The organism is Marinithermofilum abyssi (assembly GCF_014641195.1).
Taxonomy (GTDB): domain Bacteria; phylum Bacillota; class Bacilli; order Thermoactinomycetales; family DSM-45169; genus Marinithermofilum; species Marinithermofilum abyssi.
This window is the reverse complement of the sequence record NZ_BMHQ01000005.1, coordinates 1-57,671: the sequence shown is the minus strand read 5'-3', so window position 1 is coordinate 57,671 and position 57,671 is coordinate 1. Positions and strand designations below refer to the sequence as shown.

Annotated in this window: 49 protein-coding genes and 4 pseudogenes (1 of these 53 running past the window's edge); 40 read left to right on the top strand and 13 right to left on the bottom strand. The window is 52.4% G+C overall.

What is annotated here, in order from left to right; translation table 11 throughout:
- The 3 genes in view from IEW70_RS07930 to IEW70_RS07920 are tightly spaced (at most 39 nt apart) and all read right to left on the bottom strand, a layout consistent with a single transcriptional unit that may run on beyond the window.
- Positions 1–215, bottom strand: the beginning of a protein-coding gene (locus IEW70_RS07930; RefSeq protein ID WP_188647398.1) for an anthranilate phosphoribosyltransferase. 823 nt of this gene lie to the left of the window's left edge; the window shows 215 of its 1,038 coding nt (coding positions 1–215); it begins with the start codon at positions 213–215; the stop codon falls past the left edge of the window.
- A gap of 13 nt (positions 216–228) precedes the next feature.
- Positions 229–369, bottom strand: coding sequence for an ANTAR domain-containing protein (locus tag IEW70_RS07925; protein WP_268234846.1), 141 nt, complete (start codon positions 367–369; stop codon positions 229–231).
- Positions 370–408: 39 nt separating this feature from the next.
- Positions 409–804 carry a hypothetical protein gene (locus IEW70_RS07920; protein ID WP_188647396.1) on the bottom strand — a complete coding sequence of 132 codons (396 nt, stop codon included), beginning with the start codon at positions 802–804 and terminating at the stop codon, positions 409–411.
- A 452-nt stretch (positions 805–1,256) separates the two neighbouring features.
- Between IEW70_RS07920 and IEW70_RS07915 the strand changes: the two are divergent.
- The 6 genes and pseudogenes from IEW70_RS07915 (at position 1,257) to IEW70_RS18490 (ending at position 8,910) form a co-directional block, all read left to right on the top strand.
- Positions 1,257–2,402 (top strand): annotated as a pseudogene (locus tag IEW70_RS07915) (nitrate/nitrite transporter).
- Positions 2,399–4,587 (top strand): annotated as a pseudogene (locus tag IEW70_RS07910) (molybdopterin oxidoreductase family protein). The pseudogenes IEW70_RS07915 and IEW70_RS07910 overlap by 4 nt, the downstream one beginning before the upstream one ends.
- Positions 4,580–7,000 (top strand): nitrite reductase large subunit NirB, encoded by a 2,421-nt coding sequence (nirB, locus tag IEW70_RS07905; RefSeq protein WP_188647395.1) that lies wholly within the window; start codon positions 4,580–4,582, stop codon positions 6,998–7,000. The pseudogene IEW70_RS07910 and the gene nirB overlap by 8 nt, the downstream one beginning before the upstream one ends.
- Positions 7,001–7,027: 27 nt before the next feature.
- Positions 7,028–7,354, top strand: coding sequence for a nitrite reductase small subunit NirD (gene nirD, locus IEW70_RS07900; RefSeq protein WP_188647394.1), 327 nt, complete (start codon positions 7,028–7,030; stop codon positions 7,352–7,354).
- A 93-nt stretch (positions 7,355–7,447) separates the two neighbouring features.
- Entirely contained in the window at positions 7,448–8,119 is a 672-nt protein-coding gene (gene cobA / locus IEW70_RS07895; protein ID WP_308423146.1) for a uroporphyrinogen-III C-methyltransferase, read from the top strand.
- Positions 8,120–8,718: 599 nt separating this feature from the next.
- A complete protein-coding gene (locus IEW70_RS18490) occupies positions 8,719–8,910 on the top strand; it encodes a heme-dependent oxidative N-demethylase subunit alpha family protein (protein WP_188647393.1) in 192 nt (63 codons plus the stop codon).
- Positions 8,911–9,357: 447 nt separating this feature from the next.
- On the opposite strand, the gene IEW70_RS07885 is transcribed toward IEW70_RS18490, so the two are convergent.
- From IEW70_RS07885 to IEW70_RS07865, 5 genes are read right to left on the bottom strand one after another with little or no spacing between them, the layout of a single operon-like run.
- Positions 9,358–9,732, bottom strand: coding sequence for a hypothetical protein (locus tag IEW70_RS07885; RefSeq protein ID WP_188647392.1), 375 nt, complete (start codon positions 9,730–9,732; stop codon positions 9,358–9,360).
- 52 nt (positions 9,733–9,784) lie between these two features.
- Positions 9,785–10,012: a hypothetical protein gene (locus IEW70_RS07880; protein WP_188647391.1), complete on the bottom strand. Its 228-nt coding sequence runs from the start codon at positions 10,010–10,012 to the stop codon at positions 9,785–9,787.
- 15 nt (positions 10,013–10,027) lie between these two features.
- Positions 10,028–11,206 (bottom strand): Ger(x)C family spore germination protein, encoded by a 1,179-nt coding sequence (locus IEW70_RS07875; protein ID WP_188647390.1) that lies wholly within the window; start codon positions 11,204–11,206, stop codon positions 10,028–10,030.
- The gene (locus IEW70_RS07870) at positions 11,203–12,330 is read right to left on the bottom strand and encodes a GerAB/ArcD/ProY family transporter (RefSeq protein ID WP_188647389.1); all 1,128 of its coding nucleotides are present in this window, start codon (positions 12,328–12,330) and stop codon (positions 11,203–11,205) included. Before IEW70_RS07870 ends, IEW70_RS07875 begins: the two co-directional genes overlap by 4 nt.
- Positions 12,327–13,898, bottom strand: coding sequence for a spore germination protein (locus IEW70_RS07865; protein ID WP_188647388.1), 1,572 nt, complete (start codon positions 13,896–13,898; stop codon positions 12,327–12,329). Before IEW70_RS07865 ends, IEW70_RS07870 begins: the two co-directional genes overlap by 4 nt.
- Positions 13,899–14,292: 394 nt before the next feature.
- Here IEW70_RS07865 and helD point away from each other — a divergent pair, with 394 nt between their 5' ends.
- Positions 14,293–16,635, top strand: a complete 2,343-nt coding sequence (gene helD, locus IEW70_RS07860; protein ID WP_188647387.1) for an RNA polymerase recycling motor HelD — start codon at positions 14,293–14,295, stop codon at positions 16,633–16,635.
- A 281-nt stretch (positions 16,636–16,916) separates the two neighbouring features.
- Here helD and IEW70_RS07855 read toward each other — a convergent pair whose 3' ends face one another.
- Together IEW70_RS07855 and IEW70_RS07850 are read right to left on the bottom strand one after the other, a co-directional pair.
- A complete protein-coding gene (locus tag IEW70_RS07855; protein ID WP_188647386.1) occupies positions 16,917–17,621 on the bottom strand; it encodes a uracil-DNA glycosylase in 705 nt (234 codons plus the stop codon).
- 128 nt (positions 17,622–17,749) lie between these two features.
- Entirely contained in the window at positions 17,750–18,328 is a 579-nt protein-coding gene (locus IEW70_RS07850) for a YdcF family protein (RefSeq protein WP_188647385.1), read from the bottom strand.
- A gap of 206 nt (positions 18,329–18,534) precedes the next feature.
- On the opposite strand from IEW70_RS07850, the gene tnpB reads away from it, so the two are divergent.
- The 10 genes from tnpB to IEW70_RS07800 all read left to right on the top strand — a co-directional run bounded on the left by tnpB (position 18,535) and on the right by IEW70_RS07800 (position 29,791).
- On the top strand, positions 18,535–19,650 hold the full coding sequence (tnpB, locus tag IEW70_RS07845) for an IS200/IS605 family element RNA-guided endonuclease TnpB (protein WP_188647595.1): 1,116 nt from the start codon (positions 18,535–18,537) through the stop codon (positions 19,648–19,650).
- A 490-nt stretch (positions 19,651–20,140) separates the two neighbouring features.
- On the top strand, positions 20,141–21,739 hold the full coding sequence (locus IEW70_RS07840; protein ID WP_229751887.1) for an acyl-CoA synthetase: 1,599 nt from the start codon (positions 20,141–20,143) through the stop codon (positions 21,737–21,739).
- 20 nt (positions 21,740–21,759) lie between these two features.
- Positions 21,760–22,455, top strand: coding sequence for a TetR/AcrR family transcriptional regulator (locus tag IEW70_RS07835; RefSeq protein WP_188647384.1), 696 nt, complete (start codon positions 21,760–21,762; stop codon positions 22,453–22,455).
- Positions 22,456–22,510: 55 nt separating this feature from the next.
- On the top strand, positions 22,511–23,683 hold the full coding sequence (locus IEW70_RS07830; protein WP_188647383.1) for an acyl-CoA dehydrogenase family protein: 1,173 nt from the start codon (positions 22,511–22,513) through the stop codon (positions 23,681–23,683).
- Positions 23,684–23,751: 68 nt separating this feature from the next.
- Entirely contained in the window at positions 23,752–24,108 is a 357-nt protein-coding gene (locus IEW70_RS07825) for an SCP2 sterol-binding domain-containing protein (RefSeq protein WP_188647382.1), read from the top strand.
- A gap of 108 nt (positions 24,109–24,216) precedes the next feature.
- A complete protein-coding gene (locus IEW70_RS07820) occupies positions 24,217–26,103 on the top strand; it encodes an AMP-dependent synthetase/ligase (RefSeq protein WP_188647381.1) in 1,887 nt (628 codons plus the stop codon).
- The gene (locus IEW70_RS07815; protein ID WP_188647380.1) at positions 26,087–26,920 is read left to right on the top strand and encodes an SDR family NAD(P)-dependent oxidoreductase; all 834 of its coding nucleotides are present in this window, start codon (positions 26,087–26,089) and stop codon (positions 26,918–26,920) included. The genes IEW70_RS07820 and IEW70_RS07815 overlap by 17 nt, the downstream gene beginning before the upstream one ends.
- A gap of 21 nt (positions 26,921–26,941) precedes the next feature.
- The gene (locus IEW70_RS07810) at positions 26,942–28,096 is read left to right on the top strand and encodes a thiolase family protein (protein WP_188647379.1); all 1,155 of its coding nucleotides are present in this window, start codon (positions 26,942–26,944) and stop codon (positions 28,094–28,096) included.
- Positions 28,096–28,881, top strand: a complete 786-nt coding sequence (locus IEW70_RS07805) for an enoyl-CoA hydratase/isomerase family protein (protein ID WP_188647378.1) — start codon at positions 28,096–28,098, stop codon at positions 28,879–28,881. The genes IEW70_RS07810 and IEW70_RS07805 overlap by 1 nt, the downstream gene beginning before the upstream one ends.
- Positions 28,882–29,014: 133 nt before the next feature.
- A complete protein-coding gene (locus IEW70_RS07800; RefSeq protein WP_188647377.1) occupies positions 29,015–29,791 on the top strand; it encodes a class I SAM-dependent methyltransferase in 777 nt (258 codons plus the stop codon).
- Positions 29,792–29,796: 5 nt separating this feature from the next.
- Here the strand turns inward: IEW70_RS07800 and gltC are convergent, their stop codons facing one another.
- Positions 29,797–30,702 carry a glutamate biosynthesis transcriptional regulator GltC gene (gltC, locus tag IEW70_RS07795; protein WP_188647376.1) on the bottom strand — a complete coding sequence of 302 codons (906 nt, stop codon included), beginning with the start codon at positions 30,700–30,702 and terminating at the stop codon, positions 29,797–29,799.
- A gap of 231 nt (positions 30,703–30,933) precedes the next feature.
- Between gltC and gltB the strand changes: the two genes are divergently transcribed.
- From gltB to IEW70_RS18280, 8 genes and pseudogenes are all read left to right on the top strand, one after another.
- Entirely contained in the window at positions 30,934–35,523 is a 4,590-nt protein-coding gene (gene gltB, locus IEW70_RS07790; RefSeq protein WP_188647375.1) for a glutamate synthase large subunit, read from the top strand.
- Between the two features lie 19 nt (positions 35,524–35,542).
- Positions 35,543–37,018, top strand: a complete 1,476-nt coding sequence (locus IEW70_RS07785; RefSeq protein WP_188647374.1) for a glutamate synthase subunit beta — start codon at positions 35,543–35,545, stop codon at positions 37,016–37,018.
- Positions 37,019–37,181: 163 nt separating this feature from the next.
- The gene (locus IEW70_RS07780; protein ID WP_308423145.1) at positions 37,182–37,778 is read left to right on the top strand and encodes a class I SAM-dependent methyltransferase; all 597 of its coding nucleotides are present in this window, start codon (positions 37,182–37,184) and stop codon (positions 37,776–37,778) included.
- Positions 37,779–38,290: 512 nt separating this feature from the next.
- A complete protein-coding gene (locus IEW70_RS18485; RefSeq protein WP_373285946.1) occupies positions 38,291–38,494 on the top strand; it encodes an SBBP repeat-containing protein in 204 nt (67 codons plus the stop codon).
- Positions 38,495–38,952: 458 nt separating this feature from the next.
- Positions 38,953–39,195 (top strand): hypothetical protein, encoded by a 243-nt coding sequence (locus IEW70_RS07765; RefSeq protein WP_229751886.1) that lies wholly within the window; start codon positions 38,953–38,955, stop codon positions 39,193–39,195.
- A 74-nt stretch (positions 39,196–39,269) separates the two neighbouring features.
- Positions 39,270–39,662: a hypothetical protein gene (locus tag IEW70_RS07760; protein ID WP_188647372.1), complete on the top strand. Its 393-nt coding sequence runs from the start codon at positions 39,270–39,272 to the stop codon at positions 39,660–39,662.
- A 74-nt stretch (positions 39,663–39,736) separates the two neighbouring features.
- Positions 39,737–40,057 (top strand): annotated as a pseudogene (locus IEW70_RS17845) (alkaline phosphatase PhoX); the annotation flags it as partial.
- Positions 39,990–40,241, top strand: a pseudogene (locus IEW70_RS18280) (alkaline phosphatase PhoX); the annotation flags it as partial. The pseudogenes IEW70_RS17845 and IEW70_RS18280, both read left to right, overlap by 68 nt.
- Positions 40,242–40,297: 56 nt before the next feature.
- On the opposite strand, the gene IEW70_RS17840 reads toward IEW70_RS18280, so the two are convergent.
- The gene (locus IEW70_RS17840; protein ID WP_229751908.1) at positions 40,298–40,567 is read right to left on the bottom strand and encodes a hypothetical protein; all 270 of its coding nucleotides are present in this window, start codon (positions 40,565–40,567) and stop codon (positions 40,298–40,300) included.
- Between the two features lie 107 nt (positions 40,568–40,674).
- On the opposite strand from IEW70_RS17840, the gene IEW70_RS17835 reads away from it, so the two are divergent.
- The 11 genes from IEW70_RS17835 (at position 40,675) to IEW70_RS07705 (ending at position 51,440) form a co-directional block, all read left to right on the top strand.
- Positions 40,675–40,968 carry an alkaline phosphatase PhoX gene (locus tag IEW70_RS17835; protein ID WP_229751885.1) on the top strand — a complete coding sequence of 98 codons (294 nt, stop codon included), beginning with the start codon at positions 40,675–40,677 and terminating at the stop codon, positions 40,966–40,968.
- Positions 40,969–41,487: 519 nt separating this feature from the next.
- Complete coding sequence (locus IEW70_RS07750) at positions 41,488–42,231, top strand: thermonuclease family protein (protein WP_188647371.1); 744 nt, start codon at positions 41,488–41,490, stop codon at positions 42,229–42,231.
- Positions 42,232–42,444: 213 nt separating this feature from the next.
- Complete coding sequence (locus tag IEW70_RS07745) at positions 42,445–44,058, top strand: long-chain fatty acid--CoA ligase (RefSeq protein ID WP_229751903.1); 1,614 nt, start codon at positions 42,445–42,447, stop codon at positions 44,056–44,058.
- A 102-nt stretch (positions 44,059–44,160) separates the two neighbouring features.
- A complete protein-coding gene (locus IEW70_RS07740) occupies positions 44,161–44,556 on the top strand; it encodes a Rossmann-fold NAD(P)-binding domain-containing protein (protein ID WP_188647369.1) in 396 nt (131 codons plus the stop codon).
- A gap of 78 nt (positions 44,557–44,634) precedes the next feature.
- Positions 44,635–45,699 (top strand): SDR family oxidoreductase, encoded by a 1,065-nt coding sequence (locus tag IEW70_RS07735; RefSeq protein WP_188647368.1) that lies wholly within the window; start codon positions 44,635–44,637, stop codon positions 45,697–45,699.
- A gap of 664 nt (positions 45,700–46,363) precedes the next feature.
- Entirely contained in the window at positions 46,364–46,876 is a 513-nt protein-coding gene (locus tag IEW70_RS07730; protein ID WP_188647367.1) for a hypothetical protein, read from the top strand.
- Positions 46,877–47,761: 885 nt separating this feature from the next.
- The gene (locus IEW70_RS07725) at positions 47,762–48,388 is read left to right on the top strand and encodes a YhbD family protein (protein WP_188647366.1); all 627 of its coding nucleotides are present in this window, start codon (positions 47,762–47,764) and stop codon (positions 48,386–48,388) included.
- A 14-nt stretch (positions 48,389–48,402) separates the two neighbouring features.
- Positions 48,403–49,128 (top strand): polymer-forming cytoskeletal protein, encoded by a 726-nt coding sequence (locus tag IEW70_RS07720; protein ID WP_188647365.1) that lies wholly within the window; start codon positions 48,403–48,405, stop codon positions 49,126–49,128.
- 18 nt (positions 49,129–49,146) lie between these two features.
- Complete coding sequence (locus IEW70_RS07715) at positions 49,147–49,455, top strand: DUF4870 domain-containing protein (RefSeq protein ID WP_188647364.1); 309 nt, start codon at positions 49,147–49,149, stop codon at positions 49,453–49,455.
- A gap of 96 nt (positions 49,456–49,551) precedes the next feature.
- Positions 49,552–50,910, top strand: coding sequence for an FAD-binding oxidoreductase (locus IEW70_RS07710; RefSeq protein ID WP_188647363.1), 1,359 nt, complete (start codon positions 49,552–49,554; stop codon positions 50,908–50,910).
- Positions 50,911–51,254: 344 nt separating this feature from the next.
- A complete protein-coding gene (locus tag IEW70_RS07705) occupies positions 51,255–51,440 on the top strand; it encodes a hypothetical protein (RefSeq protein ID WP_188647362.1) in 186 nt (61 codons plus the stop codon).
- 55 nt (positions 51,441–51,495) lie between these two features.
- On the opposite strand, the gene fni is transcribed toward IEW70_RS07705, so the two are convergent.
- Positions 51,496–52,533, bottom strand: a complete 1,038-nt coding sequence (gene fni / locus IEW70_RS07700; RefSeq protein WP_229751884.1) for a type 2 isopentenyl-diphosphate Delta-isomerase — start codon at positions 52,531–52,533, stop codon at positions 51,496–51,498.
- 61 nt (positions 52,534–52,594) lie between these two features.
- Here fni and IEW70_RS18105 point away from each other — a divergent pair, with 61 nt between their 5' ends.
- The 4 genes from IEW70_RS18105 to IEW70_RS07685 all read left to right on the top strand — a co-directional run.
- Positions 52,595–52,720, top strand: a complete 126-nt coding sequence (locus IEW70_RS18105) for a hypothetical protein (RefSeq protein ID WP_268234838.1) — start codon at positions 52,595–52,597, stop codon at positions 52,718–52,720.
- Entirely contained in the window at positions 52,717–56,388 is a 3,672-nt protein-coding gene (locus IEW70_RS07695) for a dynamin family protein (RefSeq protein ID WP_188647360.1), read from the top strand. The genes IEW70_RS18105 and IEW70_RS07695 overlap by 4 nt, the downstream gene beginning before the upstream one ends.
- A gap of 537 nt (positions 56,389–56,925) precedes the next feature.
- On the top strand, positions 56,926–57,345 hold the full coding sequence (locus IEW70_RS07690) for an RNA-guided endonuclease InsQ/TnpB family protein (protein ID WP_188647359.1): 420 nt from the start codon (positions 56,926–56,928) through the stop codon (positions 57,343–57,345).
- A 130-nt stretch (positions 57,346–57,475) separates the two neighbouring features.
- Positions 57,476–57,671 (top strand): transposase (locus IEW70_RS07685; RefSeq protein ID WP_229751883.1); only part of this gene is annotated, 196 nt, incomplete at its 3' end.

Genomic DNA, 57,671 nt, shown 5'->3' with positions numbered 1-57,671 from the left:
GAAAAGCGGTCCGACCTTACACGCAAGGCATCGGTAAAGGCGAGAATTTCGTCAGCGGATTCCATTTTCATCCGTTCGGCCATGAAGAAGGCGCCGATTTGAGCGGGTGTGGCGCGGCCGTCCAGAATCCATTCCGCTGCGCGACGGGCTTCTGAATAGGAGAGGTCCTTGGCCCCTTTTTTGCCGCGTCCCACTTCTTTAAAGATGTCGAGCATCTGGTTCCCCTCCTTATTTGGTTACATCCAATAATCGGTACACTTTGACGTTGGAAGCGGCGACATCGGCTACTTTACGCCGTTCATCCATCGCCTGTTTACGCAGGATATGGTAGGCTTCTTTTTCAGTAAGTTGCTTCACTTGGCAAAGGATGCTTTTTGCCTAATCGATCCACTTTCTCTCTTCCAATTCCTAATACAGCCGATTGATTTTTTCCCGGCAACGGATTTGACGACGGTGATGGATCATGCTGGTGGAAAGAACCCATTGGATTTGTGCGGGGTTCATGTCTCGGTATAGTATACCGTCCGGTTTCGGCATCTCCTCTGTTGTCAGGGATTTTGGGTCGCTGTCGTCACAGCACCAGATGATGGGAAGCTTCACGCGTTGTCGCAATCTGCGCAAGACAGAGGCGGTACGGGATGCAGTGACGGCAAGAGCAATGGCGTCCACCTGTCCCTTTTCCCGCACATTTCCTATGGAGAGGGGAAAAGGGAGGACCGTCAACCCCGCAGAGGTCAGCAGACGACCAAAAGGGTAATCTTGATCTTCGCTGGACTCTTCCGATAATAACAAAATTGTCTGCATCATGGAAACCTCCCGAGTCGGGTGAATGACAGATTTTTATCCATGATATAACAGAAGCAGTATATGTGTAAAGAAAATTAACACAAAATAAAGCCGGGCAATCTGTTGTGATTTTAATGTAAGATAACTTGACAAATAAAGGACTTGTTATTTACAATATCCATATCACAAAGATTGTGATGATTCCGGTTTATCGGATACAACGGGGTATCCGGTTTGAGGGAGGAGAGAACTTCGGCCGCTAAAGGCATGAAGCTTCGATCCCGCCGACGGACATAGGTGGCAACGGAGCCATTTCGCGATGCACAACTGCACCGAAATGGCTTTTAGTCGTTTGAAAAAATGCGAATGATCTGGGAGGTTTATGAGCAGATGGCATCGATGAGAGGTTTCTTGAAAAGCGGACATTGGCCGAGCCTATTGCCTCCTTTCTCTACTTCGATATCAGTTTCATGGTGTGGGTGCTGTTGGGAGCACTTTCCGTTTTCGTATCGGAAGATGTGAACCTGACGGTGTCACAAAAAGGCTTGTTGGTCGCCATTCCCATTTTGGGCGGCTCTTTCTTCCGCATTCTTTTGGGGCTGTTAACAGATCGAATCGGCGCGAAAAGAGCGGCGGTGACAGGGATGTCCCTGGCGATGATTCCCTTGTTGCTTTTGTGGCTGTTGGCACGTTCTCTCCCTGAACTTTACGCTTACGGTTTTTTATTGGGGATTGCCGGGGCCAGCTTCGCCGCTGCACTTCCTCTGGCCAGCCGGTGGTATCCTCCCCGTTATCAAGGGTCTGGCGATGGGGATTGCCGGGGCGGGAAATAGCGGTACGCTGATCGCCACGCTTTTCGCTCCGAGGCTGAGGCTTTCGGTGATTGGCATCAGGTGTTTGGATTGACGATGATTCCTCTGGGACTGGTGTTGATCACCTTTCTTTTGATCGCCCGGGAAGCACCGGATCAGCCTTCGGCCAAACAGTGGCAGGATTACTTCCACGTATTAAAACAGAGGGATGCTTGGCTGTTTTGTTTCTTTTACAGCATTACCTTTGGTGGATTTGTGGGGATGGCCAGTTTTCTGCCGATCTTCTTCCATGACCAGTATGGGTTGGGCAAAGTGGCTACAGGGGATTTTGTCACCCTTTGCGTTTTGGCGGGCAGTTTCTTCCGGCCGGTCGGAGGGTGGATCTCCGACAGAGTCGGGGGTATCCGAGTGCTTCAAGTTTTGTATTTCCTTATTGCCTCCCTGTTTGTCGTGATTTCCTTATTGTTGCCTTTCCAGTATGAAATCGCAGTACTGTTTCTTGTGATGTCCAGCTTGGGGCTGGGGAATGGTGCGGTGTTTCAACTTGTGCCCCAGCGATTCAGGGAAGAGATCGGGATGATGACAGGAATAGTAGGGGCCGCCGGTGGCCTCGGGGGATTTTTCCTTCCCTCCCTATTGGGCGTGATGAAGGATACGACAGGCACATACGCTTCGGGCTTTATCGTTCTCGGTGTGATCGTAGGAGCGGCTTTGGTCACGATGGGGGTGATCGGAAGAGAGTGGCAAACGAAGCTGGTTGTTAATCGGGTACGTTCTACCGCGGAGAAGGAGGTTCTCGCATGACCAGCTTTTTGAGGCATTTCCGGGAGAAAGATTTAAAAGAGACGACTTCCACTACCCGGAAAACTCAATGTCCTTATTGCAGCATGCAATGCACCATGTGGTTTCATGAAGAGCGTACTCCCCATGCTGTACGGCATAAGGCGACACCGAACAAAGAGGATCCCGTCGTTAAAGAGGATCCCGTCGTTCAGGGGCGGTTGTGTGTTAAGGGGATGGAAGCCCATACCCATGCACTGGACTCAGAACGGCTGACAACTCCTCTTCTGCGCAAGGACGGAAAACTGACACCCGTCTCCTGGGAGGAGGCGATGGACTGGTTTGGGAGCCGGGTGAAAAAGGCTCAAGCCCGCTTTGGCAGGGATGCTGTAGGAGTTTTCGGGGGAGGTTCCCTCTCCAATGAGGAGGCTTATTTGCTAGGAAAATTTGCCTGTGTGGCCCTCGGCACCCGCTATATCGATTACAATGGCCCCTATTGCATGTCTTCGGCGGCTACGGCAGCCAACCAGGCTTTCGGGCTGGACAGAGGATTCACCAATCCTCTGGAGGACCTGTCCTTGACCGATTGCATCATCATATCAGGGGCCAACATTGCGGAATGTCAGCCGACGATGATGCCTTATATCCGAAAAGCCAAGGCTTGGGGTGCTTCCTTGATTGTGATCGATCCCCGGGAAACGGTTACCGCCAAACTGGCGGATATCCATCTGCCGGTTCGGCCGGGTTCGGATGCGGCGCTGGTTAATGGGATGTTGAAAGTGATCGTGGATGAGGGATATATGGATGAAGATTTTGTTCAGGAACATACAGCGGATTCCGACCTACTCCTGGAATGGATCCGGATGGTTTCGCTCGCAGAAGCCGCCCGAAAAACCGGTGTACCTGCCGAATCTATCCGCCAGGCGGCCCGGCTCTACGGTCAGGCGAAAAACGGTTTTGTCCTGACGGCGAGGGGCGTGGAGCAGCATGTCGGCGGTGTGATGAACGTGCGTAACTTTCTGAACCTGGTCCTTCTGACCGGGAAGATCGGCCGCCCCGGCTCGGGCTATGGTGCTGTCACCGGACAAGGAAACGGGCAAGGGGGAAGAGAGCACGGCCAGAAGGCGGATCAACTACCGGGATATCGTCGGATCGACAATCCGGAGCATCGGCGGGTGGTCGCGAAGGTGTGGGGAGTAGAGGAGCAGGACCTGCCAGGACCAGGAGTGTCCGCCTATGAGATGCTTCGATTGGCAGAAACGGGTGAGATACAAGGGATGATCGTCCTCTCCTCCAATCCGGTCGTTTCCAGCCCCCAAGCTACCCTGGTAGAGCAGGCTTTGAAGAAGTTGGGTTTTCTTGTCGTCATCGACCTCTTCTTATCCGAATCGGCGGAAATGGCAGACCTGGTCTTGCCCGCAGCCTCTTATCTCGAAGATGAGGGAACGATGACCAACTGGAAGGTCGAGTTATCCTGCGTCGAGCGGTTCGAGAACCGCCTGGTCAAGCCCGCCCGGACTGGAGCATCCTGGCGGAGATGGCCCGAGTGCTGAAGGGAGAATACTTTTCCTATTCCTCGGCGGAAGAGATCTTCGAGGAGCTCCGCCGGGTAAGTCGTGGCGGAGTCGCCGATTATTCGGGGATTACCTACGATCGAATCGAAAAGGAAGGTGGGGTATTTTGGCCTTGTCCGGAGGAAGGGGAGCCGGGGGAAGATCGCTTGTTTACGGACGGCCGTTTTTTCCACCCGGACGGCCGGGCCCGGTTGATTCCGGTGCCGGATGCTTCCCTGCCCGAGGAGGTGGGGGACGAATATCCGCTGGTGCTTACCACGGGTCGCTTGATGGCGCATTATCTGACGGGCGTTCAGACGCGTCGGACCCCCTCTTTGCGCCGGAAAGATCCGGAGCCGCTCTTGTACATTCATCCGGTTACCGCCCGAACACTGGGGGTGAAGGATGGCGAGCTGGCACGGGTGAGTTCCCGCCGGGGGGAGATCCGGCTGAAAGTGAAAGTTACGGAGAAGATCCGGGAGGATACCGTGTTTTGCCCCATGCACTGGGGAGGGGAACAATGCATCAACCGACTGACGCTGGATGAACTGGACCCATACAGCCGCATGCCGGGGTTTAAGGCTTGCGCAGTCCGTGTGGAACCGGCGGCAAGTGTAGAGGAAGAACTCACCGAAAGGAGAGAGGTCATTGTCTAAAAAGAAATTGGTGCTGGTTGGAAATGGGATGGCCGGGGTGAACGTCATCGAGCATATGTTGAAGCTGGCCCGGGATCAATACGAAATCACGATTTTCGGTAAGGAGCCGCACCCCAACTATAACCGTACTCTGTTGTCCTCGGTTTTGGCAGGCGATACCGAGTTGGAGGCTATTGTCCTGAACGGTTGGGACTGGTACCGGGAAAATGGGATCCAGCTCCACGCCGGACATGCCGTCACCAAGATTGAGATAGAGAACCGGACGGTATTTGCCGAAGGCGGTTTGTCCGCACGTTATGATGAGCTGATTCTGGCGACCGGCTCCCATCCTTTCATGCTTCCTCTTCCCGGGGCGGATAAAGAAGGAGTGATCGCGTTCCGGGACATCCAGGACTGCGAAACGATGATCGAAACTTCAAAAAAATACCGTAAAGCGGTGGTAATCGGCGGCGGTCTTTTGGGTCTGGAAGCGGCAAGGGGACTACTCAATCTGGGGATGGAGGTGGAGGTCGTCCACATCTTTGACACCTTGATGGAACGACAGTTGGACAGTGAGGCGGCCCGTATGCTGCGGATGGAATTGGAAAAGCAGGGCATGCGTTTCCTCCTGGAGAAGCAGACCGAGCGCATCCTGGGCAAGAAGCGAGTGACCGGTCTTCAATTTAAAGACGGCTTTGCTACCGATGCCGATATGGTAGTGATGGCTGTCGGGATCCGTCCCAATGTCGACCTTGCCCGCGAAAGCGGAATCGAGGTCAACCAGGGAGTGGTGGTCGATGACTGGATGAGCACCAGTATTCCCGGTATTCATGCCGTCGGCGAATGTGCGGAGCATCGGGGAATCGTTTACGGCCTTGTTGCACCGCACCGGGAGCAGGCAGCGGTTCTGGCAAAACGCCTCTGCGGCGTTGAGACAGAACCATATGAAGGATCGGTGACGGCTACCAAATTGAAGGTTTCCGGTGTTGATGTTTTTTCTGCAGGTGAGTTTAGGGACCAGCCGGGCACCCGTTCCCTGCGTATTCAGGATGAATGGAAAGGGACCTACAAAAAAGTGGTTCTCAGCGGCAACCGGATCGTGGGAGGGGTGCTGTTCGGGGATACGTCAGACTCCGCCGCCTTGTTCAACTGGATCCGAAATGGGCAGGAGATGACAGAGGAGATCCACGCATCCCTGACGGGTCAGGGGGATGGTGGATCCGACACCGGGAACGCCGCCCGTTCCCTTGCCCTGGATGATCAGGTATGCGATTGCAACAGGGTGTCCAAGGGAACGATCCTTCAGGCGATTCGAAAGCAAGACCTGAAAACAGTGGATGGGGTGAAGCGGTGTACCAAGGCGGGTGCTTCCTGCGGCGGATGCCAGCCTTTAGTGGCCTCCATCTTACAGGAGGAGCTGGGGGAATCCTTCGATCCTGCCCCCGCCTCCCGAACTCCGATTTGTTCCTGCACGGATCTCACCCGGGATGAGGTTGTCGAAGCGATCCGGGAAAAACGGTTGACCATGGTGAAGGAGACGATGAACGTTCTCGGATGGAAAAATCCCGAAGGGTGCCCGAAATGTCGCCCGGCACTCAACTATTACCTGGGGATGATTTGGCCGGAAGAGTATGAAGATGATCGGACCTCCCGCATTGTAAACGAGCAGCGGCACGCCAATATCCAGAACGACGGCACCTATTCGGTGGTTCCCCGGATGTACGGAGGAGTCACCTCGCCGGAGGAATTGCGCCGGATCGCGGATGTGGCGGAAAAATATCAGGTGCGAATGGTGAAAGTGACCGGAGGTCAGCGCTTGGATTTGCTGGGAGTGAAAAAAGAGGACCTGCCCCGAATCTGGGAGGATCTCGGGATGCCCTCAGGCCACGCTTACGCCAAGTCGGTGCGGACTGTCAAAACCTGCGTCGGAGCCGATTTCTGCCGCTTCGGCACCCAAAATTCGATTCAGATGGGTATAGATATCGAGAAGAAATTCGAAGGGCTGGATACGCCCCACAAAGTGAAAATGGCTGTTTCCGCCTGTCCGCGAAACTGTGCGGAGTCCGGCATTAAAGATCTGGGTGTGGTCGGAGTGGAAGGCGGCTGGGAGATCTATGTCGGGGGCAACGGAGGTGTCCACTTGCGGGCGGCGGACTTCCTGTGCAAGGTAAAAACCCGAGAAGAGGTTTTGGAAATCACGGGCGCTTTCCTGCAGTTCTACAGAGAAACCGCCGAGTACTGGGAACGGACCTCCACCTGGCTGGAGAAAATCGGCCTCGCTGCAGTCAAAAAAGTTGTCGTAGAGGATAAAGCCAATCGGAAACAGCTGTTGAAGCGCCTGGAAAAGACGCTGCAAAACCGAAAGGATCCGTGGGAAGCCGACGTCAATGATCCTGAGGCCCGGCGCACGCTTTATAAAGTGACTCGGGTCTGATTACCAAAAACCCAGGGGGAGTATAAGATGAAAAAAGTGGTTATCGGCAGCAAAGAGGATCTCCCGAGACTGACGGGAAAAGCGGTGGTGATCGACGGGGTGGAGGTGGCGGTGTTCCGCCTTTCCAACGGAGAAGTAAAGGCGGTGGAAAACCGCTGTCCCCATCGAGGAGGCCCTCTCGCTGAAGGGGTGGTGAGCGGGGAGTTTGTCTTTTGCCCCCTGCATGAATGGAAGATCTGTCTGACTGACGGAAAGGTGCAGGAGCCTGATCCGGGATGTGTAAAAACGTATCCTGTGGAAGCGGAAGGGAATGAGGTACGAGTTTTTCTGGCGGAAGAGAGTGTGAAAGCCTGAGGTTCCATTGTTTCTCTTCTGTACATTTATGAGATGTTTCTTCGGATGTGGACGGCATGGGCCGTCCCTTTTTCCATCGAAGGAGGGATTCATTTGGGTGGAAAAGGAACCGTATTTTTAGCCGGGACGGGACCCGGCGACCCGAAATTGATCACGATCCGTACCCTGGAAATCATTCAGCAAGCGGATGTGATCCTCTATGACCGCTTGGTAAACCGGGAGTTGCTTCGACATGCCAGAGCGGATGCCCGGCTGATCGATTGCGGAAAACGGTCCGGCAGACATACCCGATCCCAAGATGAGATCAACCGGATCCTGGTGGAAGAGGCGGAAGCGGGGAGGATGGTTTTACGGTTGAAAGGCGGGGATCCCGGCATTTTTGGGCGGGTGGGGGAAGAAGCCGCCTGCTGCGCGGAAAGAGGGATTCCTTTTGAAATCGTCCCGGGAATCACATCAGGGACGGCCGCTCCCATCTATGCCGGAATCCCGCCGACTTACCGGGGAGTCAGCTCTTCCGTCGCTTTTGTCACCGGTCATCAGCATACGGGGGCTGACCGTGCGCCGGATTGGGCCGGATTGGCCGGCAGCGTGGATACGCTCGTCATCTACATGGGGGTGGGGAACCTGCCGCACATTCAGAGGACGCTTCTGGCAAATGGACGTCCGGCGGATACGCCGGTAGCCCTGATTCGTTGGGGCACCTTGGATGGGAAACAAGAGACCTTAACCGGCACCCTGGGAGGATATCGCAGACAGGGTCCGTGATACGGGATTTTGTTCCCCTGCTATCATTGTGATTGGAGAAGTGGTCCGCTTCCGAGAGCGGTTGGCCTGGTTTGATGGTGAACGAGAGAGGATGGAAAAGGAAGCGATTCAGGTTTGAATGGGGAAAGTCATAAAAAAACTCAGGCGGATGTGCCTATTGTCCACGCACATCCCCCTTTCATTTGATTGTTGTTACTTATAGCTATCCCGTACTCGGGAGGAAGAGAAAACAAGGCAGCAAATGAGGGAGCCAAAATCTGCATTCACACAGAAACGGATGAAATTCATTTTATCGAAGACCATTTGTCGGAGGGGTGTCGGTTTGTCAACTCGGATATCGCCAAATTTTTCGCCTTCTTTAAAATTTATTTATGCTATCGCCCTGAAATAGTCAAAGTCGTTGAAGAGGAGGGAGGGGAACCCACCGAAGTCATTAAAAAGATTAAGAAAAAAGACCGTTGGACCTTTGTCAACGGAATCACCGGTGAACGACAGACGTTTGTGTTCGGAGACCCTTCGTTCCTGCCTTGGGAGCCGTTGTACTTTGTGGGCCGTCATGTTCAGGAGGACCTGATCCTTATGATGCAAAAGACGAATAAGTGTATTTGGAAGCCGGGCAGCTTTGCTTTCCGGGAAATTGGTCGCTGGTCTTCAAATTGGGGATGACCTTTCACGAAATTCATGAGCCCGTTCCCCGGTTCAAAGAAAAGGGGGTGGCCAACCGCTTCTGTGCCCAGGCCCGGGGATTTCGATTACGGTGTATGGGAAAGGGGAACAGAAGAAGCCGATGATTACCCTGGAAGACGACATCCGTTCCCTGGTCCGGACCGTCGAACTGCCGGCGGACGGTGGTTTCCACGTATACAATCAGGCAACGATGCTGATCAGCCCTAAAGATCTCTCAAAGAGATGCTTCTTCCGGGGCGACCTGCCACCCTACAGGACCTTTCTTTCCTCTTATTCCAATATACGGGGTATAAAGGGTCAGTATATTCCCTTTTCCTTATAGGGAGTCGTCGTAGTGGCGAAAAATAAAGCCGTCACGCTTTGTTCGCGTTTACCCTCATCGAAAGGCTGTCCTCATCAAAATTGGCCACCGCCTTTTCACCGGGAATCACCCGATCTCCAAAGGCCGGGATCTGCTTTCTCTACAGATGGTTGTAAGGTATTACAGGATGGACGATGGTCACCACGGATCATACATTTTCATCCTTGCGGCTTAAAGAGCCATGAACGTTTTATTTCCCTAAACTTTGGCTAATCAACACGCGTGGTTTGATGATCCTCATGATCCGTTCACCCATTGGGCCATACGACTCAGACCCCGGGCACCGCCGCGGGGTCTGGTCATACTCCGATGACGACGCATGTTTTCGAACCTGTTCTTCGTTCCATGGATGATGGTCCGCTGTCTTTTGGTCGGTCAAGGTTCCGGGGCGAAGGCGTCCGGCGGGTTGAAACAAAACCGACAGAATACCAGCGTCAGATGAATGGGAGAACGCGTTGCCGATGATGTGGTGTCGACCAAGGTTTATTTCGTTAATCAATTCAAGTTCCACGGGATAGAACTTGTCCACTGTTTCCCCCTTGGCGGCCTTGACGGCGGTTTTCACTTGGTATCTACCGCGGACACAAAACCTGTGGCGTCTCCACCCGGACAACCCCTCACTCGCCCAACATCCTGCCGAGGGGGCGCAACAAATTCTGCACGAAATGGGTGGGGCCGGGCAAGTCCGGAAATAAGATGAGCAACAACCACAATCCCCACCCGAGGGCGGTGAATACCAACAGGGCCGCCTTCTCCTTTTTACGCCCCCGGTTGATTTGCGGCCATTCGAACAGCACGATCAGCACGCTGACCACCGTGACTACCAACACTTTTGCCCAATTCACCGCCGCTTCACCTCTCTATTCCGGCAGACCCGCCGGTCGGTCAGTCACCCCGGGCCGGCGGATGTGCACACGGACTTGGATGTCCACATCCAACCGGGGAAACACCTGTTCATTCCAGTGATCCTTCATCTTGGCCCATTCTTCGGGGTATTCCCGGTGGAACGCCCTGGCGAACCCGAGGACGTCCGCCCGGGATTTTTTTTGCACTTTTTTCACCGTCCGGCGGATGCGGTCGCGAAGGATCCGCTCCATCGGCCGGGCGATCCGGTCGACAACAGACGGATTGTACAGAGACAGGCGGGTGCCGTTGAAATGCACATCGTCTTCGGCGGTCACCTTCAGGAGGATCCGCCGCTTCTTCCCTTCGATCTTCGGGATCAGCTCGGTCTCCGACCGGGTCACTTCCAGGGAGACATATCCCCTTTCCCCTGGGAGACGGGTGTTGATAATCCTGGAGATAAATTCATTCCGAATCCACAACAGCCCTTCTGCCGCTTTCCGATCCAAGTGATCCACCATTTTATCCCCCCGGAAGACGGCGGCACCATCCAGGGCCAGAGTGGTGTCGTTCACCTTCATCACCACGGGGATAACCGCGGCTTCCGCGTCACCGGACACCTCCTGCAACACCCGCATGATGGTGATGTCGACCGCCCGCTCCAATTTCACCATCTTATAAAGGGTTTCCGTGGCAGTGGGTTCCCCCGGCGCAACGGTCTCGAAGATCTCCTTCGGCGAACTTTCGGTCACGAACAGAAAGGCATCCTTCCTGAACCCGGGAAAGCGCGCGAAAAAGTCCAGCGCTTCCCGAATCCCCGTTTTGGCCAGCCGCTTCCCCAACACAACCAATTCTTGGTGGCCCGTAAAAATGCGACGCCCCATTTTTTCCTGCAATTTGGCTTTCGCTTCGGGGATGGTGATGCCCCGTGCGGAAAGGACCATTTGCTGCGATCCGCCCCCTCCTCCACCCCCTCCTCCACCTCCTTCGCCGCCGGTGCCCGCGCGCACGGGAATCGCTTGCAGGATCGTCACTTCGATCTGTCCGTCCTCCGTCCGGTCGATTCCGACGGCTCGGATCAGGGCGATCTCGTTTAATTCCTTCCGGTCCCAACAACCGGGAAGGATCGGGAGGGAGGCCATCAACAGCAGGCACAAGGCCCTTTTCCCGGCTCCCTTCAGGCGTTCCGGTCTCATGATGCGTTTCCCTCCTCCCGGGTCCCTTTCACCTTCCGGATCCCCGCTACCGCCAGCAACCCCAGGGGAATCACCACCTGCACCAGGTGGCTGTAGAACACGCCTTCCCCATCGAGGAACCTGTTCAAAAAGGAGAGATTCGGCGCGGTCCAGATGCTGACGGCGACCAGGATGAAGGCGATGGGCAGCGACAGGGGTTTGTAGTCGGACAGACCCAGCCACTGGGCGGATCCCAGAACGGCGACGTATTGGAAAAGACAGATCTTGGCGAAGATGATAGTCAACCACATCGCCAGTATAAAGGCATCGATGTGTTCAAAAAACCCCGCCAGACTGATGAGCCGGACCGTTTCAAAGAGCGGATAGAGGAAGGTCGCCGATTGGTTTCCCAACACAAACACGCTGATCAGATCGAACACCGTCAGAGTCAAAATCGAGCCGACGATGGCGACGGCACCCCATCGTCCCGCTTTGTCCTGTTCCTTCACGTAGGGCAGCAGAAAAGCGGCCAAAAAATATTCGCTGAACCAGATCGACGGGTTCACCGCCCCCCTCACCACGGGACCGATTCCGCGTTCCAGGATCGGAAAGAGGTTCTCGACGTCCCACTCCGTCGACGACAAAACCGTAAAGATCACCAAGATGGCGAAGGCCGGCACGGTGAGGAATTGGGCGGAACGGACAATGGTCTCCAACCCGCCCCGGACGGCGGCCGCACAGACCAAGGCCATCCCACCCATCACCACCGCCGGGGGTGTCTCCGGCAAAAAAACGCCGTTCACAAGGTCCGCATAATACCGGATCACGAAGGAGCAGGCATGGATGTAGACGATCCAATAGAGCAGGGCAATCCCCTTGCCGAACCAGCCGAGAATCCGGGGACTGTACTGGATGATCGTCTCCCCGGGAAACCGCCGGTGGAGCTTGAGCGCAACATAAAAAGAGACGCCGCTGACGGCCGCCACCAGGGGGGTCAGCCACATGTCCCGTCCCGCCCACTTGGCCGCCAGATGAGGCGCGGTCAAAATCTTGACGCCGACGCATCCAACGTACAAGATCAGGGCCATCTGGCCGGCACTGATGCGTCCCCGCTCGATCATCCCGGTTCCTCCTTTCATCTTCATCTCTCCCCTCCTTGTTCCGGCCCCGGTTTTTGGTCCGGCGACTGCCGGTATTCGTTGGGGGATAGGCGCGGACGCTGATCCATCTTCCACCGCGGGGATCTCCAGAGGGCATCCTTCAGTTCCTGGGACCGGAACGGTGCGAGGGGGGCGAGATACGGTGCACCGAAGGAACGGAGCGTAGCCAAATGGACCACAAGGGCGATCAGCCCCAGGGAAAAGCCGACCATGCCGAAGGACCCCGACAGGATCAACAGGGGAAAGCGGAGAACGCGCATGGTAAACCCCAACGCATAGCGGGGAATGGAGAACGAAGCGATCCCGGTGATCGCCACGACGATTACCACCGGAGCGGAAACCAGTCCCGCTGTTACCGCCGCTTCCCCGATAATCAACGCGCCCACGATGGAGACGGCGGGACCGACAATTTTCGGCAGGCGGAGGCCAGCCTCCCGCAACGCCTCAAAGGCGATCTCCATCAACAACGCTTCAATGAAAGTCGGGAGGGGAATCTTTTCCCGGGCCGCCGCGAAGTTGAAGAGCTGCTCCGTTGGCACCGCTTCCGGGTGAAAGGTGATCGTGGCCACGTAAAAGGACGGAGCGGTCAGGGAGAAGAAAAACAGCAGGTATCGCAGCCAGCGGACGGCTGTGGCATAAGTGAAACGGACATAGTAATCCTCCGCGGCCTGCAAAAGCGTCGGGAAGTTGAGGGGCATGGTCATCACCCCGGGCGATCCGTCCGTAATGATGGCAACCCGTCCCGACAACAAGTCGGCGGCCACCGTATCGACCCGTTCGGTGACGTTTATCTGGGGAAACGGCGAGTAGGGGTTGTCCTCGATCAGTTCCTCGATATACCCGGATTCCAAGACCCCGTCGATATCGATCCGCTCCAGCCGCCGTTTCACCTCGTCCAACACGCCCTCGTTGACAACTCCCTCGATGTACGCGACGATGACCCGGGTTTGGGTGTAACGGCCCAGCCGCATTTCCTCCATTTTAAATTGGGGACTCTGGATTCTGCGGCGCAGCAGGGAGGTGTTCGACAGGGCCGACTCGATGAATCCCTCCTTGGAGCCGCGGATCACCGGTTCGCTTTCCGGTTCGGTGACCCCCCGCTTTTCCCATTTTCGCAGCCCCAGGTTCAGTGCCCGGTCCCATCCGTCGATGAACAGAACGGGATCGCCGGCCACCACCTGCTTGACACATTCGTCAAAGGTTTGAACCGGTTTGGCGGAGACAACGGGCAGCTCTTCGCGAAGGAACCGTTCAATCTCCTCCGGATGGGTGAGGGAGGCTTTCATCAAGGGAGCCAGGGCGTGATCGTTCAGTTCTTCGATGTCGGCCATGTTATCGATGTAGACGATTTCCGCCTCGATTTTCTTTCCGATCCGGAAGGGACGGAATGTGACATCGCAACACCGCTCGAACATATCCTTCATCACCCGGCGATTTTTCTCCAGTTCAGGATGGAGGGTGACCTGCAAATCTTCCCCCGTGCTGGGAATGTCCGGATCATTTCCGCTGTTCTTCCGTTTTCTGCGCTTGCGAAATCCTCTGAACCTGGACATGGATGACAGCTCCCCCCCTTTGATTTATATCCATTATTTTGTACTAAAGTAAAAAATAAAACACACCGGGAAACAAGAGGATAAAAAAAGCCGTTTCCCAAAGGAACGGCCTTGATCCCATCATCATGAGAATCACGATGCGTATGGAATTCCCCAGTTAGGGCCGACATCATAAGAAATAGCGATGCAGATTACCTTATACAGAATAAACGGAGGCATTAGTGCCTCCGTTTTTATCGTACGTTCTATTTGAATTCCAGCCTATCCCATGCTAAAATAAAGATCGGCACGCTAATTAACAATAAGAATAAAAAAATAACCCAATATAATATTATCATGAAGCTATCGTGCTGTCAACCCATGATTGAAAAATGTATATAAAGGAGCGGGAGCGATGGGCAAGGCGGATCAGGATTGGCAAAACGAGCAGAAACGGGTGGATCGGGTTGTTGATGAAATTGAACGGCGAATAGATATGCTTCAAGATCGGGCCGGCAAGGTGAAAGCAGATATCGTGGGCATCAGGAAGCATTTTTGGGAGGATGTCACCGTCAACTTGGATGAGCCGGATGATGCTGTGGAGACTGCTGCAAGCATGAAGCAGCAGGCGGAAGTGCTGTCGGAGAGGGAGCGGAGCCACCGCCATACTCAAAACCAATTGGATACGCTGAAACGGCTCAAAGACTCTCCTTACTTTGGGCGCATCGATTTCACTGAGGAAGGGGAGCAGGAAACCGAACGCATTTATCTCGGCATTGCTTCTCTTCTGGATGAAAAAGATGAACAATTTCTTATCTATGATTGGCGTGCCCCGATATCCAGCCTGTATTACGACTATGGGCCCGGACCGGTCCAATATGAAACACCTGGCGGAACGGTTACGGGGATCATGGAATTGAAGCGGCAGTTCATCATTCGGAATGGCCGCATTCGCAGCATGTTTGACACAGGGGTTACCATCGGCGACGAGATGTTGCAGGAAGTTCTGGGAAAACAGGCAGATACCCAGATGAAAAGCATCGTGGCCACCATTCAAAAAGAGCAAAACCGGATCATCCGCAATGAACGGAGCCGCTTGCTGGTGGTTCAGGGGGCAGCGGGCAGCGGCAAAACTTCAGCCGCCTTGCAGCGGGTGGCTTATTTACTGTACCGGTACCGGGAAACATTGCGGGCGGAGCAGATCGTCCTGTTTTCTCCCAACCCGATCTTTAACAGCTATGTCTCCACGGTCCTTCCCGAGCTGGGAGAGGAAAACATGGCGCAAACCACGTTTCAGGAGCATGTGGAGCGGCGGATTTCCAAGGAGTTTCGCTTGGAAGATCCCTTCGATCAGATGGAGTACGTGCTGACCGCGATGGAGAACCTGGGGTATGACGTCCGGATCAAAGGGATTCGGTATAAAGCCGGGCTGGACTTTATGAAACTGATGGACCGATACGTTGCTTATTTGGGACGGGAAGGCATGAAGTTTCGTGATATTTCGTTCCGGGGTAAAGTCGTGATCCGTGCTGAACGGATTCAAGAACGCTTTTATTCCCTTGATGCTTCCTTGTCGATTCCCCGTCGTATGGAACTGCTTGCGGAATGGCTGTTGGAAGAACTGGAAGTATTGGCGGAGCAGGAGCGGAAAAAAACGTGGGTGGAGGAGGAAATCCAGCTGCTGGATCAGGCAGCCTACCAGCGGGTGTATCGGAAGCTGCAACGGGAAAAACGATTTACCGAGAATACCTTTGACGACTTTGACCGGGAGCAGGAACTGCTTGCGCAGATGGTGGTTCAAAAACATTTCAAGCCGTTGCGCACTTATGTAAAAAACCTGCGTTTTATTGATGCGCCGGCTGTTTACCGGCAGTTGTTTGAAGAAAGAACGATCTTCCAGCTTGCATCCGCCGACTCGCTGCCGAAGGACTGGCCGGAGATCTGTGAACAGACAGTGAAGAAGCTGGACCGTTCTGAGCTGGCCTATGAAGATGCAACCCCCTACTTATATTTAAAAGAACGGCTGGAAGGAAGCCAGACCAACACATCTGTCCGGTACGTGTTCATCGACGAAGCACAGGATTATTCTCCTTTTCAATTCGCTTTCATCCAACGGCTGTTCCCCCACAGCAATATGACGGTGCTGGGGGACTTGAATCAAACGATTGTTGCTCATGCCGGTGAAGGATTTTCGAAGCTGGCCTCCCTTTTTGGATTCGACCAGACAGAAACCATTGTCCTTAAGCGCAGCTACCGTTCGACACGTCCCATCGTGGAATTTACGCGACAGATGATCAAGGGTGGAGAAGCGATTGAGCCGTTCAACCGCGACGGGAAGAAACCCAGCGTGACAAAAGCGGTTGATCAAGGGGAGCTGGTTTCGAAGATCACGAAGTGCATTCGGAAGCTTCAGGCTGCCGGACATCGAACAATTGCGGTGATCGGAAAAACCGCCCGGGAGAGCCGGAAAGCGTATGAAGCACTGCAAAAGCACTTCTCCATCCGCCTGATCGACAAAGAGACGGCTTCGTTTGAATCCGGAATCATGGTGATTCCTTCCTATCTCGCCAAAGGCGTGGAGTTCGATGCGGTCATCATTTACAATGCTTCACAAGTGCAATATGGCCGGGAAAGCGAACGAAAGTTGTTTTACACGGCTTGTACACGTGCGATGCACGAGTTGCATATCTTTTTTGTGGATAGAGTGAGCCCTTTTATCTCCGGGGTTTCTCCCGACACCTACGCTATGGGAATTTAATACCGAGATACCGAGAACAAGGAACACCCGCCTTCGATCTAGAGGCGGGTGAGGCTGCTAACAAAGTTCCTTAGGTTGGACGAGTACCCGGCTTTGACAAGGGGGACCGAGGCAAAAAGCGAGACAAAGCACGATTTAGGAGCAAAGTGACTAAGGCGCAACGTGTGCCCTGCGGTACTTGTGCCAGCGGGTGCACGCCATCTTTTCATGGTCTCGGGCCTCGGTCATCGATACAGAGCGAACAGAATCGCATCTGTAACGTCGGAGAGAAGAGCTCTATGTCATTGACCTGTCAGCTCAACAAGAGCCGATTTATCCGGAAGTTGCCACTCGATTTCTGGATGTCCTGCTTGGCGCAACGCTTCATTGATAGCGGAAAAGGGGCGGCTTCCGAAGAATCCTCGCTTCGCCGAAAGCGGCGAAGGGTGAGCGGATTCAATGACGGTGTGGCGTTTTGTATCGATCCACTTCTTTTTCTTCTTGGCATAGTTTCCCCACAGCACAAACACGACAGGCTCCGATTTTTCATTCACTTTTCGGATGATTGCATCGGTAAAGGTTTCCCAGCCTTTGTTTTTGTGAGAGTTGGGCTGGTGTGCCCGTACGGTGAGAACGGCGTTCAGCATCAATACGCCCTGCTCGGCCCAAGGGACCAGGTAACCGTGGTTGGGAGGCGCACAACCGATATCCTCTTGCAGTTCTTTGAACATGTTTTTCAACGAAGGTGGCAGCTGCACCCCCGGACGGACAGAGAAAGAAAGGCCGTGGGCTTGTCCTTCGTTGTGGTAAGGATCTTGGCCCAGCAACAATACTTTCACATCCTGATAAGGGGTCCAATGCAGCGCTGAAAACAGGTCTTCTTCTGCAGGGTATACGGTGTATTGCTTTCGTTCTTCTTGCAAGAAATCCTTCAATTGCTGAAGGTACGGTTCAGCCAGTTCTTCTTTCAATACCTCATTCCAATCATGGGGCAAATCAAAAGCCATTTTTCAACCTCCGCTCATCTTAAAAAAGGGGCTTTCATGACCGAATCAATCGATTTCTTTTGAAATGTACCATGTTTCTTTGCTTCTTGAAAAGATTTAACCACCAAAGTTTCCTGTTCCCAATGAGTTCAGCGGTTTAACAACCAGCCTTTGAAGATGGAGAGGCATTCACGGGCCTTATAGAAGGGGGTGAATAAAACCTGAGAGTGAACGGGTGCCGGAAAAGCGCGAATTCCTGCAGCCCGAGCATAAGTGAGCGCCCGATCCATGTGATAGTCATGGGTGACGAGGTAGACGGAATGGATAGGATGCTTTTTCAGCAACTCCTTTGAGTAAAACAGGTTTTGCCGTGTATTGGTCGATCGGTTCTCCAATAGGAGGTGGGCTTTATTCACGCCGTGCTGCATGAGGTAGCGCTTCATTCCTTCTGCCTCAGTGATTCCGTCATTACCCATGCCGCCGCTTAGGACGAGGAGGCGTACCCTGCCAGTTCGATATAGATGGAGTGCCATGTCCAACCGTTCTTGGAGGGCCGGGCTGGGCTGGCCATCCCACAAGGCGGCACCCAGGACTAGGGCCGCTTCCCGGGGTTGCTGCGGTACAGAAGCTGTGTCGTAGCGGGAAGTCAGGGACCAGAGAGGGGTAAAGGCTGCTGCTATTGCCGCAGAAAGGATCACTCCGATGCGGATGTACTTGATTTGCAACAAAAAACAACAACTCCCGTGAGTGTATAGGTGCTGCTCTATTATAAATAGCGAACGGGAAAAAAACAGCCCTTTAGGGTTTGGATGAAAGCGAGCGTCGGACAAGGGAGGGGCTTGCCCCCTCTCAACAGTCCGACAATTTTTCGCCCAAAGACTAGAACATACGTTCCTAATGAGGTAAAATCAAGAGGACAAGGAGGTGAGTGCTGATCTACAAGGCGTATCGGTTTCGCATCTACCCGAACCGGAAACAAATTAGTCTTATCCATCGGTCCATCGGTTGCACACGGTTTGTGTTCAACCATTTTTTAAGCCAATGGAACGAAGCTTATGAACAAACGGGAAAAGGGCTGAGCTACGCCGCTTGCTCCCGAAAATTGACGAAATTAAAAAAAGAGTTGGAATGGTTGAAGGAACCGGATGCGACCTCGTTGCAGAATTCATTGAAGCATTTGGCGGATGCTTTTCAACGGTTTTTCAAGAAACAGAATCACCGACCCCGGTTTAAGAGCAAAAAGCATCCGGTTCAGTCGTACACGTCCCAGTGCAACTATCCCAAAAAGGGGCCGCCGACGATGGTCATCCAAGGCCATCGGATCAAACTGCCGAAACTGGGGTGGGTCCGTTTTGCGAAGTCCAAACAGGTCGAGGGACGAATTCTATCCGCCACTGTGCGGAAAAACCCTTCCGGCAAGTATTTTATCTCCGTCTTGTGTCAGCGGATCTTTAGCCCTTTTGTGCCGGTAGACAAATCCAAAGCCGTGGGCATCGACCTGGGATTAAAACATTTCGCGATTCTCTCCAGTGGAGAAGTGATTCCCAACCCAAAACATCACTGGAAGTACGAGAAGCAGTTGGTCCGTTGGCAGCGGATTCTGTCCCGGAGACGAAAGGGCAGCCAAAACCGTAACAAAGCCCGATTAAAAGTGGCCCGGCTCTATGAGAAGATCCGCAACGGTCGGCAGGATTTCCTGCACAAGCTTTCGACTCGGCTTATCCGTGAAAACCAAACGGTATGCCTGGAAGATTTGCAAGTGCGGAATATGGTGAAGAACCGCCGGCTGGCCCGCGGCATTTCGGAGTCGGCGTGGGCCGAGTTCCGGTCCATGCTGGAATACAAAGCCCGCTGGTACGGGCGAAGGATTCGCCTCGTCGGGAAGACGTTCCCGTCCAGCCAGCTGTGTTCTCAATGCGGATTCCGAAACGAAAAGATGAAAAAACTGAACGTGCGGGAGTGGACCTGTCCCGCATGCGGTGTTCACCACGACCGGGATCTCAATGCGGCGAAAAACATCCTCAAGGAAGGATTAAAGCCCGCAGGATAACGTATTTGGCCGTGGGACACACGGTGTCAGCTTGGGGACTGTACGGCAAGAGCCGACAGGAAGAACCAAGAATCCCATGTCTTCAGGCGTGGGAGTGTCAAATCAAGATAGAGTCCGGTAGACAGGAAAATACGTATCCATCTAAAACGAATAGGGGATATCTTCCTTCTGAGGAAACTCCCCTAATTCCGCCTCTCATGAGGAGAAAAAGGAGAAAGTGTTTCATCTGTACGCAGATGATGTCAACACCTTTATCGTGTATCAGGGGTTTGAAAAGCAGGTTGGGAGAACATCACGTTTAACATAAACATGATTGGGGAACATATCGAGCTGGCTGATAGAGACAGGTCTTTGTGAATTTTCACAGGAACCTTTCCTGTTGTGTGTGAAGTCTAAACGCTCTAATATAGTATTAGAATCTATTTTCAAAATCATTTGTATATTGGGGGCGCAGGAAATTTTTTCAGGAAGCTTCAGGTAGTGAACGAGATTGCTCTGGAAAGGGCGGGATAAAGTGGAAACCGTATGGCGAAGCACGATTGGTGATCTGTTGCGCCGGAGTGCGCGACGCTTTCCCGATAAACATGCTTTGCTCTTTGAAGAGCGAAGCTGGACCTATCGAGAGCTGGACGAAGCGACGGATCGCCTGGCGGGTAGGTTGTCCGCTTTGGGATTGCAAAAGGGAGATCGGGTGGCGGCTTATGGCCGGAACTCAGATGCTTACGTTTTACTCTGGTTGGCTGCCGGCAAGGCAGGGTTGATACATGTTCCCGTCAACTATGCCTTGCAGGGAGAGGAATTGATGTATATCCTCCAACAGTCCGGCAGCCGCGCGGTCTTTTGTGATCCGGGGTTGAAAGATGGTGTGGAGAGTCTGGGAGATCGAATCGGGATCGATTGGATCGGTACTTTGCACGGCAGTGAATCGCTGGATATCCTACAATGGGCTCAAGAGGAAACCAAGGCGGAGTGGACCGGCGTGGAGCTGGAAGATACCGATCTGGTCCAGCTGCTGTACACATCCGGAACCACTTCCGCTCCCAAAGGGGCTATGATGACCTACCGGGCGTTGCTTCATGAGTACATCAGTTGCATCAACGCCCTGGACTTTCAGCCGACAGATACCCCGTTGCATGCTTTTCCCTTATACCATTCGGCGCAGATGCATGTCTTTTTGATGCCTTATCTGATGCTGGGTGCATCCAACCGGATCCTAGAGACACCGCAGCCAGAGCAAGTGTTGCGTATATTGAATGACGAAGGGATCGACAGCTTTTTTGCTCCGCCGACGTTTTGGATCAGTCTGCTGAATCAACCGGGGTTTCATTTGCCCCATTTGAAAAAAGGGTACTACGGTGCTTCCATCATGCCGGTGCAGGTGTTGAAAAAGCTGCAGGAACGTTGCCCCAACCTCGGACTGTACAACTGTTTCGGACAGTCGGAAATTGCTCCCCTTGCCACAGTCCTTCCTCCGGAGGAGCATAAGACACGTCCGGATTCAGCCGGCAGACCCGTCTTATTTGTAGAGATGCGGGTGGTAGACGAGATGATGGAGGATGTATCCCCCGGAGAGGTGGGTGAAATCGTGTATCGCTCTCCGCAACTGTGCCAAGGTTATTGGGAGAAACCCGAGGAGACGGCAGCCGCCTTTACCGGGGGGTGGTTTCATTCCGGTGACTTGGCCCGTGTGGACGAGGAGGGGTATATCACCATTGTGGATCGGAAGAAAGATGTCATCAACACCGGCGGGGTGCTGGTCGCTTCCCGGGAAGTGGAAGAAGTGTTGTATACGCATCCCGGGGTAAAAGAGGTGGCGGTGATTGCCGTGCCGGACCCCCGTTGGGTGGAGGCGGTGACCGCAGTGGTGGTTCGAAAAGAAGGGGCTGTGGTGAATGCCGAAGAGTTGATCACGCATTGTCGACAGCACTTGGCACCGTTCAAAGTGCCCAAAGCCGTGCGGTTTGTGGATGACTTGCCTCGGAATGCGTCGGGGAAAATATTAAAGCGGGTACTGAGAGATACTTTTACAAAAAAGGAAAAAGAAAAGAATAAGTATTTCTCAGCTAATAACGAAGGTTATTTGTGGTAAAAAGAAAAAGTGTTTGAAAGATGGTTGAAAATATTCGAATTATTGTTTATGATATAAATACCGATACGTATTGGTACTATGAGAATGGAATGATGCCGTTGCTGTTGTTGACCGAAATGCCTTCGGATGCACGTGAAAAACTGTTGTATGCCGGTCTTCATCTGTTTACCTCTAAAGGTTTTAAAGAGACATCGGTCCTAGAGATTGTGGAACAGGCACATGTGTCCAAAACCACTTTCTATCAGCACTTTCGCACCAAGGAAGAGCTGTTGGTCAGCCTGTTCCAGCAGTTGGCCGATGAAATCATCGAAGAAGTAAAAAAGGCAATTGATAAAGAGAAAAAGGTAACGTATAAGGCCTATGCCGGTATCCACCGCTATATGGAACTTTGCGTGACACGGCGGGTGGCGGCCAAATTACTGCTGTTGGCTTCCGTGGGGGTCAGTCAAGCGGTGGAAAAAGTGCGCCGAGAAGCTCACCAGCGTTTTGCGGAGTTGATGTTCCATACGGTGCAGAGTGAAATTCCCGAGACGGTTCCGCCGGAACAGATCCGTATCGTGTCCCAGGCAATGGTAGGTGCCGTCAACGAAGTCGTCATACAAAACTTAATCGAATCCGGCAAGGAAGAAGCACTGGATCAGTTGGCACGTTTGTTGAATCGGATCGTCGTCGGATCCTTTGCACATCTGTTATGGAAAAAAAAGGATACCGACTGATCTTTTTTTCAGCCGTTAGTACCAGTACGTATCAGTACAAAACAGGAGGAAAGCCATGCTGAGTCAAAAAGAAGGGTCCCAAGCCGGCCTCAGCTTCCGACTTTCTGAAGAACAGGAGGAATTGCGCCGGTGGGCGCACGGCTTCGCAGAAAAGGAGATACGGCCTGTAGCGGCGGAGTACGATGAGAAGGAAACGTTTCCGATGGATGTTCTGGAGAAAGCAGCCAAGGTGGGGCTGACTAGCTATGCTGCTCCCGTGGAGTATGGAGGCGGCGGGTTGACCAGTGTTATGGCGGCTTGTCTAATCGGGGAGGAGCTGTTTTGGGGATGTGCCGGTATTGCTACTTCCCTGTCGGCAGCAGGTTTGGCCGGGCTTCCTCTCTACTATATGGGTTCGGAAGAGCAAAAGAAGAAATGGATCCCCTATTTGTGTGATCCCGAGCATCCGCGGCTGGGAGCCATGGCGTTGACGGAGCCGGGTGCCGGGTCAGATGTGAAAGCGATCCAGACCCGAGCGGTGCGTGACGGAGATGAATGGGTGATCAACGGTCGCAAGTGTTTTATCACCAACGGCGGAATTGCTGATTTATATGTGATCTTTGCCAAAACCGACCCGGACGGAGGATACCACGGGGTGTCGGCCTTTATCGTACCGGGGGATACACCGGGGTTGTCCGGGGGAAAGAAAGAGCGAAAGATGGGCATCCGCGCTTCGCATACCGGCGATGTGATTTTGGAGGATGTGCGGGTACCTCAGGAAAATTTGCTGGGCGAGGAGAATATGGCATTCTTCGGAGCGATGAAAATGCTGGAGTACTCCCGGCCGGCAGTGGCGGCGGCAGCTGTAGGGGTGGCTCGGGCAGCGTATGAGTATGCGTTGGATTATGCCAAAAAGCGGGTGCAGTTCGGGCGTCCCATTTTTAAAAACCAGTCGATTCAGTTTATGTTGGCTGAGATGAAAACAAAGATTGACGCTGCTCGGCTATTAACCTGGCGAGCGGCCGAGTTGGCGGATCGAGGGGAATCCTGTGCAGTGGAAGGCAGCATGGCCAAGGCTTTTGCAGCGGAAACCGCAATGGAAGTGACGACCAATGCCGTTCAGATCCTCGGCGGCTACGGCTATATGCGGGACTTCCCGGTGGAGAAATGGATGCGGGATGCTAAGATTTTGTCTATTTACGAGGGAACGACGCAGATTCAAAAAAAGGTGATCGCAGCGGGTTTGTAGAACTTAAGCGGGAATGATTCCGGCTGATTTGTAAGCGATATCATTATAATTGGAAAGGAGAATGTAGGATGACGAACGAATGGCGTACGGAAGAAGTTTTTCAGGAGATTGAAAAGAAGCTGAATGAGGACCCGAAACCGATTGAGGGAATGAAGGCTGTCTACCAATATGATCTGTCCGGAGAGGATGGGGCTACTTACCAACTTCATCTTGCTGATGGTACGGCCAAGGTGGAAAAGGGATCCCCCGCGGAGGCGGATTGTACCTTGCAAATGGATGCAGAGGATTTTAAGGAGATGTTATTGGGGAACTTGAACGGAACAGCCGCCTTTATGTCCGGAAAGTTGAAGATCAAAGGGAATATCGGCATGGCGATGAAACTGGAAAATGTCTTGCGCAGCTATGATGTAAGCCAGTATCGCTAAGCGGGTTCGGCCCGGTGTAAAGCCGGGCTTGGAAAATTTTCCGAATAAAAAGATTTATTGCCTTTGCCGTCAGTGCGACCGGAGGAGTCATTAAAGAAGGGGGCTCTAATGAAAGCCAAGAATCTGGTGGAAATGGTGTGGAGTTCAGTTGAGCGACTTCCAGACAAAACGGCGCTGATGTGGAAGTGCGAGGGGAGCTATCAGCGTCTTTCCTACAGAGACTTGTGGGAAGAGATCCGGCATCTTGCAGCCGGCTTGGCCAAGCTGGGAGTGGGCCGGGGTGAAAAAGTAGCCATTTTGTCGGAGAACAATCCGAAATGGCCGATCACGGATCTTGCCGTATGCAGTTTAGGGGCGGTCAGTGTTCCTATCTATCCCACTTTGCCGCCAGAACAGGCAGCCCAAATTCTCCGGAATGCTGACTGTCGGGCAGTGGTGGTTCAAAGTGAAGAACAGCTGGCAAAAGTGACAAAGGAAGAGACGGATGTTCAGTTTATTGCGGTAATGGAACCGGGCGCTACTTTTGCACGAACGGAAAAGGTAATGGCTTATGCCGAATTGGTCCAAATCGGTGCCGATCATCCGTCAAGTGACTGGGAGCAGGGATGGCGCAGCATAGATCGTGACCAATTGGCCACAATCATCCATACTTCGGGAACGACGGGGGAACCCAAAGGGGCGATGCTGACCCATGGCAACTTTTTGGCCAATATCGAAGGGGTTCAGTTTTGGTGTTTGGAAGCAAGATCCGAAGATGTGATGCTTTCCTATCTCCCATTGTCCCATGTATTTGAACGCATGGCGGGGCAGTTTATGCCTTTGTCCGTGGGCGCGACGATTGCTTACGCGGAAAGTCTGGATACGATTCAGGAAAACCTGCAGGAAGTGAAGCCTACGGTAATGACTAGCGTCCCCCGGCTTTTTGAAAAAGTATATGCAAAGGTGCAGGAGCAGATCGACAGCGGGACACCGCTCCGGCGGAAAATATTCGACTGGGCGGTTCAAGTGGGTTTGCAGCGTTATGAGTATTATTACCGAACGCCGGTGGATCGGCTGATCATGGAGGAATGGCCTTCCCGCCTGCGGCGGCAGTGGAAATGGGCCGACCGCTTGGTTTATCGTAAAGTGAAGGCGCGGTTGGGCGGACGTCTCCGGGGGATGATCTCTGGCGGGGCCGCACTCAACCCGGAGATTGCACGCTTTTTCTGGGCGATCGATGTCCCGGTATTGGAAGGGTACGGCCTGACGGAAACGTCTCCGGTCATCGCCACCAATCCAGTTGCCCGGGCTAAAATCGGAACAGTGGGAAAACCGCTGCCCAACCTGGAAGTGAAGATTGCCTCCGATGGGGAAGTGCTGGTTCGAGGTCCCAGCGTGATGAAGGGCTACTATAAAAATGAGCAAGCTACCGCGGACCAAATCAAAGGCGGGTGGCTGCATACGGGTGACTTGGGTGAGTTGGATGACGAAGGATATCTCAAAATCCTGGACCGGAAAAAGCGGTTGCTGGTGTTGTCCACTGGCAAGAATGTCGCCCCTCAGCCCGTGGAAAATGCAATCCAGCAAAGTCGGTTCATCGAACTGTGTGCCTTAATCGGTCATCGCCGGAAGTATGTACTCGCCCTAGTAGTGCCGGATTTTGAGGCCCTCTTCGCCTGGGCGGACAAACAGGGAGTGTCGGCCGAATCGCGAGAAGAGCTGGTCCGAGACGGCCAGGTGCAGCGGTTGATCCAGGGGGAAATAGAACGGTCGGTATCCCAGTTTGCGCCTCATGAACAGCCGAAAAAGGCCCTTCTCCTGCCAGAGGTGTGGACAGTGGAGAGCCGGGAGTTGACACCGACATTGAAAGTCCGGATGAAGGAAGTGGAGGCGAAATACCAATCGCTCATCGAGCGGGTCTATGCGGAGGACGTATCCGATACGGCGTCAGAGGAAATTGCCGCCACAGTGGAAGTACGACGAACGAAGGAGGAAGACCATGAGCCGATCTCTTGAAGGAAAAGTGGCCTTAGTGACGGGAGCCTCCCGGGGGCTGGGCAGGACGGATGCTTTGACGCTCGCAAAAGCGGGTGCCGATGTAGTGGTGACGGATATTTTGTTGGAAGAGGAGGCGGATCTGGAGCAGACCACGGAGAGATTGGGCCCCATGGCGCAAGTGATGGTGCAGTCCCAAACGGTATACACCCGATCCACTGCGGAACAAATTCGGGAGATGGGAAGACGGTCTGCTGCCTATCGGATGGATGTGACGAACCGGGACGAAGTGGAGTCGGTGATGGCCAAGGTGAAAGAAGAATTTGGCCGGATCGATATCCTGGTCAATAATGCAGCCACCTTGGATCATACGGCGCGGTTGGAGCACCAAAACGACAAGTTTTGGGAGCGCGACCTGCGGGTCAATCTGACGGGCGCCTATCACTGTAGTAAAGCGGTTTGGCCATACATGAAAGAGCAAGGTTGGGGACGGATTATCAACATGGCTTCGGTAGCCGGCACCTTGGGTGGATATGGACAGGCCAGCTATAGCACGACAAAGGCTGGGATTTTGGGCTTGACACGCACGTTGGCTCTGGAAGGTGCCCGGTACAACATTACCGCCAATGCCATTATTCCGGGAATTATCAACACCGAAGCTTTCCAGATGAGCAATCCCCAGATGCGGGAACGGATGATTGCCAGAACAGCATTCAAGCGCCCGGGTGAGCCGGAGGATATTGCCCATGCCATCGCTTTTCTGGCATCGGAGGAGGCCAAATACATTACCGGCGTCGGCCTTCCGGTAGCAGGCGGAATTGACTTATTTACTTTTTGAACCGGTGAAGGAGGCGGGAGGATGCGGGAACAGGATGCCGTCATCGTGGATGCGATCCGGACACCTATTGGACGAAAAAAAGGGTCGTTGGCGAGGGTACGCCCGGATGAAATGGCAGCAGATGTGCTGAAGGAATTGGTGCGAAGGAATGCGTTGGATCCTTCCGAAGTGGAAGACATCAAAATGGGCTGCGTTACCCAAGTAGGGGAGCAGGGGTATAATATTGGCCGTTTGGCCGGATTGATTGCCGGTTTTCCGGTGGAAGTATGCGGGGTGAGTGTCAACCGGATGTGTGCTTCCAGTCTGGAAACCCTGGCACAGGGAGCTCATGCGATTATGGCGGGGATGTCGGATTGCGTGATTGCTGCCGGTGTGGAAAGCATGAATCGGGTCCCGATGGGGAGCGATGGAGGGAGTTTCAGCAACCGACTTCTGGAACAGCATACCATTATTCCACAAGGCTTGTCCGCCGAGCTAATCGCCGATCAATGGAAGTTGTCGCGGGAAGAGCTGGACGAGTTTTCTCTCCACAGTCATGAAAAAGCCATCTCAGCCCAGAAGGAAGGGCGTTTTGACCGGGAGATCTTCCCGGTGAAGGTGCAAGATGACGAAGGAAGTGAACAGTTGCTGGAGGCAGACGAAACCCCGCGGCCGGATACCAATTTGGAATCATTGGCGGAATTGCGGCCTTCCTTTCGACCCGACGGCGTAATTACCGCCGGGAATTCCAGTCCAATCAGCGATGGTTCCGCCGCTGTTTTGCTTACCTCGCGCAGGAAGGCGCAATCCCTGGGATTGACGCCTCGGGCGCGGGTGACAGCGACCGCATTGGCGGGGGTGGATCCGCAAATCATGTTGACAGGGATTATTCCGGCCACGGAAAAGGTGTTAAAGCGAGCAGGCCTGTCGTTGAGGGATATCGACGTGTTCGAGGTGAATGAGGCTTTTGCGTCTGTGGTGCTTGCCTGGTTGCGAGAAGTTCCCGTTGACCCTGGTAAGGTAAACCCCAATGGAGGGGCTATCGCACTGGGACACCCCCTCGGTGCCAGCGGCGCTCGCATCATAGCCACGTTGATCAACGAATTGGAACGGCGGGAAGGCCGCTATGGTCTGGCCACCATGTGCATCGGATTTGGAATGGCTGTTGCGGTCATCGTGGAACGGGAGGGTGCTTGATGAAGGCAACAAAACATTGTAAGGTGCAGGTGCGGGAACGGGTGGCGTGGATCACTATCGATCGGCCGCCGATGAACACGTTGAGCCGGGAGACTTTGAGCGAGCTGAGCTCCATTTTGGATGATGCGGAGCAAGATTCCTCTGTCGGCACACTCGTCATTACCGGTGCCGGGGAAAAAATGTTCTCCGCCGGCGCCGACGTTACCGAATTTGGCGAGATGGCTGATCCCGCCGCCGCAGAAAACAATCTGCGAACCATACACGATCTGTTCAACCGGATCGAGCGCTTTCCGAAACCGGTGATCGCCTGTTTGAACGGGAAAGCTTTGGGCGGAGGCAATGAACTGCAGATGGCCTGTCACTTAGCGATTGCTGCAGATACGGCAGAGCTGGGGCTGCCGGAAGTCCGGCTGGGTATTATGCCGGGATATGGGGGCACCCAACGACTCCCCCGCTTGATCGGGAGCAGGCGGGCGTTGGACCTGATGCTTTCCGGTCGGAGGATCGATGCCCAAACCGCTTTGGAATACGGGCTGGTGAACCGGGTAGTCTCTCCCGGAGAGTTGGAAGAGCAGACCCACGAGTGGGCGAAGCGGTTGGCATCCGGTCCCCCCATCGCCATTCGCGGAATATTGGATGCAGCCGTAAGGGGAGTGGATTCCTCTCTGGAAGAAGGGTTGGCGGTGGAACGGGAGAACATGATCCGCGTCATGCGTACCGAAGATGCGATCGAAGGAGTGACCGCTTTCTTTTCGAAACGGGAGCCTGCGTTTAAAGGCAGATAACAAATACATGGAATGACTCACGCCGGTGGCGTGGGTTTTTGTTTTGGTTCCGTTCAGACAAAGAGGCAGGGGGATGCCCTGATGGCCGAGAATCGTGTAAAGAAACATGTAAACCCGATAGGAGGGACCCGAAATGGACATGAAAAGGCGGGTAAGGGAGCAGTTTCAGCGCACGGCTGAGGGATATCTTCACAGCGCAGTTCATGCCAGGGGAGAAGATCTGGAGTGGATATCCGACCTGGTCAGTCAAACCCCTCGTGCCATCGCATTGGATGTGGCAACAGGTACGGGGCATACCGCTTTGTTGCTGAGCCAACACGCGAACCATGTCATCGGACTCGATCTTGCGCCCAACATGATGAAAGTGGCTCGGCAGGAAGCCCACCGGCTGGGGCGGAACAACATCACGTGGGTGGTGGGGGATGTGGAATCGCTGCCTTTCTTGGATGATTCCTTTGAAGTAGTCACCTGTCGCATCGCTGTCCATCACTTTCTCCGCATCGAACAGGCCATGCGGGAAATTTACCGGGTGTTGGCTCCAAAAGGGATATTTATTTTGGTGGATAACTATGTTTCCGAGGATGAGGAAACCGGTAAACTGGTCAACCGTATCGAGAAACTGCGTGATCCTTCCCATTCCCGATGTCTGAGCCTGAAAACATGGCAGGCCCTATTGGAAACGGCTAAATTTGAAGAGGTTGTGTGTGAACACACCTGGTCGACACCGATTCAGCTCAACGATTGGTTCGAACGTGCAAAAACCCCGGCGGAAAACCGAAAGCAGGTGATGGAACTGCTGAAGGGAGCTCTACCGGAGCAGAAAGAATGGATGGATTATCAACCGTCAAAAGACCCTGCTATCTCCTTGCGAAAAGGGATGTGGGTGTGCAGGAAGGCATCGTTTCGCTGATTTCCCTATTGACTGAACCGATTCAACGTAGCGTAAAACTCCTTCAGAAAGTCGTAGAACAACTTTTCTGAGGGAGGGAGTTCCCGGTTCTTAGGGATGATCACACCGACGGTACGTGTTAATTCCGGCTCGCTGACCGGGATCTTGACGGTACCGCGCGGCACCCCTTCGATCAAGGTGATTTCGGGGAGAATGGTAACGCCAAGACCTGCTGATACCAGTCCTTTGATCGCGTCAATATCCTCTCCCTCAAAAGAGACTTGAGGCTCAAATCCCATCTGGTGGCAGCCGTCCACAACCAGCCGGTGCAGGATGTATCCTTTTGGAAACAGGACGAAGTTTTGGTTTTTCAATTGGTCGAGCCGGACAGCAGGTTGATCGGACAGCTCATGATTGACAGGGAGGAGGGCGACCAGTTTTTCTTGAAAAAAGATGTGTCCTTGGAACTCCTTTTGCTGCATCGGGACCGGAGCGATAAAGGCCAGGTCCACCTCACCCTTCACAACGGAATCCATCAATTGTCGAAAGGAACCTTGCCGGAGTTGGAAGCCGATATCCGGATAGTGAATCCGGAAGGCAGAAATGACTGTAGGCAAGGTATGGGAAGCCAAGCTGCTGGGAAAGGCGATTCGGATCGTTCCCCGTTCGGGGTCGAGAAATTCACTGATCTCCTGCTTGGCTTTTTCCATTTCCAGTACGGCTTTTTCCGCGTGCTCCAAAAAAATGCGCCCGATCGGGGTTAGCCGCACATTGCGTCCCTCCCGGACAAACAGATCCACCTGCAGCTCTTTTTCCAAGTTGGCGATCTGACGGCTGATCGCAGATTGGGCCACATGCAGAGCATGAGCGGCTTCCGTGACATGTTCCCGCTTGGCCACTTCTATGAAATATTGGATTTGTCTCAGCTCCATATTCGGCCTCCTGTCATATCCATCTCAAAAAGTGATTGATTTCATCGAAAATATATATTGCTGATATTAATGGTTATTTATAAAATAACTGATAAAACCGCTGGGAGCAATCTTTAGGTATAAAGAAAAACGGCTCGTGTGTGGCATGCCTAGCAAACGGGAATGGTTGAAGAAAGCGACCGCACGACCGAAACATAGAGATCAAAGACATCGCTGAAGGGGTGAAGATCATTGGCTTATCGAGGAATTCCCCAACAACAGGGATTGTATCATCCGCAACATGAACATGATGCTTGCGGGATCGGCTTTGTCGCCAATCTCAAAGGAAAAGCCACTAATGATACGGTGAAAAACGGGCTGGAGATTTTGTGCCGTTTGGTTCACCGGGGAGGTCAACAAGATGCGGAGACCGGTGACGGAGCTGGCATTATGCTTCAAATCCCGCATGAATTTTTTCAAAAGAAAGTCGAATTCCCTCTGCCTTTCCCCGGAAATTACGGCGTTGGCATGATGTTTTTGCCGATGGATGAACAAGAGCGGACGGCTTGCGAACAGGAACTGGAAACCATCATCCGCGGGGAAGGGCAAGAGTTGCTCGGCTGGAGAACGGTTCCGGTAGATGCCGGATCGATCGGAGAAACTGCCAAGGCGTGCCAGCCTTATATCCGGCAGGTATTTATCGGTGCCGGCGAGAAGAACTTGGACTCGATGGCATTGGAACGAAAACTGTACGTGATCCGGAAACGGTTTGAAAAAGCGAAGGGCGACCAAGTGTATGTTGCCAGCCTGTCCAGCCGGACCATCGTGTATAAAGGAATGCTGACTCCTTCTCAAGTAGATGCTTTTTACCTCGACCTGCAGGAGCCGGACTTCACCTCTGCTTTCTCACTCGTTCACAATCGCTTCAGCACCAATACCTTCCCTAGCTGGGAACGGGCCCACCCCAACCGTTATCTGCTTCACAACGGCGAGATCAATACCCTTCGGGGCAATGTGAATTGGATGCTGGCCCGTGAGCAGCTGTTTGAAACGGAAGCTTTCGGTGATGATCTGGAAAAGGTGTTGCCGGTGATTGACCTGGAGGGGAGCGACTCGGCGATCTTGGACAACTGCTTCGAGTTCTTGGCTCTGTCCGGACGCTCTCTTCCCCATGTGGCCATGATGATGATCCCGGAACCCTGGGATAAAAACGATCACATGACCGACCCGAAAAAGGCCTTCTATGAGTACCACAGCTGTTTGATGGAACCTTGGGATGGACCGACGGCGATCGCATTCTCCGACGGGCGTCAAATCGGTGCCATTCTGGACCGGAACGGATTGCGTCCGGCGCGGTACTATGTAACCGAAGACGATACGCTCATTTTCTCTTCCGAAGTGGGTGTGCTGGACATTCCGGAGGAAAAGGTGGTCTACAAAGGCCGTTTGCAGCCGGGAAGGATGCTGTTGGCGGACTTGGAGGAAGGGCGGATCGTTGCCGACGCCGAGTTGAAGGATTCCATCGCCGGTGAACAGCCGTATCGCCAGTGGTTGAATCAGCAGATGATTTCCCTGGATGAGCTGTCTGAAAAAGAACCCCATCCGGAACCGGAGGGGGATGAGCTCGTACGGTTGCAAAAAGCGTTCGGCTATACCTATGAGGAGCTGACCAAAAACCTGGCTCCGATGGTGACGGAAGGGAAAGATCCGATTGGCTCCATGGGAATGGACACGCCGCTGGCCGTCTTATCGGACCGCCCCCAACTCCTGTACAACTATTTCAAGCAATCCTTTGCACAGGTGACCAACCCGCCGATCGATGCGATTCGGGAAGCGATCGTCACTTCAACGGTGTCCTATCTGGGAGCGGAAGGCAACCTGCTCCAACCCGATGCGACCAACTGCCGCCGGATTCGTTTGTCTACCCCCATGCTGTCTGAAGGAGAGATGGCCAAACTCCGGTGCAGCGAGCATCCCGGATTTGAAGCCCATACCTTGTCCATCCTGTTTGATGCCAGTCAAGGCGAAGAAGCGATGGAAGAAGCGCTGGAATGCCTTTTTGCTCAAGCGGATCAAGCGGTGGAAGAGGGCAAAACCCTCCTCATCCTGTCCGATCGGGGTGTCCAAGAGGAACGGGCAGCGCTGCCGACGTTGTTGGCAGTGAGCGGGTTGCATCATCATCTGGTGCGGAAAGGCACCCGTACCCGCGTCAGCCTGATCGCTGAAACCGCTGAAGCCCGGGATGTGCATCAGTTCGCGATGCTGTTGGGTTACGGAGTGGACGCCATCCATCCGTATCTGGCCATTGCCACTCTCCGTCACATGGTGCGGGAAGGCGCCATTACGGATGTCGATGAAGAGGAAGCGGTGGAGAAGTATTTGGCGACCGCAGTGGACGGTATCGTCAAAGTGATGTCCAAGATGGGAATCTCCACGGTCCAAAGCTATCGGGGTGCGCAAATTTTTGAAGCCATCGGGATCGCGGAAGAGGTGATCGAGCGCTATTTCACCCGTACGACGTCCCAGATCGGCGGCATCGGTCTGGATGTGATCGCCAAAGAAACCCTGATGCGTCACCGGGCCGCTTTCCATGGACGGGAGTATGAAGACAAGGCATTGGAACCGGGGAGCGATTTTCAATGGCGCCGCAACGGGGAAACCCATACCTTTAACCCCAAAACGATCCACACGCTGCAACAGGCCTGCCGCCGCGGGGATTACGAGCAGTTCAAGACATATTCCCGCATGGTGGACGAGGAAAATCTGGCCTACTTGCGCGGGTTGCTGGATTTTGAACAGCGGGAGCCGGTGCCGATCGATGAAGTGGAACCGGTGGAGTCGATTGTGCGCCGTTTCAAAACCGGGGCGATGTCCTACGGCGCATTGAGCCAGGAAGCCCACGAAGCCTTGGCCATCGCGATGAACCGTCTCGGCGGAAAGAGCAACAGCGGGGAAGGCGGGGAAGATCCGGCCCGCTACACGCCGGATGAAAACGGGGACTTGCGCCGCAGCGCCATCAAACAGGTGGCTTCCGGACGGTTCGGCGTCTCCAGCTACTACCTGATGAATGCGGATGAGATCCAGATCAAGATGGCTCAAGGTGCCAAGCCGGGAGAAGGCGGGCACCTTCCGGGCAAAAAGGTGTACCCCTGGGTGGCGGAAGTGCGCGGATCCACCCCAGGTGTGGGACTGATTTCCCCGCCGCCGCACCATGATATTTATTCCATCGAGGATCTGGCCCAACTGATCCACGACCTGAAAAATGCCAATCCCGCCGCCAAGATCAGCGTAAAACTGGTTTCCAAGCCGGGGGTGGGCACGATTGCCGCCGGTGTGGCCAAAGGGCTCGCCGATGTGATTGTCATCAGCGGTTACGAAGGAGGAACCGGCGCTTCTCCCCGGACCAGTATCAAACATGCGGGAATGCCTTGGGAGCTCGGTTTGGCGGAAGCTCACCAAACACTGCTGCTGAACCGCCTGCGGGATCGGGTCACCTTGGAGACCGACGGAAAGATGATGACCGGCCGCGACGTCGTGATCGCCGCCTTGCTCGGGGCGGAGGAGTATGGCTTTGCTACAGCACCGCTTGTGGTGTTGGGCTGTGTGATGATGCGCGCCTGCCACTTGGATACCTGTCCTGTGGGTGTGGCCACACAAAATCCGGAGCTGCGCAAAAAATTTATGGGTGACCCGGATCATGTGGTTAACTTTATGCGCTTTGTGGCCCAGGAAGTGCGGGAAATCATGGCGCAGTTGGGCTTCCGCAACATGAACGAAATGATCGGTCGGACCGACGTGTTGAAACCGGGAGAAAAAGCGAAAACCCACTGGAAAGCGAAGCATCTGGATTTCTCCCATTTGCTGTACCAGCCGGATGTCCCGGAACATGTGGGACGGTTCCGCCAGAAGAAGCAGGATCATCAATTGGAGCAGTCCCTGGACATGCGGGAACTCTTGCCCTTGTGTCAACCGGCACTGGAGGAAGGGAAACCGGTGGAAGCGACTTTGCCCATCCGCAGCATCGACCGGGTCACGGGCACCATTCTCGGCAGCGAAGTGACGAAGCGCTATGGTGCCGAAGGGCTGCCGGAAGATACGATCCGTTTGCATTTCAAAGGATCGGCGGGACAAAGCTTCGGTGCTTTCGTACCGAAGGGAATCACCCTCACCGTGGAGGGGGATGCCAACGATTATATCGGCAAAGGCCTCTCCGGCGGAAAAATTGTCGTTCGTCCTCCGGAAGCCACTCCTTTCGTCCCTGAAGAAAACATCGTGATCGGCAATGTGGCCTTCTATGGTGCTACAGCAGGAGAAGCCTATATCCGCGGCATTGCCGGAGAGCGTTTTTGCGTCCGGAACAGCGGAGTGTATGCCGTGGTGGAAGGCGTCGGCGATCACGGGTGTGAATATATGACAGGCGGAAGGGTGGTAATCCTCGGTTCCGTGGGCAAAAACTTTGCAGCGGGCATGTCCGGCGGCATCGCCTATGTGTATACGAAGGATTTCAACGAGTTCGTCGACAATTGCAACCGGCAAATGGTCATGCTGGAAGCCCTGACGGAAGAAGAGGAAATCCAAGAAGTGAAGCGGATGATCGAGAACCACGCGGAAGCGACTGGCAGTGAACACGCCCAACGGATTCTGGATCAATGGAGTGAATCACTCCCCCACTTTGTCAAAGTGATTCCGAGAGATTATCAGCAGATGTTGGACGCGGTAGAAGCGTTGATGGAAACCGGCTTGAGCCGGAAAAAGGCGCTGGAAACCGCCTTTGAACTGAAAAAACAAAACCGGCCGGTGGAAGAAGCGATCAAGGAAAAACGCGTGCCGGCACTGGTTTGAAAAGGAGGGATGGGATTCCATGGGCAAAGCGACAGGATTTATGGAATATGAGCGGAAGACGGCGGAGGAACGGGATCCCCTTTCCCGACTGCAGAATTGGAAAGAGTACCAACTTCCAATCCCCGAAGATGAGCTGAAAAAGCAAGGGGCCCGCTGCATGGATTGCGGCACCCCCTTTTGCCACACAGGATTGGAGTTGGGAGGAAATGCCTCCGGATGCCCGCTGTACAACTTGATCCCCGAGTGGAATGACTTGGTCTATCGGGGGCGCTGGAAGGAAGCCTTGGAACGGCTCTTGAAAACGAACAACTTCCCCGAGTTTACCGGACGGGTTTGCCCGGCCCCCTGCGAAGGGGCCTGCACGGTAGCCATCCACGATCCGGCGGTGGCGATCAAAAGCATCGAGCGGGAAATCATTGACCGGGGTTTTGCGGAAGGGTGGATCGTTCCCCGGCCGCCGAAGACCCGCACCGGTAAGAAAGTGGCGGTAGTCGGCTCCGGGCCCGCCGGGCTGGCCGCGGCGGATCAGCTGAACAAAGCGGGCCATTCGGTTACCGTTTATGAACGGGACGACCGGATCGGCGGGCTGCTGATGTACGGTATTCCCAACATGAAACTGGAAAAGGAACTGGTGGAGCGGCGGGTAAACTTATTGAAAGAGGAAGGCATCACGTTTGTCACCAACACGGAGATCGGAAAGGATATCACCCTGGAAGAGCTCCGGAAGCAACATGATGCGGTCATCTTGTGCGCAGGAGCCCAGAAGCACCGGGATCTGCCCATCGAAGGCCGGGAGTTGGAAGGCGTCCACTTTGCCATGAAGTATCTGACGGAGACCACGAAAGGATTGCTCGATCCGGCATTTGAACCCTCCATCTCCGCCGAAGGGAAAGACGTCATCGTGATCGGCGGCGGGGACACCGGTGCGGATTGCGTTGCCACGGCCCTCCGTCAACAGTGCAACAGTGTGGTTCAGTTTGGACGTCATCCCCGCTTGCCCGACGAACGGCAGGAAAACAACCCTTGGCCGGAATATCCCCAGGTGTTCACCTTGGATTATGCCTATGAGGAAGCCAAGGCCAAGTTTGGGCGCGATCCCCGGGAGTACTCGATCATCACCAAGAAGATCGTCGGGGACGAAGAAGGCCGTGTGAAAGAGTTGCATACAGTCTATGCGGAAAAAGAGCGTGATGAGAAGGGGCGGATTGTCTTCAAGGAAATCCCCGGCTCGGAGAAAGTGTGGCCGGCCCAGTTGGTATTTATCGCGACCGGCTTTGAAGGGACGGAAGATCCGTTGTTGTCGGAATCCGGTCTGGAACACGAAAACCGCAAGGTAAAGGCCGAATACGGCGACTACAGTACCAATATCGACGGGGTCTTTGCCGCCGGGGATATGCGCCGGGGCCAAAGCCTGATCGTATGGGCCATCCATGAAGGGCGGGAGGCCGCCCGGGAATGTGACCGTTATCTGATGGGCGACACCCAGTTGCCTTGATAAAGATTCGTATGTTTGATGAAGCCAACCTGATCACCTCATGAATATACATTCCAGTTGACGCACCCCGCTTGGGGTGCTTTTTTTTTGGCATGTTGTTTATTACACTCCAGGAATTTTTTCATAAACAGCGAAAAGTTAGTGTACGTAAGTGGATGCGGAGGTGCCAAAACTGAGAGATAAGATCTTGGAGGCATATGCAAAGCTGTCTAAGGATTACGAGAAGAATGTGGATACGGAAAGTGCATTTAATGCCTATTATGAACGTCCAGCCATGATGAATCTGATGCCAAGCAATATGAAAGGAGTTGCCGTTTTGGATGCGGGTTGTGCCGCCGGTTGGTATACTGAGCAATTTATCCAACGGGAGGCACGGGTTACAGCCATGGATATAAGTCCGGAAATGGTGGAGGCATGCAAAAGAAGGGTTGGCACAAAAGCAGTCGTATTCGCCCAAGATTTAAATGAACCCCTTCCCTTTCAAGGGGAGACATTCCATCTTGTTGTCAGTTCACTCACCCTCCACTATCTCGATGATTGGACGTTTCCCTTTTGCGAATTCCATCGTGTAATGAAGCCTGGCGGACAATTCATTTTTTCTATCCATCATCCTTTTATGGACTTTGCCTTGCATAACCGGCCCGATTACTTTGCCCCTGAATGGTTGGTAGAAGTTTGGAATAAAAAAGAATCGGGTCCTGTAGAAGTGACTTTCTTTCGCAGACCGCTGCATGAAGTGATTAACGCCACGACAAGATAATTTAAACTCGATCGAATAGTCGAGCCACAACCGACACATGAATTCAAAGAAAAAACGTCTCTGGATCAGTATAACCGTCTGATGACCCATCCCAATTTCCTAATCGTCCAAGCAAGTAAATAGGTTTCATAGGTAGACGGGGCAACGCTGACTTACCTGCCCATTTATCGGAATCAACTTTGTCCCGGGTGCCAGCGTTAAGGGTATTCCTCCCTGGAGAGTTGCAGGTCAGACCAGTATGACGTCTTGAAACCCAGGCTGAACCCCGTAGATTTGCTATCTCAAAGCGGTAACGTTATATCAGTAACGTTAATCACAACCAGCAGAGGTGACCCATTATGGATTCCACCTTGAACGACACCTTACTGCAACTGACCGCCCAGCAGATGGGATCCAGAAACCGGTGGAAAGCCGCTTTGTTTTTAGGGAGGGGAAGCTCGGGGCAAAAACTGTTTCGGGTTTGAGATTTAAGAAGGTATTGATCCCCCTTTTTCTCTGGTAATCGATCCGAGATTGATCTATTCCACCTACCTCGGGGTATAGGGTATTTTGATACTTCCGGCAATTCCTATGTGACAGGACGTACTAGTTCCCATGATTTTTCCATCTTTGGCAAGTCACGTTGGCCTGCCCTATTTTTCGCGAGTAAGGTGGTTAAAAAAGCATGGATGTATACACTGGATACAGAAAGGTTAAAGGTCTGGACATCTTTGTAAAGAAACTCGGTTCAGGAAAAGCGATTGTTTTTCTGCATGGAGGACCAGGTGACGAACATCGCTATTTTTTGCCTCATGTAACCCCATTGGCCAACGATTTTACTCTGATTTTCTATGTTAGAGCTTGTTGCATAAATCAAAATAAGAAAAGACTATGAGAAGACTTAACCGTTCAATTGCAACCCGTTCCTTCAACAGCTTTTTACCCGATCTAAGGTGATTTCATAGAAGGAAAGCATAAAATCAAATAGAGGTGGTGTTAATGTGTCTCTTTCTGGCAGTGATGCAAAAAATTATTTAATCTAGGCTTCAATAAACCTTCGCATGAAGATGATGTATATCCTCAAGATATCTATGAGTTTAACAAATCAACATGGGTTGTTGGTGGAAGAATACTTCCATCAACCAACCTATTGTGCAGTAAGGAAATATATCAAGAAGGGATATGGATACCTTCCTTGAGTGACTTAATGGGGTGGCTGGAGTATAATGACTGTGAATACAATTTAAGCTATTCTAGTAGTGGATTTAAGATTAACGTAATTGATATAAATGGTAAGCAATTTAAAGCCAAGGGCGCCACTGCAGAATTTGCATTGTACAAAGTAATTAAAAAAATACTTGAAGAATATCATGGAAACATTGTAAATAAAGACATGTATGTTATTGAAGCGGAATTAATTGAAAAAGAAGATATGTAGTTAAGCTTAGGGATTCATTTATAGATAGAAATCTGGACATGGTTATAATCGTCTTCATGCAGGAGGGAAAATTTGTGAGCTACATTTCTGACCTTTTTGAAAAATTGATTTTCCTACATAAAACTTATGAGCCAGAAAAAGAAAAAGATATTCAAAAATTATACGATGTATTAAAAGAGGAAATCAAAAAAGAAACAGATCCAGATGTAATTATCGAAGCAATAAACAAAGATATTAGTGATCTAATGTATTTAAGCATCTCTTTTATGTTTAAGGTATACCAAAGAGCAATTGAGTTAAATCCGATAAATGTACGTTTAATAGAAAGTTTTGTGAATTATGTTGATATACATAGTGGTCCGGATTGGGAAGTGGAAGTAAATCAAATTCGAGATTTATTGAGAATTAATTGTACAGAAAAGGCTGCTCAAGTAGCTTTACAAATTGACTACAATAAATGGGATTAAATTTGTTCTACGATGAAGATTTACCTATCTATAATGAATGGATTGTATTATCATTTCATTTAAACACCTAGAGCTTGTTGCATAAATCAAACTACCGAATCATATCGGAAGAGGGTAAAACTCTCTCAAACGGTGCGCCCATTCCCGGTGATTTTGACGGGATGGCCGCGTTTCGGGGTAAGGACGGTACTACGGTGCTGGTACGCAACCATGAGCTGCGCCCGGGAGAAGGGCCGCCGGTATACGGCAAAAACCCCTATGATAAACATTCGGCCGGGGGCACGACGGCCTTGATCGTAGGTCCCGACCGCCGGGTACTTCGGGAGTATGTCACCTCATCCGGAACGACCAACAACTGTGCCGGTGGAGCGACCCCTTGGGGAACATGGATTACTTGTGAAGAAGATCGGAATACCGACCATGGGTATTGTTTTGAAGTCATGCCGGATACCGGAAAATACACTGTCCCGGACCCCGATTCGGGAGATGGGCTTTTTTTCTCACGAGGCCGTCGATGTGGATCCGACCACCGGTATAGTCTACCTGACCGAAGACGATTTCCGCGGGATCATCGATCCCAATGATCCCAATAACGATACGCGTTTCAGTTTCCTGTGCCGGTTTATCCCCCATGATCAACAGCCGTCGTCCCGGTTCCCTGCAAAAGGGAGAAACTGCAAGATCTGGCTATTGATGAACGCTCGGGTCCCGATGCCGACCTCTTCAAGCCGGGACAAAAATTTGGCGTGGTGTGGAGAGAAGTGAACCCGGAAGAGCCCCATGATGACGCTCTCGCTAAGGGATGCGTCCGCTTCAAGCGGTTGGAAGGCGCCTTTTTTGCCGATGGAGCCTTTTGGTTCGACGACACCGCCGGGGGTGAGAAGCGCCTGGGGCAAATCTATCACTATATCCCTGCGACGGAAACACTGGAGCTCTTTGCCGAAGGAACGGACGCCAACCAGATGGAGAGCCCGGACAAATCTGCATCACACCCTGGGGTGATCTGTGGTTTGTGGAAGACGGAGATAACGGAAACCGGATCATGGGCATTACGCCCGACGGGGAGATATATGAGTTTGGCCGCAACCGTCTGAACGACTCCGAATTGTGCGGTCCCACTTTTGCTCCCGATGGCCAGACGTTCTTTGTGAATATCCAGAATCCCGGGATCACTTTCGCCATCTGGGGACCTTTTCACCGACAAAACGCCGCTCGCCGGCGCCGTCTCGCTTATGCCGCCCCTCCGGCAGAGTGGGCCCCCGCATTCCTCCAAGGGTGGCGGAAGCTGCAGAACGTCAGGGAATGAGCCAACTGGAAGCAGCGGCCTTTCATCGTTTCGGTGTTCCCTTGCTGGGTTAAGTCGGTTTGTCCAGATCCCCGACCATCTTGGCCGGGGGTTTTTTATGGTTGGGGCAGCATGAGATTACTGGTGACTTGCTCCACACGGCTAAAGCACCCCAGGGGCCTGCGGCGCCGTGGGCTTCTTGGATCATTGGGTACGGCAACTCGCTCCCCTTTCCTGAAGGATCCGTCCGAGCCTAAGAAATGCTGAGTCTCCATCGGCTACTCGACAGGAATCATTTTACGGCAGGACTGATTTCTCCTGCCAATCATAATTCGGTTCTCAAGGTGATAGTATAACGAGTTTTTGCTCGTATCTTAAAGATACCAAACACTTGTTTACACCCTCCTTGTCCGACGCCCGCTTTCATCCCAACACTAAAGGGCTGGGTTTTCCCACTCGCTATTTTTAAAAAGAGCGTATAAGCTATAAATTGAAAAATAGATGATCTTTCTAGGACGACATCATTGAGGAGAGAGCAGATTGAAACGAGAATGGGTTTTGTTTTTGGTTGTGTTGGCAGGGATTTTGGCCGGTTGTGTACAAGTGACAGACATACGGAAGGATACCTTTACTGAAAAGCATCCTAACCGGGTTGAAGTTGATTTGGTTCAACTGTTGGATGGTGACACCGCAAAGGTGAGAATCAATGGCAAGGTGGAAATTGTACGGTTTCTTTTGGTTGATACGCCGGAGACCCGTCATCCGGAGAGAGGAAAGCAACCCCTGGGAAATGAAGCGAAATGGATGACGGATAGCCTCCTCGGCAATGCCGAAAAAGTGGAATTGGAGTTTGACGTGGAGCAGCGGGATGAATACGGCCGATTGCTCGCTTATGTGTACGCTGACGGGAAAAGTGTCCAGGAAGAACTGTTGAAACAAGGTCTGGCCAGGGTGGCCTACATATACAAAAACAAACGGCACTTAAAGGAGTTTCGGGCAGCGGAAGAAGTGGCTCAAGAAAAGAAAGAGGGGGTGTGGCAGTGTCCGGGATATGTGACAGATAAGGGGTACAAGCCGGAGAATTGGTTTAAAGGAAAAGGGAAGCCGAAACTGGAACCTCAGGCGATTGTTCCAAAATACAATCCCAACGGGCCCGACCGGGATTGCTCCGACTTCGCCACCCAGAAGGAAGCACAGAGGTTCTTTGAGGAAGCCGGTCCTGGAGATCCGCACCGGCTGGATGGGAGTGACGGGGACGGAAAGGTATGTGAGCAGTTGCCATAAGGGTTCATCTGTTTGTTTCCTGGATGGCAACGGATACCCGTTATCCGTAAACTCAAGACAACAGGTAGCTTAGTCAGCTAGAGTCCGGAAGATCCGCCGAAACTCGTATCTGCAGTTGACACGAGGGAAAGCGCTTTCTACAATCAAATGTAAGATGAGTGCTAATATTCTGTTGAAAATAATGCCGAAGGGAGCGGGACCATTTTGAACAGCATGATGATGGACTACCCTTTGACCCTGACCCATATCTTGGAGCGTGCCGGACGGTACAACCAGTCCGTGGAAATTGTTTCCCGGATGCCGGACCGGACCATTCACCGGTATACCTATGGGGATTTTTATGAGCGTGCGCGTTCGCTGGCGCAGTCCTTGCAGCAGGCCGGGCTGCAACCGGGAGACAGGGTAGGTACCTTGATGTGGAATCACTACGTCCATTTGGAAGCTTACTTTGGCATTCCGGCGGCGGGCGGTGTCCTGCATACCTTGAATCTTCGGCTCCATCCCGATGATTTGGCGTACATTATCCAGCATGCGGGGGATCGTTTCCTGATTGTAGATGATATTTTACTGCCGCTGCTGAATAAGGTGAAGGAACGGATTGATGTGGAACGGATCTTTGTTGTACCGCTGTCGGGACAGCCCGTGCCGGAGGACCTTGAAAATTATGAGGATCTGGTCGCTCAGCCTGCACCGGACTTTCGGTACCCGATGATTGCGGAGGATGCTCCGGCAGGCATATGCTACACATCGGGAACGACAGGAAAACCGAAAGGAGTGGTCTACTCGCACCGATCTTTGGTCCTCCATTCCTTTGCTTCGGCGTTGACGGATTGTTTGGGCGTTTCCCGTTTTGACACTGTCCTGCCTGTTGTTCCGATGTTTCACGCCAATGCATGGGGGCTTCCTTTTACCTGCGTCATGACAGGGGCGAAACAAGTGTTTCCCGGGCCGCATCTGGATCCGGTAAGTTTGTTGAAATTGTTTGAACAGGAGCGGGTGACGTTTACCGCTGGTGTGCCGACCATTTGGTTCGGCATCTTGAAACAATTGGATAAAGGAGAGCGCCGGTGGAATCTGTTGCCCAATATGCGGATGGTCGTCGGCGGGGCGGCTGCACCGGAATCGATGATCCGGGCTTTTGACCGTTATCAGCTGCGGGTCGTACACGCCTGGGGGATGACGGAGACCACCCCTTTGGGAACGGTCAGCATGCTTAAGCCCAATCTGAATGAGCTGAGTGAGGATGAGCAGTATGCTTACCGAGCCAAGCAAGGGTTGCCGGTTCCTTTCGTGGATGTTCGCATTGTGAATGAGGACGGTCCGGCTCCCCATGATGGCAAAACGATGGGCGAGCTCCAGGTACGGGGCCCCTGGATTGCCGCGGGATACTACCGACTTCCTGAGGTGTCGGATGCGTTTACGGCGGATGGCTGGCTACGTACAGGGGATATAGCGACCATCGATCCGGAAGGGTATGTGCGCATTACCGATCGGACCAAGGATCTGATCAAATCCGGCGGGGAGTGGATCAGTTCCGTGGAGCTGGAAAATGCCATCATGGGACATCCAGATGTAGCAGAAGCAGCCGTGGTAGGTGTTCCCCATCCGAAATGGCAGGAGCGTCCCTTGGCTGCTGTGGTGCGGAAAGAAGGAGCTTCCTTGACAGCAGAGGAGTTGCTCTCGTTTTTGGCCCCGCGCTTCGAGAAATGGTGGCTGCCCGATGAAGTGGTGTTTGTGGAGGAAATTCCCCGGACATCGTCAGGAAAATTCCTCAAGCGCCAGCTGCGGGAACAGTATCGGGATTGTTTTAAAGAAGTAAAACAGTAAACCCTTTACAGAAAAGGGGATACAGCCTCTCCATCCCGCGGGAGAGGCTGCGTTCATTCATCCCTGCGGAGGTGAGCAGTTGGAGGACTGGATCAACGAGTGGTGGACCAGCGATCTGGCCGCATGATCCAACTCTCCTCTACATCCGCCCTGGAAGATCGCGGGCTGGCCAATGATGCTGCAGCAAAAGCGCGACCAAACGATGGCCAGCGAATGGGAAAAACCGGCAATGGCGTGGCTTCGGGGTTTATCGTGAAGGAGATGACCTACGCTATGGCCCGCCGTTTGGAAGTGAACGTTAAGCAGTTTGCCGACCATCTCACTTCTGCGATTTCTGCCGGGCATATCGGTAAACCGGAGGATGTAGCCATACAGTGCTGTTTTTTGCTTTGGAGGCAGCTTCTTACCTTAATAAGCAAGTATTTCTGTGGCGGTCGGCAGCGCATACATATGGGAATATTCAAAAATGATAGACGAAAGGGTAGGGGTTCGTTATAATACGAATGAGTAATCATTCACTTCGCCTACGTCGCACATGGAACGACTCCATGATCATCATCCAAAGAGGTGGTTCCATTGGCCAACCTGTATATGCTGACAGGATTCCCCGGCTTTATAACTTCCCGGCTGTTTCACACCTTACGGGAACAGGATTCGTCCGCTTTCTTTGTTTTTTTGGTACACCCCAGTCAAATGAAGAAAGCGGAAAAGCAAACGGCTTCCGAACACCAAGTCCGTCTGTTGCCAGGAGACATTACGCAGGAAGATTTGGGATTGCCGCCTACTGAAGTGGAAAGGCTGAAAGAGAGCGTTACTTACTTTTTCCATTTAGCAGCAATTTACGACTTGGCGGTTCCCAAAGAAGCGGCTTATTCGGTCAATGTGATCGGCACCCATAACGTCAATCGGTTTGTGGAGAAGCTGTCCAGGTTGAAGCGGTATGTGTATTTCAGTACTGCTTATGTATCGGGTGAGCGGGAAGGCCGGGTGAAAGAAGAGGAGCTGGATTGTGGCCAACAGTTTAAAAACCACTATGAGTCGACCAAGTTTGAAGCGGAGAAGTCTGTGCGGGCGTTACAGAATGTTCCGAAGACCATCATCCGACCGGGTGTGGTGGTGGGAGATTCCCGTACCGGGGAGACCGCTAAGTTTGACGGGCCTTATTATATCATGCGTTTTCTGGATGCGATCCGTTTTGCTCCCATTCCGTATATCGGGAAAGGAGACAATCCCTTCAATATTGTGCCGGTCGACTATATTACACAAGCGACGTCCTATTTGGCGAAGGCGGAAAAAGCCGTCAACCGCTCGTTTCATTTGACGGATCCGTCTCCCTACAAGGCGCGGGATGTATACCGGATGATCAGCGAGCAGTTGTTGGGGAAAACCCCGAAGTTTGTGATCCCTGGAAAAGTGGCAGAGTTTGCCCTCAAAGCGCGACCCATCCGCAAGTTTTTGGATGTCGAACGGGAGGCCATCGCCTACATGTCGCGCCAGTCCGATTACGATGCCAGTCAGGCGGCAGAGGTGCTGGGTGAAGGGGGCATTCGATGTCCGGATCTGGCTGCCTATTTGCCTCGGTTGGTGCAGTATTTTCAAGAGCACCGGCATGATGAGGAGAAACGGACGCCCATTCCGTAAGAAAAAAGCAAGCGGTACAAGCTGTTTTAGGGCTTGCACCGCTTTTTTTCGTATGGGTATCCGTTTCTCTCAGCGGTCTCCTGCCAGCCACTCGATGGTGTTCACGGCCAAGGCGGGATGGTCGTAATCGTACCAATTGGGGTGGAGGCTGTCCCCCGGATTACCGGTGCCGCATCATACGGGGAACAGCAAATCGGCCGGAACCGTAGGTGCCGTGGATATGGTAGGGGACCGAGTTTAGATAGATGTCCTCACGATGCTGCTGTTGCTCCTGCTCACATTGATCGTGGTACCGCCCCAACATCCCACCGCAGATACGTCCGGTGGTTACCGGAACCGTTTCCCTGCCATCTATATCACTTCCCTCCTTAAACTATCCTCCTAATAATCTTTATGAGCGGGTCTGACCTTCTCTCTTGGCTTGTTCGGGTTGCATACTTCCAAAATTCGATAGCGTTGTAAAGTTCAATCCTTTTTCCTGTCCCATGCCTTTCGTTTAAGACGCCGCCATTCGGAGCCAATTACAGAGACATAACCAAACTATGGACAAAAAAACAGCACTTCTTACGAATAATTGATATAGGGGATGTAAATAACGTTGCTCTTGATAAGGTCTTTGTATTTAACAGTTTAGGCAAAGAATTTACAGACCTGGAGGGGTATCATGAATGAACTAAAAATATCCAGCGGCAGTATTCGTATGTATACAAACGAAATTCAAATTATCCATTCAACAGCTAAGAAAAAACGCCGACACTTGGAGGATATCACCATTCCATTGAAGGAGATCCATCATGTTGAGTTGTACAAACCACGGTGGCCTTTCAGCAAAGGATATATCCGCTTTTCATTAGATGGGTCTTACCATGTCAAAAAAGACAGTCGTTCAGCAGGTCTGGAAAGCTTCTCCATGCTGTGTTCCACTATGAAGGAATATAAAAAACTTGAGAAGATTAAACGTGATGTTGAAACCGAGATAGAGGCACTCGATAAAAAGGACATGTTACCACCGAACGAAGTAAAACAGATTGAACAACTAATTAAGAAAATACATAATGCAAGGAAGGAACGTAAGACAGGCCGACAAAAGCGTCTCATCTCCGAGTTGGAAAATAAAGGGATTGAAGTGGAGCTTCAAGAGGAAAAGATATTGTGGAAACTGAAGAAGCAGGCATGACTGGATTCCAATACATAAACAGGAGTGATGGATTATTCATCCCAGAGAAGGAAAGTGAGCATAGGTGATCAAGGAAGCCCCACAAAAAGAAGTAGCCCGTCTTCCAATGCAAAGGTGTGCGGGTTACTTCTTGTACACTGTGGTCGCCTGCTTGCGGCAACTACCCGGCGGTAGGGGTACCTCCCTCCCGCCGTTATTCTTTCTATCCACTTGATAAAGAAGAACAGGATTGAACCTGCCGCTCATATCAACCCGCCTACACAACAAGACTGGCCCTGTGGCAATTGAGGCTGCCTGCTGAAGTTGAATGTATTTTTGAGGTTAAAAACCTAGAATGAGTTGATAACGGACAGGAGCCTAATAAAGAGCTGCGAAGCAGATTCTTTCACTGCAAAAACCGAGTTATAGCTTGAAGAATCACTTCTTTACGAGGGAGTTATTCATGCAACTTCAACAAAAAGAGCTGACAAAGTTTCTTGACATGAGCTGAAGAACTCTTTTGTTCGAGCACGACTTTTGACGACGAACTCAGCGACAAGAGAGGAGACGAGACAAAAAGCGGCGCATAGCACGACCTGGGAGCGACCAAGGCGTGACGTGGCCCTGTGGGTACTTGACCTTTTTTGAGTGCACTCTGCATTGTGCCGCGTCTCGTTGAATCTCTTGGAGCGGACAGTATTACTTCTGCGTCGGAGGAAAGGGAGCAATGGACAAAAGAGTCGAAGCGATCATAAAGGTTTGTCATTAATCTGAAAGCCCTGTCGCCTTTCGGCGCAGGGCTTTGTCATTAACCTCAGGAGCCGAAAGGCTCCTTTTTTAGTGATCCACCTACTTGATTAATGTAACATTGTTATGTTACGATTGATGATGAAGGGGAGGTAACAAATGGAAAAGGATTTGATTTCGAAAAAAGAGCTGCTGGAGTTTACCGGTATTTCCTATGGCCAGCTGTATCGGTGGAAGCGAAAAAAACTGATTCCTGAAGATTGGTTTATTCACAAGTCCACTTTTACAGGACAAGAAACCTTTTTCCCAAAAGATCGGATCTTGGAGCGGATCGAAAAAATCAAGTCGATGAAAGATGATTTATCACTGGATGAGCTGGCCGATATGTTTTCGCCGAATCCGCAGGACATTACGCTAACCAAAGAAGAAGCACTAAAACGAAACATTGTTACGGAAAAAGTGCTCAATTTTTATCAGGAGCAAGAAGAGGGGGATCCGAATAAATATCCATTTGAAAAGCTTTTCTACCTTTATATCCTGGAACGAGCTTTGCAAACCGGAGAAATCAGCTTGGAAGAAGGGAAAATCCTGCTTCGGACATTGACGGATCATTATCCCCGATTCCAAGGTAAAAACTGTGATGTCCTCGTTGTTCGAAAGCTGGGGGTTGCTATGTGCTTCTTGGTTTCCACTCCGAGCAAAATGGCCTTTGAGGACGGTGCAAAAGCAATAATCCGTCTCAATATAGCCAATTGTATGGAAGAACTGAAAATGAAGGTGAGCTGATGGAGGGATTGTGGATGAAAACAGGAAGTAAAAATAATTTGGTGATTGCCGGCTCAGGAAGTACATCCGGGGGAAACTATAACGATGTCAAAATCAACGGAGAAGGAAGGGTCAATGGCGACCTGGAGTGTGTTCATTTTCGAACCAACGGAAAAAGCGAAGTAAAAGGGGGAATCCAAGCGGAGTCTGTTCAGGTTCATGGCGTATCCAAGGTTGCTGGAGAGGTGAAAGTTCAACAGTTCAAGGTGAATGGTCATGCGGAGGTTCAGGCGGATGTGAAGTCGGAGGAAGTGAAGGTCTACGGGTATGCCGAGATCAAAGGTCGACTTTCCAGCGAGGAAGTGGAAATAAAAGGCGGAGTTAGCATTAAAGGAGATTGTGAGGCCGAACGTTTTTCAGTTAAGGGAGGCTTTCATATTGAGCATATGTTGAATGCCGGAAATATCGCGATCGATTTGTACCGGACCAGTAAGGTTAAAGAGATCGGCGGTGAGAAGATCACCATCAGAAAGCCCAGCCATTCCCTTCTGGACAAGGTAAAAATGATTTTTAACCTGTCCGGAGAACTTTCTGCCGAATCGATTGAAGGCGACGACATCTACTTGGAACACACCCGTGCAAAAGTGGTGAGGGGAAACCATATCCATATCGGTCCCGGATGTGAAATCGACCGAGTAGAATATAAGGGCAGCTTTAAATCTGACAAGGAAGCTAAAGTACGCGATTGTGTCCAACAATAAAAAAGGAGTGAAATGGATATGGCAACCAAGGGATTAAAAATCCTGATTCATGCCAGTACGTGGTTTGCTCCCGTATTGGTACCCATCATTGTGTATTTGGTCGTATCGGATCGCGAAGTGAAGAGTTTGTCCCTGCAAGCGCTGGTCTTTCATCTGGTGATGGGTGTGCTGATCGGATTATCCTGGGTATTCTCCTGGGTGTTGATCGGGATTCCCTTCCTGATTGTTTTCAGCATCATGGCGGTGGTTGTTCCGGTTCTGGGGATTATCCGTGCCCTGCAGGAACGTCCTTTCCGTTATCCCATCGTAGGGTCCTGGTTTTCCTAAGAACGGGATAGCAGGTTTTTTGAGTGAAAATGGAGAAATACGTATGAACAAAAAGGTGCTCCATGCGGGCGCCTCGTTTTTTGGGGGAGGATCGTTATGAATTGGATCAATGAGCTGAAAAAACGATTGCCGGAAGGACAGGTGACCGACAATCCGACGGTTTTGGAACATCACAGCAAAGATGAATCCTATCATACGCCCCGGTTACCGGATGTTGTGGTCTTTCCCCGCTGCCGGGAGGACGTTGTGGAAGTGGTGCGCTTTGCCGGAGAACGGGAAATTCCGGTGGTGCCTTTTGGGATCGGTTCCAGTTTGGAAGGGCACGTGATTCCCGAGCGAGGCGGAATCTCCATCGATTTTCAGGAGATGAACCAGGTGCTGGAAGTGCGGCCCGAAGACTTTTTGGTTCGGGTACAGCCAGGGGTCACCCGGACCCAATTGAATAAAGAGTTGAAAAAATACGGGCTCTTCTTTCCGGTGGATCCGGGGGCCGATGCTACCCTCGGCGGGATGGCCGCGACCAATGCCAGTGGAACGACTTCGGTTCGCTATGGAGTTACCAGGGATCAGGTAAGGGATCTGGAGGTGGTACTGGCGGATGGGCGTGTAATCCATACTGGCGGTGCTTCAGCAAAATCTTCCTCCGGTTATCATTTGACCGGATTGTTTGTCGGATCGGAGGGGACACTGGGGATCTTTACCGAGTTGACATTGAGAGTCTACGGGATTCCGGAGGGGATTCTGGCTGCGCGAGCCACATTCCCTTCCGTACATAACGCGGTACAGACAGCGGTATCCGTCTTGTCTGCCGGAATTCCGGTGGCCCGTATGGAGCTCGTGGATGCCCGGTCCATCCGTCAACTGAACCAATTCAGCCAGACCGATTATCCGGAAGCGCCGACGTTGTTCTTCGAATTTCACGGAAATCCCGAGGGGTTGCAAAAAGACGCGGCTTTCACCCGGGAACTGGCGGAGGCAGAGGGGAGCCGGGGTTTTCTTTTTGAGACGGATTCCAAAGCTAGAGCGACACTGTGGGAAGCGCGCCACAACCTGGCCTATGCCTTCATCCATGGAACTCCCGGAAAAAAGCAAATGGCGACCGACGTGTGCGTACCTCTTTCCCGGCTGGCGGAATCGGTGGAAAATGCCCGCCGATTAATTGATGACTCCTCTTTAGACGGCGGTATTGTCGGCCATATCGGCGATGGTAACTTTCATGCCCTGTTGATGCTGGATCCCTCCAATCCACAAGAGGTGGCCGAAGCGGACCGGATCCATGCAAACCTCGTAGAGCATGCTCTCAACTGCGGCGGGACTTGTACAGGGGAGCATGGCGTCGGTATCGGCAAGAAAAAGTATCAGGCGAGGGAACACGGGCCCGCTTATGAGGTGATGAAGGAAATAAAGCAGCTGCTGGATCCGAAAGGGATTCTTAATCCGGGAAAAATTGTGTGAGGCTGGGTACCAGCAAACCCTATGAATACGGCAAACAAGCACTTCTACTCGTCACTTTCTCTCCGACGTCAGATGTGATACTGTCCGCTCCGAAATATGGGAACGGTAGCGACACTTCGCACGACTAACTGCCCTGTAGGTGCGATGACCGGCAAAAAGCGAGCCATAGCGCGTCCTGGGAGCAAAGCGACTAAGGTGCGACTTGAGCCCGTGGGTGCATATATCCTTTTTCTTCCGAATCATTACCAGGTACTAATCCTTTATCGTAATAATTACCAGTCCCAATACGGATCAATTATGTTACCATCAAACAGTACTTTCGGAAGAAAAAGGAGGGATTTCAAATGGCTGCAGGAGAGTGGGGTATTCTCGTTCTCTTCTGGCTGTCCTTGGTGGTGTCCCTTGCCTTGATCATAACCGTCGCCGTTTGGTACACCAACCGTCTGGAAGAAAAGCGCGAGCGGGAATTTAATAAAGAAGCCGGTATAACGCCGGTATTCTCAAAACAAAAAACCGTTGAAGTCGAGTAGGGCGCGAACCCTCATTTCATAAATCTAGGCATCCCAAATGGGGATGCCTTTTTGTTTAGCGTCGCTCGAGCCGATCTGTTTCTTTCAGCGCGGTGACATCGGCAGCGCCGATGCCGAACATGGCTATTTTGCATTCGATCTCAATCTGCTCCAACTGACAGGAAACAGCTTCCGCATCAGCCGATGCCGCTGATCGAAGCAGGGAGCGGCCAAAACCGGCCAAATTAGCACCCAGGGCAAGCACTTTGGCTGCTTCCACTCCGGTGTGAATACCGCCGCTGGCGATGAGACAGCTGTCCGGTGCTTGCCGGCGGGCTTCCCGGATGCATTCCGCTGTGGGCAGCCCCCAATCGGCAAAAGCTTCAGCGGCCGCTACGCGCAGCAGATCAGAAGAACGGTTTTTTTCCACTTGAATCCACGAGGTGCCCCCCGCACCGGCGACGTCCACAAACTGAACGCCCGCCTCGAATAAGCGGCGTGTCAGTCTGCCGTCGATGCCAAAGCCCACTTCTTTGACGCCGACAGGTACATCCAACTGACGGCAAACCTGTTCGATCTTGGCCAACAAACCGCTGAAATTCGTGTTGCCTTCCGGTTGAAACACCTCCTGCATACTGTTCAGATGGAGAACGAGTCCATCGGCTTCCGTCAGCTCGACGGCTTTTTTACACTCCTCAGGTCCGTAGCCGTAATTGAGCTGAACAGCACCCAGATTGGCTAACAGGGGAATATCCGGGGCATAGGGGCGGACGCGGAATGTATCCAGGATCTCCGGATGTTCCAATGCGGCCCGGACGGATCCCAGCCCCATGGCCCATCCCCGCTCTTGGGCGGCGGCGGACAGATGCTTGTTGATCTCCTTGGCTTCCTGGGTTCCGCCGGTCATCGAGCTGATCAGGAAAGGAGCCTTTACTGTTTTGCCCAAAAAGGTGGAGGACAAGCTGATTTCCGTCCAGTTCAACTCCGGCAAGGCCAGGTGACGGAAGCGGTATTGTTCCAGTCCATTGGTAATTCCCTTTCCGGTCACTTCACGGTGGAGCACAATGTCGATATGTTCAGCTTTGCGTCGGGTTGTACGTTTGTGATCGGACATATTGGTTTCCTTTCTACGCATGGAAAGACACATTCTATTCTATCAAAGGGAACGGATGGAGTTGGCAGTGCTTTTGCTGTCTATAGTTTGGGGGAAAAAGCGGATGGTGATGCGCGAAGAAATCGGGTTGATGGTAAAATGGAGGGGAAAAGATCAAGTGAAACAAGCAGAAGAAGGGGAACGATGATGCTGGAAACCAAGCCTTCAACCCAACTGCGCCGTTGGGCGGCTGTGTATCAACACATGCAGCAGAACGGCGGAGATGAGCAAGCGCAACAGTGGCTGGAAGTGATGAAAAAGCGGCTACGGGAAGAGTACGTGATCGCCTTCTGCGGCCATTTTTCCGCAGGGAAATCTTCGATGCTGAACCGGTTGTACGGAAAACCGCTGCTCCCTTCCAGTCCCATTCCCACCAGTGCCAATCTCGTCGGGATCCGCAAGGGGGACGACAGGGTCTGTATGACCCTTCGCTCCGGTCTGCGGCAGGAATTCCGGGGAATCTATACGGATGAACAGCTGAAACAACTGTGCAAAAATGGCGATGAAGTGATCGCTGTCGAAGTGTACCGTAAGGATGCCCCATTTCCGGAAAATGTGATACTGTTGGATACGCCGGGGATTGACTCGACGGACGAGGCGCACCGCCTGGCTACGGAATCGGCTTTGCACTTATCCGATCACATTTTTTATATTATGGATTACAACCATGTGCAGTCGGAAGTCAACTTGGCTTTTATCAAGGAGTTGCAACAGCGGGGGAAAGTAGTCTCCCTGATTGTGAACCAGATTGATAAACACCGGGGAGAAGAGCTTCCCTTTCATGTCTATCAGGAAAAAGTGAAGGCCTCTTTCCGTCAATGGGACATTCAAGCAGCCGATATTTTTTATACCACTCTCCGGGAGCCGGATCATCCCTGGAATGAGATGAATCGGCTGCAAAAACGGCTGGAGGATTTGATCAAGCACCGTTACGCTTCCTTGGCAGAGAGTGCTGAGAAAGAGTTCCGTTTTTTGATGAACGACTATGTGAAGCATCGCCGACAACAAGCGGAGGAAACGATCGCTGAATGGGAACAGAAACGGGACCCGTCGTTCAGCCTTTCACCGGACGTGTTGGAAGAGTGGCAACAGGAAAAGGAAGAGCTCCAGCGTCGATGCCAGCGTCTTTCGTCGGATTTTTTGGAAGGGCTAGACAATATTCTGCAAAATGCCTATCTGATGCCCTATGAGATGCGCGAGGCGGCACATTCTTTCTTGGAAACCGTGATGACCAAGTTCAAAGTGGGGTTTTTCTTTGCCAAATCGAAGACGGAACAGGAAAAAGCCCGGCGCTTGCAGGTGTTTATCGACCGCCTTGGCCAAACGGTGGAAACCCAGCTGGACGTACACGTCAAGCAATATATCCTTCAGTACCTGAAGAAGCACGGGGTATACACGGAAGAGCGGGGAGAAGCGATTTACGCGCTGTCGAATCCGGTTACACCGGAACTTGTCCGAAGTGTCGTCAAAGAGGGCGCCGGTTTAACCGGGGATTATCTGCTGAAATATACCGAAGACGTGGCTTCGGCTGTGAAAAAAGCATACCGGGATCAAGGGATGAAGTGGTTTGCCGACTTTTCCGGGGATATTAAGCAGCGTTTGTCGGCAAAAGAACGGGATCTGGAAGCAAACATCCGGCGATGGGAGGAGCAAGCTGCCATCCAGGATCGGATCGATCAGTTGCAACGATCATGGGAATCGGAACGGGATCGGCTGCACCGGCTGCTGGAAGGCGAGGAAGAGGGGGATCTGCCTGCGGATTGGGAGCAGTGGCTGGAGGAGGAAGATATCGAATCTCTGTCCCATTGGCAGGCTATAACCACCCCGTCCGCGGAGACATCGGAGGCTGGAGAGTCACGGGCCGCTGCCTTGGTCACAGTGGATCGGGATCTCGGCCAGAGCGACCGCAAAGAGAGTGTGATCCGTCTGGGCGAGGAAGCTGCAGCCGCGATGCAACGCGTGGAAGCGGTCGACTCCATTCGCCGGGAGCTGATCCGCAAGCAGGAACGGGCCCGGCAGCGGAAGTTCACGGTGGCTTTGTTTGGGGCTTTCAGCGCGGGCAAATCCTCTTTTGCCAACGCTTTGATCGGCGACAATATCCTTCCCGTTTCTCCCCATCCGACGACGGCGGCCATCAATATGATCGCTCCGCCGACGGAGGAGCATTCCCATGGACAAGTGAAGGTCCGGTTCAAGACGCGGGAACGGCTGACCGAGGATGTGCGCCAGGCATTCCGCTTGTTTGGAAAGCAGGTCGCCGATTTGGAATCAGCAGTGCAAGAGATACCTTCGTTGCTGGCAACAGAGACGCCTAATAAGCGCCAAAAAACGGCATTGCCTTTTCTGCAGGCAGTGATGGAAGGTTTTGAGAATATATACGGTCACCTGGGGAAAGTCATTGTGCGGAACTTGGACTCCTTCGGTGAGTATATAGCGGATGAGACCAAGTCCTGCTTTGTGGAATCGGCGGTGCTCTATTACGATTGCCCGTTAACGCAACAGGGAGTTACCTTGGTGGATACACCCGGCGCGGACTCGATGAACGCCCGCCATACAGAAGTAGCCTTTGAGTACATCCGTAATGCGGACGCGATTTTGTTTGTCACCTATTACAACCATGCCTTTTCTCGGGCGGATCGGGAATTCCTAATTCAGCTCGGACGGGTGAAAGATGCCTTCGCCATGGATAAAATGTTTTTTATCATGAATGCGGCGGATTTGGCAGCGACACCGGAAGAGCGGGCCGAAGTGGAGTCCTACCTCCGTGAACGCCTTGTTCACTACGGGATTCGGCAGCCGCGTCTGTATCCCCTCTCCAGCCTGGCAGCGCTGAAGGAGAAGCAAGGGAACGTAGCAGGGGTTCAAGTGCCGGGAATTTCAGGGTCCGGCATAGCAGAATTTGAAGCGGATTTTCAATCGTTTTTGATGGGAGACCTGCTGTCTCTGTCTCTCCATGGCATCCGGAAAGAAGTGACGCGCGGACATCGAGCACTGGAGAACATCCTGGGAGCTGCCCGGAAAAACAAGGCAGACAAAGAACAGCAAAAGAGAGAGCTGGAACAGAAGCAAACGGTCCTGCTGGAAAGCCTGAATCAATGGGATACCCGAACGGTAGAGCACGCCCTTCGTCAGGAAACGGAAGAGCTTCTGTACTATGTGAAACAGCGCTTGTTCCTGCGATACAATGATGTGTTCTTGGAGATTGTCCATCCGTCCGTGTTGCGGGACGGAACTGAAAATGTGAAGGCCTTGCTTAAGGATTGCGCCATGGAAGTGACGGACTTTTTGCGGCAGGATCTGCTTCAGGAACTGAGGGCTACTTCCATCCGATTGGAGCGATGGTTGGAATCCAAGTTGGAGAGTACCCACCAGGAGTGGTTGGAACAAGGGAGTATCCTGGAAGAAGGAATCACATTGACCCGGGAGGAAACGGCCTTCTCCACTCCGTCACTGGCCCCTCCGTTGCCGGATTGGAATGGAGATGCGTTCAAAAAAGTCCTGGCACCCTTTAACCGCTCACAAACCTTTATCGACCGCGAAGAGAAAAACCGCCTGCGGGAGGCGATGCGAACCGTTTTGGAAGAAGCGGTATCGACGCATCTCGAAGCCGAGGGGGAACGGATTTTTACCCATTACCGTGAAGAGTGGGAAAAGGGCGTGAAGCAGTGGAAAGACGGGATCCGTAGGGATGTGGAAGACCATTACGGCCGACTGCTGACGGCTCTTACGGAAGAAGTGGATGTATCGGCTGTTGAGCGGGTAGCTGACACATTGAAGCGGATCGATCAGGAGATGGCCGAGCTGCTACAATCTTGACTGCTGATAGCCTTTCTTTTCGTCATAGGAAGGAATGAAGCCAAAAGAACCCTCACCCATGGCTGTGAGATCACGAAGGTGAATCAACCTGTATGGGCGTTTGCGACTATCAGCAACCTTGAACAAAGCAATGACCGATACGCTACTGATTATGAAGAGGTTTCTGAGGCTGAGGGGATTTTATAGTTTGGTGATGTTAAGCCCAGCCAAAAAGTTGAAAAAACCTATAAGGTGAAAAACACCAAGTGGTGGCGACAAGATGTCCGGATTGCAGTAGCAGGTGCCCGAGATGTCTATGTTGAACGATATCGGCTTGGCCACTGGTTGATAAACAAAAAAGCCGTTCCTTATAAAGAGCGAGCGGGAAAACACAGCCCTTTAGGCTTGGGATGAAAGCGAGCGTCGGACGCGGGAGGGCTTCAGCCTTCTTACCAAGTCCGACATTGTTCCAATGCCCATCTGATCCATTTGAAAATACTGCCGTTCGGGTGGAATCCCGTATAATATAATTGTGCGAAAAAACCGGACAAAGAGGAGGTGATCACGCTGATAAGAACCTACAAATTCAAGCTGGAGCCAAAGAAAGAGCAAATCGAGAAGTTCGAATGGACACTGGGCCTGTGCCGCTGGCTCTACAACTCTATGCTTGAACAACGAAAGTTTTCCTACAAAAGACGTGATATCACGTTGACCTATCACAAGCAAGCAATCGAACTCCCAGAACTCAAGAAGGAGATCCCGGAGTTCAAAGAAATCCATTCCCAGGTTCTTCAAGACGTAGCCAAGCGGTTGGACAAAGCATTTCAAGCGTTTTTCCGTCGTGTGCAACACGGTGAAAAGCCGGGATACCCTCGCTTTCAAGGTAAGAACCGATTGATAGCTTCACCTATCCTCAACTCGGGTTCAAGATCGAAGGGAAGTTTCTCAAGCTATCTAAGATCGGCAACGTTCGCATGAAGCTACATAGACAGATCGAAGGAAGGGCAAAACTTGCTCCATCAAGCGGAAAAACGGCAAGTACTACGCTTGTTTCTCGTGCGAGGTGGAGGCGGAGCCTGCGAGCACCGATAAGCGAGTGGGAGTGGATTTGGGGGTCAAACATCTTGCTGTTACCTCTGATGAGAAGTATTTCGACCACCCCAAGTATCTTCGTAAGTCGGAAAGAAAGTTGAAATGGCTCCAACGGATGGTTTCCCGCAGAAAGAAGGGATCCAATCGTTGGAGAAAAGCGGCCCTGATGTTAGCCAAATGCCATGAATACATAGCTAATCAGCGAAAAGACG

Coding starts and splice junctions, on each gene's coding strand:
- IEW70_RS07720 (WP_188647365.1), top strand. CDS start 48,403: ATGAAAACAGGAAGTAAAAATAATTTGGTGATTGCCGGCTCAGGAAGT.
- IEW70_RS07870 (WP_188647389.1), bottom strand. CDS start 12,330: ATGAAGATGAAAGGAGGAACCGGGATGATCGAGCGGGGACGCATCAGT.
- IEW70_RS07695 (WP_188647360.1), top strand. CDS start 52,717: ATGATGCTGGAAACCAAGCCTTCAACCCAACTGCGCCGTTGGGCGGCT.
- IEW70_RS07820 (WP_188647381.1), top strand. CDS start 24,217: ATGAAAGCCAAGAATCTGGTGGAAATGGTGTGGAGTTCAGTTGAGCGA.
- IEW70_RS07855 (WP_188647386.1), bottom strand. CDS start 17,621: ATGGCTTTTGATTTGCCCCATGATTGGAATGAGGTATTGAAAGAAGAA.
- IEW70_RS07815 (WP_188647380.1), top strand. CDS start 26,087: ATGAGCCGATCTCTTGAAGGAAAAGTGGCCTTAGTGACGGGAGCCTCC.
- IEW70_RS07805 (WP_188647378.1), top strand. CDS start 28,096: ATGAAGGCAACAAAACATTGTAAGGTGCAGGTGCGGGAACGGGTGGCG.
- IEW70_RS07810 (WP_188647379.1), top strand. CDS start 26,942: ATGCGGGAACAGGATGCCGTCATCGTGGATGCGATCCGGACACCTATT.
- IEW70_RS07825 (WP_188647382.1), top strand. CDS start 23,752: ATGACGAACGAATGGCGTACGGAAGAAGTTTTTCAGGAGATTGAAAAG.
- IEW70_RS07875 (WP_188647390.1), bottom strand. CDS start 11,206: ATGAGACCGGAACGCCTGAAGGGAGCCGGGAAAAGGGCCTTGTGCCTG.
- IEW70_RS07830 (WP_188647383.1), top strand. CDS start 22,511: ATGCTGAGTCAAAAAGAAGGGTCCCAAGCCGGCCTCAGCTTCCGACTT.
- IEW70_RS07865 (WP_188647388.1), bottom strand. CDS start 13,898: ATGTCCAGGTTCAGAGGATTTCGCAAGCGCAGAAAACGGAAGAACAGC.
- IEW70_RS07725 (WP_188647366.1), top strand. CDS start 47,762: ATGGAAAAGGATTTGATTTCGAAAAAAGAGCTGCTGGAGTTTACCGGT.
- IEW70_RS07715 (WP_188647364.1), top strand. CDS start 49,147: ATGGCAACCAAGGGATTAAAAATCCTGATTCATGCCAGTACGTGGTTT.
- fni (WP_229751884.1), bottom strand. CDS start 52,533: ATGTCCGATCACAAACGTACAACCCGACGCAAAGCTGAACATATCGAC.
- IEW70_RS07730 (WP_188647367.1), top strand. CDS start 46,364: ATGAATGAACTAAAAATATCCAGCGGCAGTATTCGTATGTATACAAAC.
- nirD (WP_188647394.1), top strand. CDS start 7,028: ATGAAAAAAGTGGTTATCGGCAGCAAAGAGGATCTCCCGAGACTGACG.
- IEW70_RS07920 (WP_188647396.1), bottom strand. CDS start 804: ATGCAGACAATTTTGTTATTATCGGAAGAGTCCAGCGAAGATCAAGAT.
- IEW70_RS07785 (WP_188647374.1), top strand. CDS start 35,543: ATGGGCAAAGCGACAGGATTTATGGAATATGAGCGGAAGACGGCGGAG.
- IEW70_RS07835 (WP_188647384.1), top strand. CDS start 21,760: ATGGTTGAAAATATTCGAATTATTGTTTATGATATAAATACCGATACG.
- IEW70_RS07745 (WP_229751903.1), top strand. CDS start 42,445: ATGATGATGGACTACCCTTTGACCCTGACCCATATCTTGGAGCGTGCC.
- gltC (WP_188647376.1), bottom strand. CDS start 30,702: ATGGAGCTGAGACAAATCCAATATTTCATAGAAGTGGCCAAGCGGGAA.
- helD (WP_188647387.1), top strand. CDS start 14,293: ATGGGCAAGGCGGATCAGGATTGGCAAAACGAGCAGAAACGGGTGGAT.
- IEW70_RS07705 (WP_188647362.1), top strand. CDS start 51,255: ATGGCTGCAGGAGAGTGGGGTATTCTCGTTCTCTTCTGGCTGTCCTTG.
- IEW70_RS07800 (WP_188647377.1), top strand. CDS start 29,015: ATGGACATGAAAAGGCGGGTAAGGGAGCAGTTTCAGCGCACGGCTGAG.
- IEW70_RS07710 (WP_188647363.1), top strand. CDS start 49,552: ATGAATTGGATCAATGAGCTGAAAAAACGATTGCCGGAAGGACAGGTG.